The organism is Lysobacter soli (genome assembly GCF_009755585.1).
GTDB classification, from domain to species: Bacteria; Pseudomonadota; Gammaproteobacteria; order Xanthomonadales; family Xanthomonadaceae; genus Lysobacter_J; species Lysobacter_J soli.
The window spans coordinates 1-55600 of the sequence record NZ_CP046603.1; the positions used below are offsets into that span (position 1 = coordinate 1).

54 protein-coding genes (1 of these 54 cut by a window edge) are annotated in these 55600 nt (G+C 68.2%); 27 read left to right on the top strand and 27 right to left on the bottom strand.

The genetic code is table 11. The features are described from left to right. From dnaA to GOY17_RS00055, 11 genes are all read left to right on the top strand, one after another. Positions 1-1335, top strand: a complete 1335-nt coding sequence (gene dnaA, locus GOY17_RS00005) for a chromosomal replication initiator protein DnaA (protein ID WP_157028796.1) — start codon at positions 1-3, stop codon at positions 1333-1335. Positions 1336-1635: 300 nt separating this feature from the next. Further along, complete coding sequence (gene dnaN, locus GOY17_RS00010) at positions 1636-2736, top strand: DNA polymerase III subunit beta (RefSeq protein ID WP_157028797.1); 1101 nt, start codon at positions 1636-1638, stop codon at positions 2734-2736. A 79-nt stretch (positions 2737-2815) separates the two neighbouring features. Continuing rightward, positions 2816-3913 (top strand): DNA replication/repair protein RecF, encoded by a 1098-nt coding sequence (gene recF, locus GOY17_RS00015; RefSeq protein ID WP_157028798.1) that lies wholly within the window; start codon positions 2816-2818, stop codon positions 3911-3913. 133 nt (positions 3914-4046) lie between these two features. Next, on the top strand, positions 4047-6512 hold the full coding sequence (gene gyrB / locus GOY17_RS00020; protein ID WP_157028799.1) for a DNA topoisomerase (ATP-hydrolyzing) subunit B: 2466 nt from the start codon (positions 4047-4049) through the stop codon (positions 6510-6512). A 131-nt stretch (positions 6513-6643) separates the two neighbouring features. Then, positions 6644-7450, top strand: a complete 807-nt coding sequence (locus GOY17_RS00025) for a M48 family metallopeptidase (protein ID WP_115843170.1) — start codon at positions 6644-6646, stop codon at positions 7448-7450. Positions 7451-7575: 125 nt separating this feature from the next. Then, positions 7576-8790: a tetratricopeptide repeat protein gene (locus GOY17_RS00030; protein ID WP_157028800.1), complete on the top strand. Its 1215-nt coding sequence runs from the start codon at positions 7576-7578 to the stop codon at positions 8788-8790. Between the two features lie 151 nt (positions 8791-8941). Then, complete coding sequence (locus GOY17_RS00035; RefSeq protein WP_115843166.1) at positions 8942-9616, top strand: energy transducer TonB; 675 nt, start codon at positions 8942-8944, stop codon at positions 9614-9616. Between the two features lie 73 nt (positions 9617-9689). Beyond that, entirely contained in the window at positions 9690-10442 is a 753-nt protein-coding gene (locus GOY17_RS00040) for a MotA/TolQ/ExbB proton channel family protein (RefSeq protein WP_115843164.1), read from the top strand. Between the two features lie 49 nt (positions 10443-10491). Further along, complete coding sequence (locus tag GOY17_RS00045) at positions 10492-10911, top strand: ExbD/TolR family protein (RefSeq protein ID WP_115843162.1); 420 nt, start codon at positions 10492-10494, stop codon at positions 10909-10911. A 15-nt stretch (positions 10912-10926) separates the two neighbouring features. Continuing rightward, positions 10927-11340, top strand: a complete 414-nt coding sequence (locus GOY17_RS00050) for an ExbD/TolR family protein (protein WP_115843160.1) — start codon at positions 10927-10929, stop codon at positions 11338-11340. Positions 11341-11576: 236 nt separating this feature from the next. After that, complete coding sequence (locus tag GOY17_RS00055; RefSeq protein WP_198173750.1) at positions 11577-11930, top strand: ExbD/TolR family protein; 354 nt, start codon at positions 11577-11579, stop codon at positions 11928-11930. Positions 11931-11981: 51 nt separating this feature from the next. Here the strand turns inward: GOY17_RS00055 and GOY17_RS00060 are convergent, their stop codons facing one another. From GOY17_RS00060 to cls, 4 genes are all read right to left on the bottom strand, one after another. Further along, on the bottom strand, positions 11982-12752 hold the full coding sequence (locus tag GOY17_RS00060; protein ID WP_157028802.1) for a pyridoxine 5'-phosphate synthase: 771 nt from the start codon (positions 12750-12752) through the stop codon (positions 11982-11984). A 43-nt stretch (positions 12753-12795) separates the two neighbouring features. After that, positions 12796-13299 carry a hypothetical protein gene (locus GOY17_RS00065; RefSeq protein ID WP_157028803.1) on the bottom strand — a complete coding sequence of 168 codons (504 nt, stop codon included), beginning with the start codon at positions 13297-13299 and terminating at the stop codon, positions 12796-12798. A 118-nt stretch (positions 13300-13417) separates the two neighbouring features. Further along, on the bottom strand, positions 13418-13681 hold the full coding sequence (locus GOY17_RS00070) for a hypothetical protein (protein ID WP_157028804.1): 264 nt from the start codon (positions 13679-13681) through the stop codon (positions 13418-13420). A gap of 111 nt (positions 13682-13792) precedes the next feature. Then, positions 13793-15229, bottom strand: coding sequence for a cardiolipin synthase (gene cls / locus GOY17_RS00075; protein ID WP_157028805.1), 1437 nt, complete (start codon positions 15227-15229; stop codon positions 13793-13795). A 106-nt stretch (positions 15230-15335) separates the two neighbouring features. Here cls and GOY17_RS00080 point away from each other — a divergent pair, with 106 nt between their 5' ends. Continuing rightward, positions 15336-16424: a PA0069 family radical SAM protein gene (locus GOY17_RS00080; protein WP_115843150.1), complete on the top strand. Its 1089-nt coding sequence runs from the start codon at positions 15336-15338 to the stop codon at positions 16422-16424. A gap of 15 nt (positions 16425-16439) precedes the next feature. Here GOY17_RS00080 and GOY17_RS00085 read toward each other — a convergent pair whose 3' ends face one another. After that, complete coding sequence (locus GOY17_RS00085) at positions 16440-18233, bottom strand: SLC13 family permease (protein ID WP_157028806.1); 1794 nt, start codon at positions 18231-18233, stop codon at positions 16440-16442. Positions 18234-18346: 113 nt separating this feature from the next. Here GOY17_RS00085 and GOY17_RS00090 point away from each other — a divergent pair, with 113 nt between their 5' ends. Both GOY17_RS00090 and GOY17_RS00095 read left to right on the top strand, forming a co-directional pair. Beyond that, positions 18347-19483 (top strand): sensor histidine kinase, encoded by a 1137-nt coding sequence (locus GOY17_RS00090; RefSeq protein WP_115843146.1) that lies wholly within the window; start codon positions 18347-18349, stop codon positions 19481-19483. Continuing rightward, positions 19483-19914 (top strand): response regulator, encoded by a 432-nt coding sequence (locus GOY17_RS00095; RefSeq protein ID WP_115843144.1) that lies wholly within the window; start codon positions 19483-19485, stop codon positions 19912-19914. Before GOY17_RS00090 ends, GOY17_RS00095 begins: the two co-directional genes overlap by 1 nt. A 16-nt stretch (positions 19915-19930) precedes the next feature. On the opposite strand, the gene GOY17_RS00100 is transcribed toward GOY17_RS00095, so the two are convergent. The 5 genes from GOY17_RS00100 to GOY17_RS00120 all read right to left on the bottom strand — a co-directional run bounded on the left by GOY17_RS00100 (position 19931) and on the right by GOY17_RS00120 (position 25032). After that, positions 19931-20656 carry a 2OG-Fe(II) oxygenase gene (locus tag GOY17_RS00100; protein ID WP_157028807.1) on the bottom strand — a complete coding sequence of 242 codons (726 nt, stop codon included), beginning with the start codon at positions 20654-20656 and terminating at the stop codon, positions 19931-19933. A gap of 72 nt (positions 20657-20728) precedes the next feature. Next, positions 20729-22138 (bottom strand): sigma-54 dependent transcriptional regulator, encoded by a 1410-nt coding sequence (locus GOY17_RS00105; RefSeq protein ID WP_198173751.1) that lies wholly within the window; start codon positions 22136-22138, stop codon positions 20729-20731. A gap of 229 nt (positions 22139-22367) precedes the next feature. Further along, on the bottom strand, positions 22368-23408 hold the full coding sequence (locus GOY17_RS00110; RefSeq protein WP_157028808.1) for a class 1 fructose-bisphosphatase: 1041 nt from the start codon (positions 23406-23408) through the stop codon (positions 22368-22370). A gap of 44 nt (positions 23409-23452) precedes the next feature. Then, positions 23453-24520 (bottom strand): MBL fold metallo-hydrolase, encoded by a 1068-nt coding sequence (locus tag GOY17_RS00115; RefSeq protein WP_425482317.1) that lies wholly within the window; start codon positions 24518-24520, stop codon positions 23453-23455. A 38-nt stretch (positions 24521-24558) separates the two neighbouring features. Continuing rightward, a complete protein-coding gene (locus GOY17_RS00120) occupies positions 24559-25032 on the bottom strand; it encodes a hypothetical protein (RefSeq protein ID WP_157028809.1) in 474 nt (157 codons plus the stop codon). A gap of 151 nt (positions 25033-25183) precedes the next feature. Here GOY17_RS00120 and GOY17_RS00125 point away from each other — a divergent pair, with 151 nt between their 5' ends. From GOY17_RS00125 to GOY17_RS00140, 4 genes are all read left to right on the top strand, one after another. Beyond that, the gene (locus tag GOY17_RS00125) at positions 25184-25861 is read left to right on the top strand and encodes a response regulator transcription factor (RefSeq protein WP_115843140.1); all 678 of its coding nucleotides are present in this window, start codon (positions 25184-25186) and stop codon (positions 25859-25861) included. Then, complete coding sequence (locus tag GOY17_RS00130; RefSeq protein WP_157028810.1) at positions 25858-27228, top strand: sensor histidine kinase; 1371 nt, start codon at positions 25858-25860, stop codon at positions 27226-27228. The genes GOY17_RS00125 and GOY17_RS00130 overlap by 4 nt, the downstream gene beginning before the upstream one ends. 82 nt (positions 27229-27310) lie before the next feature. After that, the gene (locus GOY17_RS18670) at positions 27311-28708 is read left to right on the top strand and encodes an NIPSNAP family protein (RefSeq protein ID WP_198173752.1); all 1398 of its coding nucleotides are present in this window, start codon (positions 27311-27313) and stop codon (positions 28706-28708) included. A gap of 76 nt (positions 28709-28784) precedes the next feature. Beyond that, entirely contained in the window at positions 28785-29462 is a 678-nt protein-coding gene (locus GOY17_RS00140) for a helix-turn-helix transcriptional regulator (RefSeq protein ID WP_115843136.1), read from the top strand. Between the two features lie 84 nt (positions 29463-29546). On the opposite strand, the gene scpC is transcribed toward GOY17_RS00140, so the two are convergent. Next, positions 29547-31058, bottom strand: coding sequence for a succinyl-CoA:acetate CoA-transferase ScpC (scpC, locus tag GOY17_RS00145; RefSeq protein WP_157028811.1), 1512 nt, complete (start codon positions 31056-31058; stop codon positions 29547-29549). Positions 31059-31192: 134 nt separating this feature from the next. Between scpC and crcB the strand changes: the two genes are divergently transcribed. Then, positions 31193-31573 carry a fluoride efflux transporter CrcB gene (gene crcB / locus GOY17_RS00150; protein ID WP_157028812.1) on the top strand — a complete coding sequence of 127 codons (381 nt, stop codon included), beginning with the start codon at positions 31193-31195 and terminating at the stop codon, positions 31571-31573. A gap of 2 nt (positions 31574-31575) precedes the next feature. Here the strand turns inward: crcB and GOY17_RS00155 are convergent, their stop codons facing one another. Continuing rightward, positions 31576-32208, bottom strand: a complete 633-nt coding sequence (locus GOY17_RS00155; RefSeq protein ID WP_157028813.1) for a response regulator transcription factor — start codon at positions 32206-32208, stop codon at positions 31576-31578. After that, positions 32205-33308: a sensor histidine kinase gene (locus GOY17_RS00160; protein WP_157028814.1), complete on the bottom strand. Its 1104-nt coding sequence runs from the start codon at positions 33306-33308 to the stop codon at positions 32205-32207. Before GOY17_RS00160 ends, GOY17_RS00155 begins: the two co-directional genes overlap by 4 nt. Between GOY17_RS00160 and GOY17_RS00165 the strand changes: the two genes are divergently transcribed. Further along, positions 33307-34176: a DUF2306 domain-containing protein gene (locus GOY17_RS00165; protein ID WP_157028815.1), complete on the top strand. Its 870-nt coding sequence runs from the start codon at positions 33307-33309 to the stop codon at positions 34174-34176. The two genes, GOY17_RS00160 and GOY17_RS00165, sit on opposite strands and share 2 nt — an antisense overlap. Before the next feature lie 133 nt (positions 34177-34309). Next, positions 34310-35725: an FAD/NAD(P)-binding protein gene (locus GOY17_RS00170; protein ID WP_157028816.1), complete on the top strand. Its 1416-nt coding sequence runs from the start codon at positions 34310-34312 to the stop codon at positions 35723-35725. A gap of 167 nt (positions 35726-35892) precedes the next feature. Here GOY17_RS00170 and phhA read toward each other — a convergent pair whose 3' ends face one another. Further along, the gene (phhA, locus tag GOY17_RS00175; RefSeq protein ID WP_115843122.1) at positions 35893-36786 is read right to left on the bottom strand and encodes a phenylalanine 4-monooxygenase; all 894 of its coding nucleotides are present in this window, start codon (positions 36784-36786) and stop codon (positions 35893-35895) included. A gap of 121 nt (positions 36787-36907) precedes the next feature. Between phhA and GOY17_RS00180 the strand changes: the two genes are divergently transcribed. After that, on the top strand, positions 36908-37384 hold the full coding sequence (locus GOY17_RS00180; protein WP_157028817.1) for an Lrp/AsnC family transcriptional regulator: 477 nt from the start codon (positions 36908-36910) through the stop codon (positions 37382-37384). Here GOY17_RS00180 and fabR read toward each other — a convergent pair whose 3' ends face one another. Further along, positions 37385-38035: an HTH-type transcriptional repressor FabR gene (fabR, locus tag GOY17_RS00185; RefSeq protein WP_115843321.1), complete on the bottom strand. Its 651-nt coding sequence runs from the start codon at positions 38033-38035 to the stop codon at positions 37385-37387. A gap of 113 nt (positions 38036-38148) precedes the next feature. Here fabR and GOY17_RS00190 point away from each other — a divergent pair, with 113 nt between their 5' ends. Further along, entirely contained in the window at positions 38149-39246 is a 1098-nt protein-coding gene (locus GOY17_RS00190; RefSeq protein WP_115843118.1) for a ferredoxin reductase, read from the top strand. A gap of 16 nt (positions 39247-39262) precedes the next feature. Next, positions 39263-40393 (top strand): fatty acid desaturase family protein, encoded by a 1131-nt coding sequence (locus tag GOY17_RS00195; RefSeq protein ID WP_115843319.1) that lies wholly within the window; start codon positions 39263-39265, stop codon positions 40391-40393. A 75-nt stretch (positions 40394-40468) separates the two neighbouring features. Here the strand turns inward: GOY17_RS00195 and GOY17_RS00200 are convergent, their stop codons facing one another. The 6 genes from GOY17_RS00200 to GOY17_RS00225 all read right to left on the bottom strand — a co-directional run bounded on the left by GOY17_RS00200 (position 40469) and on the right by GOY17_RS00225 (position 46641). After that, on the bottom strand, positions 40469-41533 hold the full coding sequence (locus tag GOY17_RS00200; RefSeq protein WP_157028818.1) for a patatin-like phospholipase family protein: 1065 nt from the start codon (positions 41531-41533) through the stop codon (positions 40469-40471). A 92-nt stretch (positions 41534-41625) separates the two neighbouring features. Further along, positions 41626-42045, bottom strand: coding sequence for a DUF3052 family protein (locus tag GOY17_RS00205; RefSeq protein WP_157028819.1), 420 nt, complete (start codon positions 42043-42045; stop codon positions 41626-41628). A 7-nt stretch (positions 42046-42052) separates the two neighbouring features. After that, on the bottom strand, positions 42053-43075 hold the full coding sequence (locus GOY17_RS00210) for a TIGR00266 family protein (RefSeq protein WP_115843112.1): 1023 nt from the start codon (positions 43073-43075) through the stop codon (positions 42053-42055). Between the two features lie 352 nt (positions 43076-43427). Further along, positions 43428-44120, bottom strand: a complete 693-nt coding sequence (locus GOY17_RS00215; RefSeq protein ID WP_157028820.1) for an aspartate/glutamate racemase family protein — start codon at positions 44118-44120, stop codon at positions 43428-43430. Further along, positions 44117-45787 carry a M28 family metallopeptidase gene (locus GOY17_RS00220; RefSeq protein WP_157028821.1) on the bottom strand — a complete coding sequence of 557 codons (1671 nt, stop codon included), beginning with the start codon at positions 45785-45787 and terminating at the stop codon, positions 44117-44119. The genes GOY17_RS00215 and GOY17_RS00220 overlap by 4 nt, the downstream gene beginning before the upstream one ends. A gap of 86 nt (positions 45788-45873) precedes the next feature. Then, positions 45874-46641 carry a rhomboid family intramembrane serine protease gene (locus tag GOY17_RS00225; protein WP_157028822.1) on the bottom strand — a complete coding sequence of 256 codons (768 nt, stop codon included), beginning with the start codon at positions 46639-46641 and terminating at the stop codon, positions 45874-45876. A gap of 142 nt (positions 46642-46783) precedes the next feature. Between GOY17_RS00225 and GOY17_RS00230 the strand changes: the two genes are divergently transcribed. Further along, positions 46784-47953 carry a class I SAM-dependent rRNA methyltransferase gene (locus tag GOY17_RS00230; RefSeq protein ID WP_115843104.1) on the top strand — a complete coding sequence of 390 codons (1170 nt, stop codon included), beginning with the start codon at positions 46784-46786 and terminating at the stop codon, positions 47951-47953. 152 nt (positions 47954-48105) lie between these two features. After that, positions 48106-49662 (top strand): DNA recombination protein RmuC, encoded by a 1557-nt coding sequence (locus tag GOY17_RS00235; RefSeq protein WP_157028823.1) that lies wholly within the window; start codon positions 48106-48108, stop codon positions 49660-49662. A gap of 122 nt (positions 49663-49784) precedes the next feature. On the opposite strand, the gene GOY17_RS00240 is transcribed toward GOY17_RS00235, so the two are convergent. The 6 genes from GOY17_RS00240 to GOY17_RS00265 form a co-directional block, all read right to left on the bottom strand. Then, the gene (locus tag GOY17_RS00240) at positions 49785-50984 is read right to left on the bottom strand and encodes an MlaA family lipoprotein (RefSeq protein ID WP_232338489.1); all 1200 of its coding nucleotides are present in this window, start codon (positions 50982-50984) and stop codon (positions 49785-49787) included. 73 nt (positions 50985-51057) lie between these two features. Next, positions 51058-51333 (bottom strand): STAS domain-containing protein, encoded by a 276-nt coding sequence (locus GOY17_RS00245; protein ID WP_115843100.1) that lies wholly within the window; start codon positions 51331-51333, stop codon positions 51058-51060. 1 nt (position 51334) lies between these two features. Continuing rightward, positions 51335-52009 carry an MlaC/ttg2D family ABC transporter substrate-binding protein gene (locus GOY17_RS00250; RefSeq protein WP_198173753.1) on the bottom strand — a complete coding sequence of 225 codons (675 nt, stop codon included), beginning with the start codon at positions 52007-52009 and terminating at the stop codon, positions 51335-51337. Beyond that, positions 52006-52569, bottom strand: coding sequence for an outer membrane lipid asymmetry maintenance protein MlaD (gene mlaD / locus GOY17_RS00255; protein ID WP_115843098.1), 564 nt, complete (start codon positions 52567-52569; stop codon positions 52006-52008). The genes GOY17_RS00250 and mlaD overlap by 4 nt, the downstream gene beginning before the upstream one ends. 37 nt (positions 52570-52606) lie before the next feature. Further along, positions 52607-53356 carry an MlaE family lipid ABC transporter permease subunit gene (locus tag GOY17_RS00260; protein WP_115843096.1) on the bottom strand — a complete coding sequence of 250 codons (750 nt, stop codon included), beginning with the start codon at positions 53354-53356 and terminating at the stop codon, positions 52607-52609. Further along, positions 53356-54144, bottom strand: coding sequence for an ABC transporter ATP-binding protein (locus tag GOY17_RS00265; RefSeq protein ID WP_115843094.1), 789 nt, complete (start codon positions 54142-54144; stop codon positions 53356-53358). The genes GOY17_RS00260 and GOY17_RS00265 overlap by 1 nt, the downstream gene beginning before the upstream one ends. 234 nt (positions 54145-54378) lie before the next feature. On the opposite strand from GOY17_RS00265, the gene recC reads away from it, so the two are divergent. Next, positions 54379-55600, top strand: partial view of an exodeoxyribonuclease V subunit gamma gene (gene recC, locus GOY17_RS00270; protein ID WP_157028824.1) — the beginning only. Its footprint extends 2096 nt past the window's final position; the window shows 1222 of its 3318 coding nt (coding positions 1-1222); it begins with the start codon at positions 54379-54381; its stop codon lies beyond the right edge, outside the window.

Consider the following 55600-nt stretch of genomic DNA (forward strand, 5'->3'; position numbering starts at 1 on the left):
ATGGATGCCTGGCCCCGCTGCCTCGAACGCCTCGAAGCCGAACTTCCGGCCGAGGATATCCACACCTGGCTCAAGCCCCTGCAGGCGACGCGGCGAGACGACACCACGGTGCTCTACGCGCCCAACGCGTTCGTGGTCGAACACGTTCGCGAGCGCTACCTGCCCCGCATCCGCGAGCTTCTGGCGCATTTCGCCGGCAGCGACGAGGTGAGCCTGGAGATCGGCTCCCTCCCGCGCGCCGCCGCGCCGGTCCCGGAAGCGGTCGCCGCCACGCTGGTCGCGCCCGTGCGCGCCGCGCCGAGCGAGCCGTTCAACGGTCACCTGGACAACCACTACACCTTCGAGAACTTCGTCGAAGGCCGCAGCAACCAGCTCGGTCGCGCCGCCGCGTGGCAGGCCTCGCTCAAGCCCGGCGATCGCGCGCACAACCCGCTGCTGCTGTACGGCGGCACGGGCCTGGGCAAGACGCACCTGATGTTCGCCGCCGGCAACGCGATGCGCGCGGCGAATCCGAACATGCGCGTGCTCTACCTGCGCAGCGAGCAGTTCTTCAGCGCGATGATGAAGTCGCTGCAGGACAAGACCATGGACGCGTTCAAGCGCCAGTTCCAGCAGGTCGACGCGCTGCTGATCGACGACATCCAGTTCTTCGCCGGCAAGGACCGCACGCAGGAGGAGTTCTTCCACACCTTCAACGCGCTGTTCGACGGCAAGCAGCAGATCATCCTGACCTGCGACCGCTATCCGCGCGAGGTCGAAGGCCTGGAGCCGCGCCTGAAGTCGCGCCTGGCCTGGGGCCTGAGCGTGGCGATCGAACCGCCGGACTTCGAGACACGCGCGCAGATCGTGTTGAGCAAGGCGCGCGAACGCGGCGCGCACATTCCCGAGGAAGTCGCGTTCCTGCTCGCCAAGAAGATGCGCAGCAACGTGCGCGACCTGGAAGGCGCGCTCAACACGCTCGCCGCGCGCGCCAACTTCACCGGCCGCGCGATCACGGTCGAATTCGCGCAGGAAACCCTGCGCGACCTGTTGCGCGCGCAGCAGCAGGCGATCGGCATTCCGAACATCCAGAAGACCGTGGCCGATTACTACGGCCTGCAGATGAAGGACCTGCTGTCCAAGCGCCGCACGCGCTCGTTGGCGCGTCCGCGCCAGATGGCGATGGCGCTGGCCAAGGAGCTGACAGAGCACAGCCTGCCGGAGATCGGCGACGCGTTTGCCGGCCGCGACCACACCACGGTGCTGCACGCGTGCCGCCAGATCCGCACGCTGATGGAAACCGACGGCAAGCTGCGCGAAGACTGGGACAAGCTGATCCGCAAGCTCAGCGAGTGATGCATCGGCGGCCCGCAGCAAAGCGACGGTCGCCGATACATACTTATCCCCGTCCGCACGGGGCAAGCCGTGTATGGTGCGGGCACAAGTTGTGGACAGTTTCGGCCCTCGCGCCGTGCGCTAGAGTTGTCCACAGTTTGTCCGCCGGTTGCCCGGCCAGTTCTACCGAAGTTTCACAAGTAAGAAAAACCTTGGTTATCAAGAGCTTGAGATGGTTTTCCCGGATTTCCGGCGACACCATCACCACCATGCTTTTGATTTATTCCACATACTTAGTAATGGCACGGGGACGGGGTCCGCATGCGTTTTTCCCTTCAACGCGAAGTCTTTCTCAAGCCGCTCGCTCAGGTCGTCAACGTCGTCGAGCGCCGCCAGACCCTGCCGGTTCTGGCCAATCTGCTGGTACAGGTGAAGGACGGACAGCTCTCGCTGACCGGTACCGACCTGGAAGTGGAGATGGTCTCGCGCGTTCTGGTGGATGACGCACAGGACGGCGAAACGACGATCCCCGCGCGCAAGCTGTTCGAGATCGTTCGCGCCCTGCCCGACGGCAGCAAGGTCACCGTCTCGCAGTCGGCCGAAAAGATCACGGTGCAGGCCGGGCGCTCCCGCTTCACCCTGTCGAGCCTGCCGGCGAACGACTTCCCTTCGATCGACGAGGTCGAAGCCAACGAGCGCGTCCGCGTGCCCGAGGCGGCGCTCAAGGAACTGATCGAACGCACGGCGTTCGCGATGGCCCAGCAGGATGTCCGTTACTACCTCAACGGCCTGCTGTTCGACCTGCGCGAAGCCAGCCTGCGCTGCGTGGCCACCGACGGCCATCGCCTGGCGCTGTGCGAATCGCCGCTCGACAACGGCGCGATGACCAAGCGCCAGCTGATCGTGCCGCGCAAGGGCGTGCAGGAACTGCAGCGCCTGCTGGAAGGCGGCGAGCGCGAGCTCGAGCTGGAAATGGGCCGTGGCCACCTTCGCGTGAAGCGCGACGATGTCACCTTTACGAGCAAGCTGATCGACGGTCGCTTTCCGGACTATGAGGCGGTCATCCCGATCGGTGCCGACCGTGAGGTGCGGATCGATCGCGAAGTCCTGCGTGCCTCGCTGCAGCGCGCCGCGATCCTGTCCAACGAGAAGTACCGCGGCGTTCGCCTGGAAGTTTCGCCGGGCCAGCTGAAGATCAGCGCGCACAACCCGGAGCAGGAAGAAGCGCAGGAAGAGGTCGAGGCCGACACGCGCGTCGATGATCTGGCGGTGGGGTTCAACGTGAACTACCTGCTGGATGCGCTGACCTCGCTGAAGGACGAGCACGTGGTCATCATGCTGCGCGACGCGAACTCCTCGGCGCTGGTGCGCGAGGCGGCGAACGACCGTTGCCGCCACGTCGTGATGCCGCTGCGACTCTGATTCACGCGTTCCACGTGAAACATCGACGCCCGGCCTCGTGCCGGGCGCTTTGTTTTCGCCCTCCGGTAAACTTGTCCCGATGCACGTCACCCGACTTGAGCTGCGCCATCTGCGCCGCTTCCAGGATCTCCGCCTCGACCCTGCCCCCTGCCTGAACCTCATCACCGGCGACAACGGCGCGGGCAAGACGACCGTGCTCGAAGCGCTCCATCTGATGGCTTACGGCCGCAGCTTCCGCGGCCGCGTACGCGACGGCCTGATCCGGGCAGGCGATACCGGCCTGGAGGTATTCGTCGAGTGGCGGGAAAAGGCGGGCCGTTCGGGAGATGACGAGCGCCATCGGAAAGCCGGGCTTCGTCACACCGGCCAGGATTGGACCGGTCGCCTCGACGGCGCGAAAGTCGCCCAGCTCGGGGATCTCTGCGCAGCGCTGGCGGTCGCGACATTCGAGCCCGGTAGCCACGCGCTGATCACCGGCGGCGGCGAGTCCCGTCGCCGCTACCTCGACTGGGGGCTGTTCCACGTGGAACCAGACTTCCTTCCGGTGTGGCGCCGATACAGCCGTGCCCTCAAGCAGCGGAACGCGCTGCTCAAAGCCCGGGCCCGGGACGCCCAGCTCGATGCTTGGGATCACGAACTCGCCGAGGCCGGAGAACCGCTCAGCCGTTTCCGCGAGCGCTACCTCGACCTCCTCCAGCTACGTTTCGAGCCGTTGTTGTCCGACCTCGCCCCGGCGCTGGGCCTGAGCCGTCTCGAGTACGCACCGGGCTGGCGTCGCGACGAGATGTCGCTCGCAGATGCGTTCCTGCTGTCCCGCGAGCGCGACCTCGCCGCCGGCTATACCGGCGTGGGGCCGCATCGGGCGGACTGGCGGGTCGTGTTCGCGAACCTGCCGGGGCGCGAGGCGCTCTCCCGCGGCCAATCGAAGCTCACCGCGCTGGCGGCCCTGCTCGCTCAGGCTGAACACCACGACCAGATACAAGGCGAATGGCCCGTGGTCGCGCTCGACGACCTTGCATCCGAGCTCGATCGCCACCATCAAGGAAGGGTGCTGGCGCGCCTGCGGTCCAGCGGTGCCCAGGTGTTCATCACCGGCACCGAGGCCCCACCCGGGCTCCCTACCGATTCTCGCGTGCACCGGTTTCACGTGGAACATGGCGCCATCACGACCCGCTGAGTCCGCTTCCCGCCGTCCGACGGCGGGTTGTCCAGCGCCCGAACGCCGGCTGTTATACTCCCGGTTTGTATAGCTAATGTGTCTTGACGCGCCCGGCCCCGCCGCGGACCGCGTCGACGGAGCCTGTCGCCGCATGACCCACATCGAGCACGATCCCTCGCAAGATCCGTCCGTCGCTTCGACCCCCGCCGTTCCCCAGACCTACGACTCCAGCAAGATCACCGTGCTGCGTGGTCTGGAAGCCGTGCGCAAGCGTCCGGGCATGTACATCGGCGACGTGCACGACGGCACCGGCCTGCACCACATGGTGTTCGAAGTCGTCGACAACTCGGTCGACGAAGCCCTGGCGGGGCATGCCGACGACATCGTGGTGACGATCCACGTGGACGGCTCGGTCTCCGTGCTGGATAACGGCCGCGGCATGCCGGTGGACATCCACAAGGAAGAAGGCGTCTCAGCGGCCGAGGTGATCCTCACCGTGCTGCACGCCGGCGGCAAGTTCGACGACAACAGCTACAAGGTTTCCGGCGGCCTGCACGGCGTGGGCGTCTCGGTGGTCAATGCGCTGTCGGAGCACCTGTGGCTCGACGTGTGGCGCGACGGCTTCCACCATCACCAGGAATATGCGCTGGGCGAGCCCGTGGCTCCGCTCAAGCAGCTGGAAGCTTCCGACAAGCGCGGCACGCGCCTGCGCTTCAAGCCGTCCGCGTCGATCTTCACCGACATCGAGTTCCACTACGACATCCTCGCGCGTCGTCTGCGCGAGCTGTCGTTCCTCAATTCGGGCGTGAAGATCACGCTGGTCGACGAGCGCGGCGAAGGCAAGCGCGATGTCTTCCAGTACGCCGGTGGCATCCGCTCGTTCGTCGAGCACCTGGCGCAGCTGAAGAATCCGCTGCACCCCAACGTCATTTCGGTGTCGGGCGAACAGAACGGCATCACGGTGGACGTCGCCCTGCAGTGGACCGACGCCTACCAGGAAACGATGTTCTGCTTCACCAACAACATCCCGCAGAAGGACGGCGGTACGCACCTGGCCGGCTTCCGCGCTGCCCTGACGCGCACGATGTCCAACTACATCGAGCAGAACGGCATCGCCAAGCAGGCCAAGATCAGCCTGTCGGGCGACGACATGCGCGAAGGCATGATCGCCGTGCTGTCGGTGAAGGTGCCCGACCCCAGCTTCTCTTCGCAGACCAAGGAAAAGCTGGTCAGCTCCGACGTGAAGCCGGTGGTCGAAGCGACCTTCGGTGCGCGCCTGGAAGAGTTCCTGCAGGAACACCCCCAGGAAGCCCGCGCGATCTGCGAGAAGGTCGTCGATGCCGCGCGCGCGCGCGAAGCCGCCCGCAAGGCGCGCGATCTCACGCGCCGCAAGGGCGCGCTCGACATCGCGGGCCTGCCAGGCAAGCTCGCCGACTGCCAGGAGAAGGATCCGGCGCTCTCCGAACTGTTCATCGTCGAGGGTGACTCGGCAGGTGGCTCGGCCAAGCAGGGCCGCAACCGCAAGACGCAGGCGATCCTTCCGCTCAAGGGCAAGATCCTCAACGTCGAGCGCGCGCGTTTCGATCGCATGCTCGGCAGCGCCGAAGTCGGCACGCTTATCACCGCGCTGGGCACCGGCATCGGCAAGGACGAGTACAACCCGGACAAGCTGCGCTACCACCGCATCATCCTGATGACCGACGCGGACGTCGACGGAAGCCACATCCGCACGCTGCTGCTGACCTTCTTCTACCGGCAGATGCCGGAGCTGATCGAGCGCGGCCACGTCTACATCGGCCTGCCGCCGCTGTACAAGATCAAGCAGGGCAAGAACGAGCTGTACCTCAAGGACGACGCGGCGCTCGACGCGTACCTGGCGAACAACGCCGTGGAAGGCGCCTCGCTCGTGCCGGCCACGGGCGAGCCGGCGATCGAAGGCGCCGCGCTGGAGAAGCTGCTGCTTGCCTACGCGAGCGCACGCGAGGCCATCGGCCGCAACGCGCATCGGTACGATCCGAGTGTCATCGAAGCGCTGATCGATTCGATCCCGCTCGATGCCGCCGCGCTGGCTGACCACACCGCGCTGCGTCGCGAGTTCGATGCGTTGGAGGCGCGCCTCAATCGTGGCGGCCTCGGCAAGCCGCGCTACACGCTGGAACTGCACGAAGGTGCCGGTCAGCCCGCGCTGCTGGTCAAGCGCCTGCACATGGGCGAGGAACTCACCCAGGTGCTGCCGCTGTCGATCTTCGAAGCCGGCGAACTGCGCACCGTGCGTGAAGCCGCCGCGCAGCTGCATGGCCTGATCCGCGAAGGCGCGCAGATCGTGCGCGGCAATCGCGCGCAGCCCATCGACAGCTTCGCGCAGGCGCAGACCTGGTTGCTGGAAGAAGCCAAGAAGGGCCGCCAGATCCAGCGCTTCAAGGGCCTGGGCGAAATGAACCCCGAGCAGCTCTGGGACACGACGGTGAACCCGGAGACCCGCCGCCTGCTGCAGGTGCGGATCGAGGACGCGGTTGCCGCCGACCAGATCTTCAGCACGCTGATGGGCGACGTCGTCGAACCGCGCCGCGAGTTCATCGAAGACAACGCGCTCAAGGTCGCCAACCTCGACGTGTGATGCGTCGCGAGCCATCCCGGGGCTTCGTGCCCCGGAAGCGGCGCGCGTGCGTGTTCAGGCATTGACGAAGTGTTAATCCGGCGGGCGATACAACCCCCTTCAGCCTCAAGCCTCCTCTTCAGGGTGAATCGATGAAACGCGCTTTGCTCGGCCTCGCCATCGCCACCCTCGTGGTCGCCTGCGCCACCACGACCTCGCCCACCGGACGCACGCAGTACGTCGGCGCGGTCTCGCAGGAACAGCTCAACCAGTTGGGCGCCCAGGCCTTCGCAGAGGCCAAGGCGAAGGAAAAATTGAGCACCGACGCGCGCCAGAACACCTACGTACGCTGCGTCGTCGACGCCATCACCCGGCAGCTGCCAGCCGGCTGGCAGACACAGTGGGAAGTGGCCGTCTTCCAGGACGATTCCCCGAACGCCTTTGCCCTTCCAGGCGGCAAGATCGGCGTCAACACCGGCATCTTCACCGTGGCCAAGAACCAGGACCAGCTCGCGGCGGTCATCGCGCACGAGATCGGCCACGTCGTCTCGCGCCACCACGACGAGCGCATCACCAAGCAGCAGGGCACCTCGACCCTGCTCGGCATCGGCAGTGCGATCCTCGGTAGTGCCTACGGTTCAGGTGCCGGCAATGCAGCCGGCCAGATCGGCGGCGCCGCGGCGCAGACCTTCTACCTGCTTCCGAACTCGCGAACGCAGGAAACCGAGGCGGACGTGGTCGGCCAGCAGCTGGCCGCGAAGGCGGGCTTCGACCCCCGCCAGGCCGTGAATCTGTGGCAGAACATGATTGCCGCGGGCGGCAGCCGTCCTCCGCAGTGGCTTTCGACCCACCCGGATCCGCAGTCGCGCATCAACGAACTCGGCGCGCGCGCGGGAAGCCTCATGCCCACTTTCGAGCAGGCGCGCGCGTCCGGCCATACGCCGAAGTGCGGTTCGTAAGACTGCAAATCCGGCACACAACCCCGTATCGCAGCGTCGTGCGTTTCTGTTAGCGTGACGCCCCCCTGGCCCCGGTGCCATCGTCCCGCGCGCGCCCGCGTGCGGCAGCAGATCTGAGGTGTTCGATGAACAAGTTTTCCCTCCGTAACCGCAGCATCCTGGCCGCGGCCATTGGCGCGGTGCTGGTGTTCGGTGCGGTCAGCCAGGTGAATGCCCAGTCCGCGCAGGATCGCGCCGAGGAGCGTCGTGCACGCCAGGCCGAAGGCAAGCAGAAGGCTGCCAAGCCGGCTGAGGAATACCCGCAGGCGACCCGCCAGGTCGAGGCCAAGGCCTCTTCGAAGGGCGGCCAGAAGCTGCAGAAGATGATGGGCCTGTACGACGACGACAAGGGCACCGAGGCCCGCGCCGCCGCCGACGAAATCATCGCGACCGAGACCTTCAACGCCTACGACCGCGCGTTCGCCGCGCAGATGGCCGCGCAGATCGCCTACGACGCCGACGACACCGCCGCCGCCAAGAACTACCTGCGCAAGGCGATTGAACTCAATGGCTTGGACAACAACGGCCACTACGGCGCGATGTACATGCTCGCCCAGCTGCAGCTGCAGGACGAGCAGTACGCCGAATCGCTGAAGACGCTCGATACCTTCTTCAACGAAACCAAGAGCACCAAGCCGGAGCAGCTGGTGGTCAAGGGCAACGCCCTGTACCGCCTGGAGCGCTACCCGGAAGCCGCTACGGTCCTCAAGCAGGCCATCGATTCCAGCCCGACGCCGAAGCCGGAATGGCAGCAGCTGCTGATGGCGACCTACGCCGAGTCGGGCAACGCCGGTGAAGCGGCCAAGATGGCCGAGGCCGTCGCCGCGAAGAACCCGAACGACAAGCGCGCCCAGCTCAACCTGGCCGCCGTGTACCAGCAGGGCGAGATGTACGACAAGTCGGCCGCCGTGCTCGAGAAGCTGCGCGCTTCCGGCCAGCTGACCGAAGACAAGGAATACCGCCAGCTCTACGCCACGTACCTGAACATGGACGGCAAGGAGAAGGAAGCCATCGCGGTCATCAACGACGGTATCCAGAAGGGTGTCCTGAAGCCGGACTACCAGACGTACCTCGCACAGGCGCAGGCGTACTATTTCTCCGACCAGGCCGGCCCGGCGATTGACGCCTACAAGAAGGCCGCTCCGCTAGCCCCCGATGGCGAGGCTTACCTGAATCTCGCCCGTGTCCTGTGGCAGGAAGACCGCATCCCCGAGGCCAAGGAAGCCGCCAAGCAGGCCGTCGCCAAGGGCGTCAAGAAGCCCGACGACGCCAAGAAGATTCTCGCCCTGCCGGGGAAGTAATTCGGCAAAGCGAATCTACCGATTTGTGTGATTACACGGACGCGAATTGGTATATGCTAGGAGGTTCCCGCGACTCGACATGGGCCGCGGGAATCGTATCTGACGGCCCGAGGCGCCCTGGCGTCCGGAATTACCTCCCGAGCTACGGCGCATGACGCAAGACCTAGAAATTCACGCTAGAACCGACGACGACCGCGAAGGTTTGAACTGGGCACGTATTGCCGGTATCACCATCGCGATCGCCTTCCACGTCGCGGCCCTGCTCCTCCTGCTTGCTCCGATGGCCCCTCCGGCCCAGCAGCAGAAGGAAGAGGAGGTCACGTTCGTCAACCTCATCAAGCCGCCGCCGCCGCCGCCGCCGCCGCCGCCGCCGCCGCCGGAACCGCCGAAGGAGCTGAAGCCGCCGCCGAAGCTCACTCCGCCGCAGCCGACGCCGTTGCCGCCGCCGCCGGAAGAGCCGCCGATCGTGGTCGACGACCCGAGCCCGGTGGACGTGCAGGCGCCGCCGCCGAGCCCGCCGTCGCCGCCCGCACCGGCCACGACGATCGGTTCGAGCGTCGATCCGTCCTCGAAGCGGCTCAACCCGCCCAAGTACCCGCCGACGGAAGCCCGTCAGGGTGTTGGTGGCACGGTCGTGCTGGTCATCACCATCGACGGCCAGGGCAACGTGCTTGACGTCGCTGTCGAGAAGTCGAGCCGCAACCGCAACCTCGACCGCGCTGCAATGGATGCTGCCCGGAAGTGGAAGTTCAACCCGGAAATGCAGAACGGCGTCGGTGTCCAGAGCCGCGTCCGCGTCCCGGTCGATTTCGTCCCGCCGACCTGATCGGGGTCACGGGATTCGTTAGCACCAAACCCGCAACACACTCCTTTTCCACGACATTTCAAAGGTAAGCGTCATGCTGCAGGAAACCACCACCGCTGCGACTGCTGGAGGCTCCAACGCCCAGGCACTTCAGCAGATGAGCTTCGCGCATCTGTTGCAGAACTTCGACTTCGTCGGCTGGGTCGTCTTCATCACTCTGGCGATCATGTCGATCCTGTCGATCTACTGGATCGTCGTGAACTTCGTGAAGAACCTGCGCCTGCGCGCCAGTTCGGATCGCGTCGTCTCCACGTTCTGGGAAACCCCGAACGCGCAGGACGCCATCCGTTTCATGGAAGAGCAGGGCCGTTTCGAGCCGTTCTCGAAGATCGCCCTCGACGCCGCCCAGGCGGCTGCCCACCACCAGCGCCACGAAGGTTCGCGCCTGGTCGAGTCCCTGAACCGCTCGGAGTTCGTTGACCGTGCGCTGCGCCAGGGCGTGACCCGTGAGTCGTCGAAGCTGGAAGCCGGCCTGACCGTGCTCGCCACCGTCGGTTCGACCGCTCCGTTCGTCGGTCTGCTCGGTACCGTGTGGGGCATCTACCACGCCCTGATCCGCATCAGCGCGACCGGCCAGGCGTCGATCGACGCCGTCGCAGGTCCGGTGGGCGAAGCGCTGATCATGACCGCCATCGGTCTGTTCGTCGCGATCCCGGCGGTGCTGGCGTACAACTTCTTCACCCGCCTCAACCGCGTCACCAACAACAAGTTCGATACGTTCGCGCACGATCTGCACGACTTCTTCGCCACCGGCTCGCGCGTCGGCGAAGTGGGCGCGAAGCGCTAAGAACGCGTTGTAACAACGACACCCTCTTGCAGCAGGTTGGAGTTTCGTAATGGCCTTCAGTACTGGCGATAGCGGCGGCCCGATGGCCGAGATCAACGTCACGCCCCTCGTGGACGTGATGCTGGTTCTGCTCATCATCTTCATGATCACCGCGCCCCTGATGTCGCATAAGGTCCAGGTCGATCTTCCGGAAGCGAATCTGGACAAGCGTGACAGTGAGGCTCCGCCGGTTCCGCCGATCAGCATCACGGTGGAAGACAACGGCAACCTTTACTGGAACGACGAGCCGGTGACCAAGGACCTGCTCGAGAGCCGTCTGTCGATCGAAGCTCAGAAGACGCCGCAGCCGGAAATCAACGTCCGCGGCGACAAGACGACCAAGTACCGCATCGTGTCCGAAGTGGTGCAGATTGCGCAGGCCCAGGGCATGCGCAAGGTCGGCTTCATGGCGCTCAAAGAACCTCGCTGATCCGGAGATCCAGTAATGGCATTTGCATCGAAATCCGGTGGCGGTCCGATGTCGGACATGAACGTCACGCCCCTCGTGGACGTGATGTTGGTGTTGCTGATCATCTTCATGGTGACGGCGCCTCCGCTGACGTATCCGATCGACGTTAACCTGCCGCAGAAGTCGCTGAACCCGCCGCCGCAAACGCGCGAACCGCCGCCGCCGATCAGGCTGCGTATCGACGCGTCCGGTCAGGTGTTCTGGAACGACGCTCCGCAGCCCATCACCGCGATCCAGGACATGATGAAGGCGGAGGTCCAGCGCGACCCGAGCAATCAGCCCATGCTCGAGATCGATACCAGCCCGGACGCCGATTACGGCATCCTGGCGAAGGTGCTGGCGCATGCGAAGAACGCCAATATGGAAAAGATTGGCTTCGTCCAGAACTGATTGACGCTTACCTGTCGGGAAGACGCCGCCTCCGGGCGGCGTTTTCTTTTGTGCGTTCGAAAGGCCCAGGCGCGTCGCCCTGCCGCTCCCTACAACCTTCGTGCGACTTGCAGCCGCCGCCCCGCCGGGTTTAGCGTGGAACCGGGCATGGGGCCCATGGAGGTTGCGCGATGGCTGCTTCCGTTTTCCGCGATTCCCCTTCGTCGTCCCGCAGCGGCCACACCGAGGTCGCGCAGATGAACATCACGCCGCTGGTCGACGTCATGCTGGTGCTGCTCGTGATCTTCATGGTCGCCACGCCGATGGTGGCCAGCAAGATCGACCTGCGATTGCCGCAGAACATTGAGACCACACAGCGGAAAGAACCGCCACGACGTGTGGCGTTGAAAGTCGATGCGAACGGCCACTTCCAGCTTGATGGCGTCGCGCTCGAGCGCGCGGCCTTGCCGCAGGCGCTGCGCGATCTGATGCAGGCCGATCCCCGTACCGTCGTCCAGATCACCGCGAACGCGGATGCGGACTATCAGGACTTTGCCTGGACGCTGGCCGAAGCCCAGCGCAACGGCGTCCGCGATATCGCCTGGGAATAAAGCGTCGAACCGGCGCCCGCCGCTCGGCGGGCGCCCACTTCTGGAAGTGCCTCAGCTCCGCTCCTCACCCAGCAGGGCGAGATACCCGCGCACGGTCGCATCCAGGCCGTCGTACAGCGCTTCACCGATGAGCGCATGGCCGATGGATACCTCAAGGACGCCCGGCACGGCGCGCAGGAAGGCGCCGAGGCTTTCCTGACTCAGATCGTGTCCCGCGTTGACGCCGAGGCCGGCGTCCTGCGCGCGCCTGGCGGCTTCGGCGAAATGCACCGCCATCGCGTGGCCCTGCCCGCTCGCGAAAGCCTCCGCCCACGGTCCGGTGTAAAGCTCGACGCGATCGGCCCCGACGTGCGAGGCATGCGCGATGCCAGCGCGCCCGCCGGGCGTGTGCGCATCGGCGAACAGGCTGACGCGGCAGCCGATGCCTTTCAGCGCATCGACGTGCGGACGCAGCGACTCCGCATCGCGCACGAAATCGAAACCGTGATCGGACGTGAGCTGCGCGTCGCCGTCGGGAACCAGCGTCGCCTGCGCCGGACGCACCGCGTCGCAGAGCGCGAAGAACCCGGGATAGCCGGCGCGCGGCGGTGCGAAGGGATTGCCTTCGAGGTTGAACTCCACGCCACGTTCGCGCGTGAGTTCGGCCAGCGCATACACGTCGTCGGCACGGATGTGCCGCGCATCCGGACGCGGATGCACGGTGATGCCGTGGGCCCCGGCGTCCAGGCACGCGCGCGCGGCGCGCACCACATCGGGTTCGGAGCCGCCGCGCGAATTGCGCAGCACGGCGATCTTGTTGACGTTGACGCTCAGTACGGTCATCGCGCGACGTCCTGCGTCGACGTCGCGAAGCTCCACGCTTGGATCACTGGCACTTCTCGGAGTTCTGCTGATAGATGACCGGCTCCCAGTAGGAGCCGTCGGTGATGTAGTTGCGACGCGCCTCGACGAGCCGCGCGCCGAGAAGATAGGTCGTGTTCGGCTGCACGTCGACCACCAGATCCTTATAGGGATTGGCGCGCATGTCGCGCTGTCGCCGCTGCACGTCGTTGAACTGTTCCGGATCGATCAGTTCGGCGACCTGCAAGACATGCCGGCCGGGCGTTACGCGAAAGCTCTTCGCACCTGCGGGGCCGGGAAGCTGGCCGTCGAGGTTCATCAGCCGCGCGCGATACAGGTCCTGGCTACGCGGCGCGACGTCGAAGATGCTTATGCGGCCGCAGCCGGTGGCGTTCGAAACGGGCGTGGGTTCGGGCAAATCCTGACCGGCAACGCAGGTACCGGCGAGGAGGCAGAGGGACAGGAGTGGAAGGCCGAAAGCTTTCATGGCGATCTCCACGATGGCGATCGACGGCGCGAGCCGGCGCATGTTGGCGATGGGACGGCAGCGCCCACCGCATCCGGCCAGACCGGCGGGCGAGTCCGCGGCCCGGCGCGCCGATACTAGCGCAGCGGGCGTGAGCCAGCGGCTTGCGGAGGTTCGCCGCTCAGGCGGCCGGCGGCGCCGGCGGATTGCCCGCGGCGGCGCGGCGCGCTTCGGCCTGCTCGCGCAGACGGCGCAGCTCGGCCGGATCCAGGATCAGCGTCGAGTCACGCGTCTGGCTGTCGACTCGCGCGGCCAGCAGCTTGAGCACCCACGCCAGCCCGAAGCCCAGTGCCGCAAGCAGGCACACCATCAGGACCGCCACCGACGTCGTCTTGAACGCGACCGCCAAGGCGACCAGTGCGAGCAGGAGGTACAGCCAGTGCATGGGAAGCTCCGTGAGAGGGTGCGACGCGCCGGCAGTGTAGCGCGCGATCTCCGTGGGAATCGCCCGATTGCCGGGCTCGCGTGACCGCCCGTCAGCGAAGCGCGGCGGCCGTCACAGCAACGGCGAGACCAGCCGCGCGAGCCCTTCCGGCAGCCGCGTGCTCCACAGCGGCTGCGCTCGATCCTCCCGGACACGTGGCGCGAGATTGCACTCGCCCTGGATGAGCGACTCCAGCTCGGCAGCCAGCGCCTTGTCGCGGAACAGCACCGAGACCTCGAAGTTGAGCCGGAAGCTGCGGTGGTCGAAATTCGCACTGCCGACGATGGCCAGGTCGTCGTCGCACAGCAGCGCCTTGCTGTGCAGCATGCGCGGGCCGTACTCGTGCACCTTGACGCCGGCTTCGAGCAGCTCGTCGAAGTACGACCGGGCGGCGAGCGTCACCAGCCGGCTGTCGCAGACCTTGGGCACCAGCAGTCGCACGTCGAGCCCGCCCAGCGCCGCCGAGGTCAGCGCCATGCGCGCCGCCTCCCCGGGCACGAAATACGGCGTCACCAGCCACACGCGACGCTGCGCGGAATGGATCGCCGCGACGTGCACGCGGTGGATCGCCTCCCACGAGGAGTCCGGCCCCGACACCAGCACCTGCGCCGAAATCGTCCCCCGACGCGGCGCCGGATGATGCACGCGCAGCGGCGGTTCCCCCGTCGCGTACGCCCAGTCCTCGATGAAGACCAGCTGCAGCTCGCGGACGATGTCGCCTTCCAGTCGCAGGTGCAGGTCGCGGTACGCGTCCTCGCGCAGGCGCTCGTCTTCCTCGTCGGTGATGTTGATGCCGCCGGTGAAGCCGATCTCGCCATCGATCACGACGATCTTCCGGTGCGTGCGCAGGTTCAGCCACGGCCGCTTCCAGAACCACTGCAGCTTCATCGGATGGAACCACGCGACTTCCGCGCCGGCCTCCACCAGCGGCTGGAGGAACTTGCGCTTGGTGCGTCCCGATCCCACCGCGTCGAGCAGCAGCCGCACCTGCACGCCGGCGCGGGCGCGCTCGACCAGCGCATCGCGCAGCGCAGTGCCGGTGCGATCGGGTAGGTAGATGTAGTACTCCAGGTGGATGTGGTCGCGCGCGCTCGCGATCGCCTCCAGCAACGCGACGTACTTGGCCGAGCCGTCGATCAGCAGGTCCACGCGCGTGGCGGTGATCGGCGGCAGCCCGGTCGTGGATTGCGCCAGCCGCGCCAGTTCGATCGCGTCCGGCGTGGGCACCAGGCCTTCGGGCGGCGGCGGCAAGGTCGCGCGGGCGCGCACGCGGCGCAGGCGCTGGCGGCGGATCCGTTGCGGGCCGAAGAAGAAGTAGATGAGGAAGCCGATGTACGGCAGTGCCGCCAGGCTGATCAGCCAGCTCAGCGTCGCCACCGGCTCGCGCTTCTGGAGCACGATCCACAGCCCGAGCCAGACCACGTAGGTCAGCCAGCCGAGGACGAGGTACAGCCCCAGGTTCGGGATCGAGGCGAACGCGCTCCAGGCGCTACGCAGGATGTCGAGCATGCAGGGCGGGTCTCCTCCGGTATTCAGCCTGCCGTGCGTCGCGTCGTTGCCGCGTCGCGGCCGTCCGTCTCACGGGCTGCGACGGGCCGCGCGTAGGCTAAGGCCGATGGATGACGCCCGCAAAGCCCAGGCACCGATCAAGGGTCGAGGTGCGGCCTCGTACGTCGACGGCCGCTATGCGGTGACCGTCGCGCAGGGCGAGGATGACGGCTGGGGTTCGGTCTACGAGGACCTCGCCGACGCGCCCGGCCCGCAGACCCGCGTCACCGAGGAGCGCGCCCGCAGCATCGTCAGCCGCAACGACTCGCCCGACGTCGGCCACAGCGCGTCGGTCAATCCGTATCGCGGGTGCGAACACGGCTGCGTCTACTGCTTCGCCCGGCCGTCGCACGCCTACCTCGATCTCTCGCCGGGGCTGGATTTCGAAACGCGCCTGTTCGCCAAGACCAACGCGGCCGAACTGCTGCAGAACGAACTCGCGCGGCCGTCCTATCAGTGCGTACCGCTCGCGCTGGGCATCAACACCGACTCGTACCAGCCGATCGAACGCCGCTACCGCGTGACGCGTTCGGTGATCGAAGTGCTCGGCGCGTGCTCGCATCCGTTCAGCATCATCACCAAGAACGCCGGCGTCGTGCGCGACATCGACCTCATCGCGCCGCTCGCGAAACGCGGCCTGGCGAGCGTCGCGTTCTCGGTGACTTCGCTCGACAACCGCCTGTCCGCGCGCATGGAACCCCGCGCGTCGGCGCCGCATGCGCGCCTGAAGGCCATCCGCACGCTCGTCGATGCCGGCATACCCGTGGGCGTGATGGTCGCGCCGGTCATTCCGATGATCAACGACCGCGAGATCGAGCACATCCTCGAAGCCTGCCGCGATCACGGCGCGACGTCGGCCGGCTACGTGCTGCTCCGCCTGCCGCACGAACTCAAGCAGGTGTGGCGCGAATGGCTGCAGCTGCATTACCCCGACCGCGCCGAGCACGTGATGAGCCTCATCCAGCAGATGCGCGGCGGCAAGGACTACGACAGCGCCTTCGGCACGCGCATGCGCGGCGAAGGGCCATTCGCGCAGCTGATCGCGCAACGCTTCCGCAAGGCGCACGCGCGGCTGGGCTTCGGCTCGATGCCGGCCCTCGACACCAGCCAGTTCGTGCCGCCGCGCAAACCGTCGCCGCAGGGCGAGCTGTTCTGATCGAACCGGCTGCGATCAGCCCGGCAACAGCGGCCCGCCGAGCCACAGCCAGCGCGCCATCCACGCGCTGACGAAGGCGATCATCGCCGTCAGCGGCAGGCCGATGCGCAGGAAATCGTTGAACCGGTACTGCCCCGGGCCGAGGATCAGCAGGTTGCCGTGGTGCCCGATCGGCGTGAGGAACGACGCCACCGCGCCCAGCGCCGTGCACACCACGAACGGCGTCGGCGGAAGGCCGAGCGACTGCGCCAGCTCCACCGCGATTGGCCCGAGCAGCACCGTCGTCGCGGCGTCCGACAGGATCTGCGTCAGCAACGCCGCCACGCCGAACATCACCAGCAGCACGCCCAGCGGCGGCCAGCCCGACACCACGTGCAGCAGCCCCGAGGCGAGCCACTGCGCCGTGCCGGTCTGCTCCATCGCGATGCCGAGCGGGATCACGCCGGCGATCATCACGAAGATGCGCACGTCGACCTCGCGATACGCCTGATCGACCTCGACGCAGCGCGAGGCGACCATCGCGACCGCGCCGAGGAGGAAGGCCAGCGGCGCCGGCAGCCACTCGGTCGCGGCGGCGAGCACCGTGGCCGCCAGGATCGCCAGCGCCACCGGCGCGCGTACGCGCCGCCGCGCCTCGCCCGCGAACGGCACCAGCATCAGGAAGCCGTGGTGCGTGGCGAGTTCGGCGAAGCGCGACGGCCGGCCCCACAGCACCAGAAGGTCGCCCTCGCGCAGGCGGGTTTCGGCCAGGCGCGGCGATTCGTCCTCGCCGCGGCGCCAGAGGCCGACGATGACGGTGTGGAAGCGCCGCGCGAAATCCAGCTCGCGCAACGTGCGCCCGATGAATTCCGAGCCCGGCGCGATCACCGCCTGCACCAGCTGCGCGTCGCCCTCGCCGGTGGCGAGTTCGCCATAGCGGCGTATCGCCTGCAGGCTGAGCCCCGTGTCCGCATGCAGCGAGGCCAGCGCGTCGGCCGAGGCCTCCACGCGCAGGATGTCGCCGTTGATGAGCGGACTGGCCGGCGTCAGGTCGTCGCGTACGCGGCCGTCGCGCGTCCAGCTCAGCAGGCGGAAGCGGTCGCCCAGCGCCTTCTGCAGGTCCGACAGCGGTCGCGTGTTCCAGCGCGGGCCTTCGCCGACGACGAGTTCCGTGCGGTAGCGGTCCAGCCGGAAATAGCCGGCATCGCCGAGCGCGCCGAAGCGCTTGGGCAGCAGCCAACGCGCGATCAGCATGTACATCACGCCCAATGCCACCAGCGCCAGGCCGATCGGAGTGATCGAGAAGATCCCCAGGCCTTCGCTGCCCGTGCGTTCGATGAGGTTGTCGGCGAGCAGGAACGCGGGCGCGCTCACCAGCGTCAGCGTCGTGCCGAGCGAGGCGGCGAACGACATCGGCATCAGCAATCGCGATGCCGACATCCCGCGCGCGCGTGCGAACCGCGTCACGATCGGCAGCATCATCGCGGTGACCATCACGTGATGCGTGAACGACGACAGCGCCGCCACCGCGAGCATCACCACCGCGATCGCCCGGCTTTCGGTGCGACCGGCCGCACGTTCCACGGCCTGGCCGATGCGTTCGGTGATGCCCGTCGCGGCCAGTCCGCCGGAGATGATGAACACTGCCGCCACGATGATCGCCGGCTCGCTCGCGAAGCCCGACAATGCCTCGCGCGCATCGAGCACACCCGCCAGCACCATCGCCAGCAACGTGAGCATCGCCGTCACGTCGACGCGCAGGCGTTCGCTTATGAAGAGGTACAGCGAACCGGCGAGGATGACGAGGAACAGGACCTGTTGCATCTCCATGACCCATTGTGCGCGAGGTGGCGCGAACGCCGTGCAGGCAGCCTGCACCACACCGTCACGATCGGCCCCGCTACACTAGCGCCGCGACAGGACAAGCTTGAGCCACGCCATCGATGAGCGAAATCCCTGGTCAGGACGCGGGTATCGACCGTTTCCGTCTCGCGATGGACGCTTCCGGCGTCGGCATGGCGGTGGTCGACCTGCACGGCCGCTGGCTTGAAGTGAACCCCGCCTTCGAGCGCATCTTCGGCTACGACGCACGCGACATCATCGGCACATCGGCCGCCTCGCTCACGCATCCGGACGACGTGGCGATGAGCCAGTCGTTCCTGCGCGGCCTGGTCGACGGCAACATCCCCGCGCTCGACGCGCAGAAGCGCTACGTGCATCGCAACGGCGACACCATCTGGGCGCACGTCAACGTGTCGGTGGTGCGCGACGGCGAAGGTCACCCGTCTTACCTGCTGGTGCAGGTGCGCGACATCAGCGCGCAGCACGCGGCCGAACTCGCGCTCAAGGCGCGCGCCGAAGCCGAACACGCCGCGCGCTTCGCCGCCAACCACCAGCTGCAGTTGTTCGCCGACGCGGTCGCGCACGACCTGCGTGCGCCGCTGCGTTCGATCGAAAGCTTCTCCGCGTTGCTGGCCGATCGCGCATCGGAGCGGCTGGACGACACCGACCGCGACTACCTCGGCCGAATCCGCGCCGCGGCGTCGCGCATGAGCGGGCTGCTCAGCGCGCTGAACGACCTGGCCTACGTCACGCGTACAGAACTCAAGCCGGCGGACGTGGACCTGAGCCTGCTCGCCGACTGGGTCGGCGCCGAGCTGCAGGACGCCGAGCCGCAGCGCCGCGCCGACATCCGCGTGCAGCCCAGCCTGCACGCGTGGGGCGACGAGCGCCTGCTCAAGCTGATGCTGAGCCAGTTGATGGGCAATGCGTGGAAGTTCTCGCGCGGGCGCGAGCCGATCCGCATCCAGGTCAGCGGCCGGCGTGAAGGCCGCAACCTCCAGGTCGTGATCCGTGACGAGGGCATCGGATTCGACATGCGCTATGCGCACAAGCTGTTCGAGCCATTCCAGCGGCTGCACGGACCGGACCAGGGGGGTGGTCACGGTCTGGGCCTTGCCATCGTCCGGCGCATCGCCGAACGGCACCACGGCAGCGTCCGCGCCGATTCGACACCCGAATCCGGCGCCACGTTCACCCTCGAATTGCCGGCGCAAGCGCTGGCGGAGGAGAACGCCTGATGCACAAGGAAATCCTGCTGGTCGAGGACAATCCCGACGACGTCGAGCTGACGCGCATCGCCTTCGACGAGGCGAAGGTCGCCAACCGCCTGGTCGTGGTGAACGACGGCGCCGAGGCGCTCGACTATCTCTTCGCGCGCGGCCAGTACGCCGATCGCGATCCGGCGGACCTGCCGTCGATCATGCTGCTGGACCTCAACCTGCCCAAGGTCGACGGGCGCGAGGTGCTGCAGGCCGTGCGCGCGAACGAAGCCACGCGCACGCTGCCCGTCGTCGTGCTGACCACCAGCGCCGAGCCGTTCGACGTGGAAGCCAGCTACGCGCTGGGCGTCAACAGCTACATCCAGAAGCCCGTGGATTTCGAGCAGTTCGTGTGGGCGGTCAAGCAGGTCGGCCTGTACTGGCTGGTGCTGAACCACCCGCGCACGTGATGCCGCAACAACGGCGCTACGACGCGCCGAACAACCGCTCCGCGCGCTGGAACAGGATCCAGCTGGTCGCGATGAACTTGTCGCCGCCCAGCGGCCGGTTGCCGCGGTGCGTATGCGTGAACGCTGCCGGCGCGATCAGCAGGCTGCCGGCGCGCGGCGCGATCCTGCGGCGCTGGTAGAGGAATTCCGTCTCGCCGGCGTCGAAGCCGTCGTTGAGGTAGATCGTCCACAGCAGGTGGCGATGCAGCGTCTCGCCGTGCGCATCGCGCGGATACAGCTCGCAATGCCAGTAGGGATACCCGCCGCGATCGGCCGTATAGCGCTGCAGGTTGATCGCGCCGGGCCGCAGCACCGCCTGCACCACAGGCGTCAGCGAGGCGTCGTCCATAGCGGCCAGCCGCTCGGCGGTGAGCCGGTGGCGAGCGCCGTTCTCGCCCGGCACTTCCAGCATCAGCGGTGCGATCAGCGTGTACGGATACCGCCGCAGGTACGCGATCAGCCCCTTGAAGACGGCGGCGTTGAGCATCTGTTCCGCATCGCGCCACAAATCGCGGCCGGTGATGGTGAGATCGCGGCTGTCCTTCAGTTCCGGCAACACGCCGCCGCCGACGCGGCCGGGCACGCTGTCACCGCTGGCGGAAAAACGTTCGACCAGTCGCGCGCATTGTTCGCGATCGAGCACGTCGTCGAACACCTCGATGAAGTCGGCGAAGTCGGTACCACCACCTGCCTGGTTGTGCATGTCGCGCGAGGAAAGAAGCCCGGATGCCGCATCCTCGCACGGCGCGAGGGCGATGCAAACGCGCGCTGTCGCTTATGCGATGTGGATCGTGTTCGGCGCCTCGGGTTCGTGCGCGCGCAGCCCGTGGCGCTGCATGAGGCGATAGAGCGTCACGCGCGAGACGCCCAGTTCGCGGGCGACATCGACCAGGCGCCCGCGATTGCGGTGCAGCGAACGCTCGATCGCCGCACGCGTCGCCGCATCGCGCACTTCGTCCAGCGTCGGCGGCGGCGTGGTCAGCGAGCTTTCGATGTGCAGGTCTGCAGCGGTGATCAGCCGGCCTTCGGCCATCACCACGGCCTGCCGGACGCGATTGATGAGCTCGCGCACGTTGCCGGGCCATGAGTGCGTGTGCAGCGCCTGCCGCGCACAGGGCGAAAAGCCCTTGAGCGTGCGATGGCCTTCCTGCGAATAGCGTTGCAGCGAGTACTCGGCGAGCTTGTCGATGTCGCTGCCGCGTTCGCGCAAGGGTGGCTGCTGCAGGCGCAGCACGCACAGGCGGTGGTAGAGGTCGGCGCGGAATCGCCCTTCGGCGACGGCGCGGTCGAGGTCGTGGTGCGTCGCCGAGATGATGCGCACATCCACCGGGATCTGCTCGTGGCCGCCGAGTCGTTCGATGCTGCCCTGCTGCAGGAAGCGCAGCAACGAGGCTTGGCTTTCCAGCGGGAGGTCGCCGATCTCATCCAGGAACAGCGTGCCGCTGTTGGCCATCTCGATGCGACCGAGCTTGCGCTGCTGCGCGCCGGTGAATGCGCCGCGCTCGTAACCGAACAATTCCGACTGGATCAGGCTGTGCGGGATCGCACCGCAGTTGATGGCCACGAACGGATGCGCATGCCGGCGCGAATGCCGATGCACCGCCATCGCGGCGAGTTCCTTGCCCGTGCCGGTTTCGCCGGCGATGAACACCGGCGCTTCGGTCAGCGCGGCCTTGCGCAGCGTGCGGCACAACGTACGCATCGCGGGGCTGTCGCCGATCATCCCGTCGAAGCCCGATTCGCTCGTCGCATCGCCGCGTTCGCAGGCGAGGCTCGCCATGCCGTGTGCGTGGCCGATCACCGTGTTGAGCACCGACTCCGGGCACGGCAGCGTCAGGTAGTCGTAGCAGTAGTCGCGAATCAGATCGCGCACCGGCGGTTCGTCGAGCTGGCGCGCATCCACGCCGGCGACCCAGCCGACATTGCCGGCCGACAGCGCGGTGCCGAACTCGGCCAGGTCCTGTTGCGTGAAGCCTTCGCGCAGGTCGAGCAGCGCCGCGTGCGGTTTGCGCGAATCGCCGTTGAGGATGCGCAGAACGCTGCGCGCATCGGGCGCGCGGCGCAGGTTCCAGCCCAGTTGCTGGAGGCCACCCAGCGCGAGCACGCGACCGGCACCACCGCGTGTCACGTAGATCAGTTCGCGGCCACCGGTCTGTGCCGCTTCGGAGTCCTGCATTCCGTCCATCGGCTTGGCATTCCTGACCTAGTCCGAGGCAGTCGATGCTGCCACTGCGGGAAGTTACGCAGTGTATTCAACGGGCCGTTCGACGATGAGCGGTCAGAAACGACGCGTTCCGGTGCTGAATGCGTCAATCGGCACACGACATGAAACGGGCCAACTCAGTTCACCTTCGTGAGTGGCGCCGCCTTCGCGTGCGCCACTGCCGCATCTCTATCCAACGTATCGGGCGCGCTTACGCGGCCCCATCGTGTTCGGCGTGGTAACGCACCGCGGCTTCCACTTCGAGCTTCGAACCGAGGAACACCGGCACGCGCTGGTGCAGGCCGTTGGGCTGCACTTCGAGCATGCGCTGGCGGCCGGTGCTCGCCGCGCCGCCGGCCTGTTCGACTAGCAGTGCCATCGGGTTGGCTTCGTACATCAGGCGAAGCTTGCCGCCCTTCGCCGCGCACTTGCTGTCCAGCGGATAGCTGAAGATGCCGCCACGCGTGAGGATGCGATGCACGTCGGCGACCATCGACGCCACCCAGCGCATGTTGAAGTCCTTGCCGCGCGGGCCTTCCTTTCCGGCGAGCAGGTCGCCCACGTAGCGCTGCATCGGCGCTTCCCAGAAGCGCTGGTTGCTCATGTTCACCGCGAATTCCTTCGTTTCCTCCGGAATGCGCATGCCGCGCGTGGTCATCACGAAGCTGCCGATCTCGCGATCGAGCGTGAACGAATGCGTGCCGTTGCCGACGGTCAGCACCAGCATCGTGCTCGGCCCGTACGTGCAGTAACCGGCGGCGACCTGCGCGGTGCCGGGCTGCAGGAAGTCTTCGTCCTTCGCGTGCGTGACGCCGTCCGGCGCGCGCAGCACCGAGAAGATCGTGCCGACGGAGATGTTCACGTCGATGTTAGAACTGCCGTCGAGGGGATCGAACAGCAGCAGGTAGTTGCCGCGCGGGTAGACGTCGGGGATCGGCTGCGAGGTGTCCATCTCCTCCGATGCGAGGCCGGCGAGGTGGCCGCCCCAGGCGTTGGCTTCCAGCAGGATCTCGTTGGACAGTACGTCGAGCTTCTTCTGCGCCTCGCCCTGCACGTTGATCGACGCCTCGCCGGCCGTGCCCGCATCGCCCAGCACGCCGCCGAGCGCGCCCTTGCCCACGGCGATGGAGATCGTCTTGCATGCGCGCGCCACCACTTCGATCAGCAGGCGCAGGTCGGCGTTGATGCGGCCGGCGCGCTGCTCCTCGATGAGGTAGCGGGTGAGGGAAATCGACTGCGAGTGGTTCGTCATGGGCGGCGCCGTGTTCGAAAACGGGCCGCCATTGTCGCCGATGACTACGGCGAGGGCAGCCACCACGCGCGTTCCGGCGAGGGTTCGCGCAGGTCCAGCGCTTCGCCGAAGCCAGGCGTTGTTAGCGCTACACCACGTTCACGCGCGATGCGCGACACGCGTGTAAACGGTTCCTGCCAGCCGTGCAGCGCGAGGTCGAACGTGCCGTTGTGCACCGGCATGAGCCAGCGACCGCGCAGGTCCAGGTGCGCCTGCACGGTCTGCTCGGGCTGCATGTGCACGCCGCTCCACATCGCGTCGTAGGCGCCGCATTCGACCATCGTCACGTCGAACGGACCCAGGCGCTCGCCGATGGCCTTGAAGCCGTCGAAATAGCCGCTGTCGCCGCTGAAGAAAACGCGCAGGCCATCGGCCTCGATCACCCACGACGCCCACAGCGTCGGGTTCTTCGAGAACATCCCGCGGCCGGAGAAATGCTGCGCGGGCGTCGCGACCAGGCGCACGCCGCCGATGCGCGTTTCGTCCCACCAGTCCAGCTGCCGCACCTTGGACGCATCGACGCCCCACTCGACCAGCAGGTCGCCCACGCCCAGCGGCGCGACGAAGTGCTTGGTTTTCGCGGCCATCGCTAGGACCGCGGCGCGGTCGAGATGGTCGTAGTGGTCGTGCGAGAGGATCACGCCCTCGATCGGCGGCAACTGGTCCATCGGGATCGGCGGCGCGTGGAAGCGCTTCGGCCCGGCCCATTGCACCGGCGAGGCGCGCTCGGAGAACACCGGATCGGTCAGCCAGAAGCCGCCGTCGAGCTTGAGCAGCATCGTCGAATGGCCCAGCCGGAGCAGCGAGCCGTCCTTTGCGGCGAGCAGCTGCGCGCGGGTGAGCGGCGTGACGGGCACCGCCACGTCGGGCCGCGCGTCGTCGGGCTTGTCGAACAGGAACCGCCACAGCATGCGCGGCATCTGCGCGAAGCCCGCCTGCTTGGGCGCGACGGGATTGCGGAAGCCGCCGTCGCGGAACTGCGGCGAGTTCGCGTAGGGCGAGGCGGTGGTGGAACAGGCGGCAAGCGATCCGGTGGTCATCAGCAGCAGGCTCAGCAGCAGGGGGCGCGGCAGGGCGCGGACGGGTTCAGACACGAGGGGACGAGGGGAGTTCACGCCAGCGGCACGACACGGCGTACGCCGTCGCGCGCTGCGTCCGGAGCGTTCAGCCGAGCGGATGCGTCTTCACAGGCGTCATGCCAGTGCAGCTGCACGCAGCCCAGGCGTCGCGCCATCGCGCGGACTTCGTCGAACAGCGCCGCTTCGGCCGCGGCGGCCCACTCGTCGCGCGCATGCAGCGTGTCCAGCTGCAGGCAGTAGCCGCGTGCGCGTAACGAAAAACCCACGGTCGCCAACGCGTGGCCGACCGGCTCGTCGCCGACGCACGCGAGCCACGCCCACGCACGCACGGGCGCCTCGAACAGCGCTTCGTGGAACTCGAGCAGATCGGTCCACGCGCCACCGCGCGCATCGTGTTCGCGCGACAGGCGCAGCAGCGTGGACGCGTCGTCCGGACGGACCGGCCGCACCGTCACGGGGGATACGGTGGGCGCGGGCACACGGAAAAGCAGGGACGTCGCTGTCATGGGATCACCGGGGGAGGGCCGACCGCGCCGCGCTACGATGCCGGGCACGGCGCATGGGAGGCACAGGCTGCGCGCGTGCCTTTAAGAAGTTTTTAAACCCCCGCCGCGACACTGCCCGCCGGCAACGCGCTGCGAAACACGGATCCCGGGAATGAACCTGCTGCTGGTGGAAGACGACACGATGCTCGCCGAGGCGCTGTGCGCCGCGTTGCGCGCGAACGGCTTCCGCGTCGACACCGTCGGCGATGCCGCGCTCGCGCGCACCGCACTGGTCGAACACGATTTCGACGCGGTGCTGCTCGACCTCGGCCTTCCCGGCAGCTCCGGCCTGAGCGTGCTGTCGTACCTGCGCGGGCGTTACGACGCGACGCCGGTCATCATCCTCACCGCGCGCGACAAGCTCAGCGATCGCATCGCAGGCCTCGATGCCGGGGCCGACGACTACATCGTCAAACCGTTCCAGCCCGACGAACTGTTCGCGCGGCTTCGCGCGGTGATGCGGCGCACGCAGGGCCGCGTGTCGCCGGTGCTGAGCTTCAACGGCGTGGTGCTCGACCCTGCGCGTCGCGAGGTCACGCGCGACGGCGCCGCGGTGCCGCTGAGCGCACACGAATTCCGCACGCTGCTGCTGTTGATGGAACGCCAGGGCCGCGTGGTCACGCGCGAGCAGCTGGAGGAAGCGGTGTACGGCAGCTCCGGCACGATCGAAAGCAACACCATCGCCGTGTACGTGCACCAGTTGCGACGCAAGCTCGGCGAGCAGCTGATCGTCACCGTGCACGGGCAGGGATACCGCATCAACAACGGCGCAGCCGGAGCGTCCGCATGAAGGCGCGCTCGCTGCGATGGCGCCTGACGTGGGTGTCCGTGAAGTGCGTGCTGGTCGCGTGGCTGGTGTGGCTCGGATGCCAGGCGTGGCAGCTGTCGCGCGCGCACTACGGCTTCTGGGACGAGTCTCAGCGCGAAGTCGCCGCGCAGATCCTCGAGTCCATGCCGGACGGGCTTCAAAGCCTTCCGCCGCGCGAACGTCCCGCGGTGAAGGCCGGCCATCGCGACCACAAGATGAGCTGGCAGGTGTGGGCGAGCGGCCGCAACGTCGTGTATTCGGTGGCTGCGCCGGACGAGCCGCTCAAGCCCGATTTCCGCGATGGCTTCGCGCGACGCACCATCGCCGGCCAGGTCTGGCACGTCTACAGCCTGTCCGATCCGCGACGCGGCCTGATCGTGCAGGTCGGGCGTTCGAAGGAAATGATCGCCAACGAAATCGCGCGCTGGGTCGGCCTGAGCCTGCTCGCCGCCGGGCTGATCTTCGTGCTGTTCGTGCTGACGGTGTGGGTCGTGATCGGTCGATCGCTGCGGCCGGTCGCCGCGCTGCGCGACAGCTTGCGCGCGCGCCCGCCGCTGGACCTCACGCCGCTGCAGGCGCCGGGACTTCCCACCGAATTCAGCCCGCTGGTCGATGCGTTCAACGACCAGCTCACGCGCGTGGACCAGGCGGTGCAGAACGAACGCCGCTTCATCGCCGACGCCGCGCACGAACTGCGCACGCCGCTCGCGGTGCTCAGCGCGCACGCCGACCTCGCACGCCGCGCCGCGACCGAAGACGAACGCGATACCGCGCTGCGCCGCCTCAGTGCGGGCGTCGCGCGTGCGGCGCGGTTGTCGGAACAGCTGCTGGACCTCGCGCGCCTGGACGCGCAGACGGTCTCGCCGACGCTGGTGCCGCTCGACATCGCGCCGCTGCTGGTGCTGGTGGTGCGCGACTTCGAAACGCTCGCGCGCGAACGCAGGCAGCGCATCGCGCTGCGCACCGAGGACGGCCGCATCCTCGGCGACGTCGACCTGCTCGGCATCCTCATCCGCAACCTCGTCGACAACGCGGTGCGCTACGCCGGCGAAGGCGGACGCATCGAAGTGATCTGCCGCCGCGACGTGCGCGATGGCGTCGGCGGCATCGCGCTGTGCGTGGCCGACGACGGGCCGGGCGTCGCGCCGGAGGAACGCGAACGCATCTTCCACCGCTTCTATCGTGCCAACGGTTCCGGCAACGGCGGCAACGGCTCGCGCAACAGCGGCAGCGGCATCGGCCTGTCGCTGGTCGCGCGCATCGCACGCACGCATCACGCGCGGATCCACGTCGAGGACGGGCTCGACGGTCGCGGGCTGGCCATCACGGTGTTCTTCCCGGCCGCCTGAGCACGGCTGCTGACAGGACCCTGTCAGCAGCGCCGGACGATCCTGCCATTGTGCGATCGGCACGCTGGACTGGATCACCGCGATGGACCTGGACACCGCCCTGCAGCCGGCATGGCACCGGCAGCGTCGCCTGTTCCTGCAACTGGCCGCGATCGCCCAGACCGCGTGGCTTGCGCCGATGCGCGCCGGCGCGCGCGCACTTTCACGAACGAAGGCGCCCACGATGGACCCCACGACCGGCCACGATGGCCGACACGATTTCGACTTCCTCCACGGGCAGTGGAGCATCCGCAACGAACGCCTGACGCAGCGCCTGGCCGGCTCGACCGACTGGGAGGTCTTCCACGCCACGCAGCGTTGCCAGCCGATGCTCGGGGGCGTGGGCAACGTCGATGATTTCGTCAGCGACTGGACGCGCCCCGGCACGAGCGAGCGCTTCATCGGCATGACGCTGCGCCTGTTCGGCACCGAGTCGAAACAGTGGTCGATCTACTGGGCCGGCAACCACGACGGCGTGCTCGATCCGCCGGTGTTCGGCGCCTTCGCCGACGAACCAGATAACGGTCGCGTGGGCACCTTCTTCGGCACGGACGAACACGAAGGCCAGCCGGTGCGCGTGCGTTTCCGCTGGAGCCAGATCAGCGCGAACACCGCGCACTGGCAGCAGGCGTTCTCCGTCGACGATGGCGCGAGTTGGGAAACCAACTGGCACATGTGGTTCCGTCGCACGGACGATGCGGGCCGCATACCGCACGAAGACCGCGTGATCGAACTACGCCAGTACGCGATGCAGCCCGCGCGCCGCGACGAACTCATCGACCTGTTCGAACGCGAGTTCATCGAGCCGCAAGAGGCGGTGGGCATGCATGTGATCGGGCAGTTCCGCGACCTCGATGCGCCCGACCGGTTCGTCTGGATGCGCGGTTTCCCGAGCATGCCGGTACGCGCCGAAGCGCTCGACGGCTTTTATGGCGGCCCGACGTGGAAACGTCATCGCGAGGCGGCAAACGCCACCATCGTCGACAGCGACGACGTGCTGTTGTTGCGTCCTGCACGCGCGGGATCCGGCTTCGCCACGCCATCGGCGCTGCGTCCGTCGTGGCACGCTCCAACGAGGACACAAGGCCTGATCGAAGCGGGCATCTGTTCGCTGGATGCTGCGGCGGACGAGGGTTTCCTTGAGCGTTTCGAGCGTGACCTCATGCCGCGGCTCACGTCCGCCGGCGCGGAGCTCATCGGCGTGTACGTCACCGAAGCGAGCGCTAACACCTATCCGCGACTGCCCGTGCGCGAAGGCGAACACGTGCTGGTGTGGTTCGCGCGCTTCGACGACGTCGATGCGCACCATCGCTATGAAGCGGCCATGCTGGCCGACACCGCGTGGCGCGAGGCCGTCGCGCAATCGTTGCTGCATGGCCTGAAACAGCCGCCGCAACGCATGCGCCTGTCGCCGACGGCGCGTTCGGAGCTGCGTGCGTGATCGCGGTCGCGCCATACGCCGGCGTCCAGGTCGCACGGCACATTGAGTGCGGCAGGGCGGCGCGCGATCATGGCGCATGCGCCGCGCCGACCGCCTCTTCCTGCTGATCCATGCCCTGCGTGGACGCCGCTCTGCCATCACCGCGCAACGACTGGCGCAGGAGCTCGGCGTCTCGTTGCGAACGGTGTACCGCGACGTCGCCGACCTGCAGCGCTCCGGCGTTCCGATCGAAGGCGAAGCGGGCGTCGGTTACCTGCTGCGCAAGGGATCGGACATCCCGCCGCTGATGTTCACGCCCGACGAGCTCGAAGCACTGGTCGTCGGCACGCGGTTCGTGCGTGCCTTTGGCGGCAATCGGCTCGGACGCGAAGCCGCCGCGGCGCTGCTGAAGATCGAAGCGGTGCTGCCGCCGGAATTGCGCGAACGCAGCGATCGCACGCGCATCTTCGCGCCGGAAGTCGACCGGCTGGAAAACAGCGGCCTCATCGACGACCTGCACGCGGCGGTAACCAGCGCGCTCGTGCTGCGCATGAACTATCGCGACAACGATTCGCGCACGACGGCGCGGGAAATCGAACCGCTGTGCCTGGCGTTCTGGGGCGGCAGCTGGACGCTGGGCGCGTGGTGCCGCCTGCGCGGCGACTTCCGCAACTTCCGTCCCGACCGCATCGTCGATTACGCGCCGACGGGCGAAACGTTCGTCGAAACGCGCGAGCGCGGGTTGGCGGCGTACATGAAGGCGGTGCAGGGGTAAGGCGCCATCCGGGAGCCGGACTTCCGGCGCTACGGCCCGGCTCCCGGCTTCCGCCGGGATGACGGCAGTGCGCACGAGGCAGCCCTACTTCCGCATCGACCCCGTCTCCACGAACCGCTCGTGCCACGACAGCGCCTCGCTCAGCAGGTGCGGCGTGTGCTTGCCGAAGCTTTCGCAGCAGGCGCGGTCGAAGTAGTCCTGCAGCATCGGCTGGTAATCCGGATGCGCGCAGCCGTCGATCATCCGCTGCGCGCGCTGCTTCGGCGACAGGCCGCGCAGGTCGGCGATGCCGCGCTCGGTGACGATCACCATCACGTCGTGCTCGGTGTGGTCGACGTGGCTGGCCATCGGGACGATCGACGAGATCGCGCCGTTCTTGGCGGTGCTCGGCGACATGAACACCGACAGGTACGCGTTTCGCGCGAAGTCGCCGCTGCCGCCGATGCCGTTCATGATCTTCGTGCCGGCGACGTGCGTGGAGTTGACGTTGCCGTACAGGTCGACCTCGATCATGCCGTTCATCGCGATGCAGCCCAGGCGGCGCACGAGCTCGGGATGGTTGGAGATCTCCTGCGTGCGCAGCACGATGCGCTCGCGGTAATAGTCGACATGGTCGAGGAACTCGTCGATCGCCGCCGGGCTCAGTGAGAACGACGTCGCCGACGCCACGCGCACGACGCCGCGCTTGAGCAGGTCGAGCATGCCGTCCTGGATCACCTCGGTGAACGCGGTGAGGTCGCGATAGCCCGCTTCGCCCAGGCCCATCAGCACCGCATTGGTGATGTTGCCCACGCCCGACTGGAGCGGCAGCAGCTGCGGTTGCAGGCGTCCGCGGCGGACTTCGTGCGCGAGGAAGTCGAGCAGGTGCGCGGCGATCTCGCGCGAGGTCGCGTCCGGCGGCGTGAACGGTGAATTCCGGTCGGGCGCATCGGTCTCGACCACCGCGATGACCTTCGACGGATCGCAGCGCAGCCACGGCTCGCCGATGCGGTCGTCCGGATGCAGCAGCGGGATGGGCTTGCGGTTCGGCGGCAGCGCGGTGCCGTAGTAGACATCGTGCATGCCTTCCAGCGCCGCCGGCTGCCAGCGGTTCACTTCGAGGATCACGCGGTCGGCCTGCTCCAGCCACGTCTTGTTGTTGCCCACCGACGAGGACGGCACCAGGTGGCCGTCCTCGGTGATCGCGGTCACTTCGATCACCGCCACGTCCACCGCGCCGAAGAAGCCGAACCACGTGTGCTGCGCGACGTGGCTCAGGTGCATGTCGATGTAGTGCAGGTCGCCGGCGTTGATGCGCTCGCGCAGGTGCGGGTCGGACTGGTACGGAAGGCGCAATTCGATGCCCTGCGCGCGGGCGAGCACGCCGTCGAGTTCGGGCGCGGTGGACGCGCCGGTCATCACCTTCACGCGGAAGTCCTCACCGCGCGCGTGTGCCTGTTCGATCCGCGTCGCCAGCGCCTGAGGCACCGACTTCGGGTAGCCGGCGCCGGTGAAGCCGCTCATCGCGACGGTCATGCCGGGCTGGATGAGGGCGGCGGCGTTCTCGGCGGACATGCGCTTGTCGCGCAGGCCGGCGTGGCGGATGCGGTCGTTCATGGAGGCAGTGCGGGTCGGGGGAATCCGAAGTCTAGACCTGCCTGTCCAGTCCGGCTTTCCGCGATGTAGCGGCTTGTTTGCCCGGGCTGGCCGAGCGCTTACCCTGCATGGCGACACCCCGCCGGAGACGCCGCATGCCGCTTGCCCTGATCGCCATCGCCGCCGGCGCCGCCCTCGGCGCGTGGGCGCGTTGGGGCCTGAGCCTGTGGCTGAATCCGGCGCACCACGCGGTGCCCCTGGGCACGCTCGCGTCGAACCTGGTCGGCGGGTACCTCATCGGCCTGGCCGTGGCGGGTTTCGCGCAGATGCCGCAGCTGTCGCCCGAATGGCGGCTGTTCGTCATCACCGGCTTCCTCGGCGGACTGACGACGTTCTCGACCTTCTCCGCCGAGACCGTCGACCTGCTGCAGAAGCAGGCCTACGGCTGGGCGTTCGGAACCATCGCGATGCACCTGCTCGGGTCGCTCGCGATGACGGGCCTGGGGCTTTGGACGGTAAGGATGCTGACGCGCTGACGTCAGATCACCCGCAGCGTGATCGCCTTCAGCACCGCGCGCGTTCGGTCGCGCGTGCCGAGCTTCTCCAGGATCACCGAGACGTAGTTCTTCACCGTGCCTTCGGCGAGGAACATCGCGCGGGCGATTTCCTTGTTCGAATACCCGCCGGCGAGCAACCGCAGGATCGCGACCTCGCGCTCGGTGAAGTGCTCGCGCGGCGCTTCCTGCTGGTGGTACTGGTAGCGCGCGCGCACCGGATCGGTACTGACCGGCTGCAGCAGCGTTTCGCCGGCCGCGACGCGCGCGATCGCCTCGCGCAGGTCCTCGGGCGCGGCGTCCTTCAGCAGGAATCCCTGCGCGCCGGCTTCGGTGGCCTGCAACAGCAGTTCGCTCTCGTCGAACGTGGTGAGCAGCAGCACCGGGGTCGTGTCGCCGCGTTCGCGCAGGCGGCGCAGCGCTTCGATGCCGTCCATGCCCGCCATGCGGATGTCGCTGAGCACGACGTCCACGGGCGATTCGGCGAGCCGTTCGAGCAGCTCGGTGCCGTCGTTCGCCTCGAAGGCGATCGCGATGCCGTGTCGTTCGAGCAACGCGCGCAGTCCCGCGCGGACAATGGCCTGGTCGTCGGCCAAGGCGATGCGCAGCGCCGTCATGCGGGCAGGCTCGCGTCGATGCGCAGCGAGCCGCGTTCGGAGCGCCCGAACGCGAGTTGTCCACCGGCGGCAACCACGCGTTCGCGCATGCCCGACAGGCCATTGCCTTCGCGGATCGCGCCACGCACCTGGCCGTCGTCTTCCACGCGGATGCGCAGGCGGTCGCCTTCGCAGTCCAACGACACCTGCACGATGTCGGCATCGGCATGGCGCGCGCTGTTGGTCAGCGCTTCCTGCACCAGTCGCAGCACGGCTTCGGCGGTGGCCGGATCGGTGACGTGCACCGATTGCGCCACGTGCAGCCGCAGCGAGGGCCGCGGCATCGGCGCCGCGAGCGCGCGCAACGCGGTGCTCAGGTCGAGGCCACGGTCGTCGCGCATCGCCTGCACGATGCCGCGGATGTCGCTGAGCAGTTCGGTCGAGAGTTGCTGCGCGATGGCGACTTCCGGCCGGCCGGCGAAGGCCGGATCTGCCGCCAGCGCGCGCAGGTTCAAGGTCATCGCCGTGAGCTTGTGGCCGGCGACGTCGTGCAGCTCGCGCGCGACGCGAAGCCGCTCGTTGTCGCGCGCGCTGTCGGCCAGCAGCGCGCGCGTGGCGAGCAGGTCGGCGTTGACGAGCGCGAGCCGGTCGCGGGCGCGCTCGGCGCTCACCGCATACCACGCGCACAGCGCGGCGAAGAGCTGGAAGCCGATGTGGATCATCACCACGGTGAGCGGCGCACTGTGGCCGTCGCCCCGCAGCACGAACCAGAACGCGATGTCGGCCGCGATCACCGCCATCGCCGTGATGCGCAGCGACGTGGCCGCCGCCATCACCGCCGTCCACACGACCAGCAGCACCGGTGCGACCGACGGCTTCGGATCCATCCACACCAGTGTCAGCGCGATGAGCGGCATCAGCGTCAGCTGGACCGGTCGAAACCAGCCCACGCGCGGCAGGAAGTCCACCGCCAGCATCAGGACGGCGTACAGCGAAAGCAGCGCGATCGCCCACGGCAGGCGATCGGGCGGCATCCAGCGGAACGCCATGCCGACGGCGACCAGCGTGAAGAGGCCGGCGAGGTTCAGGGGCTGGAGCAGAGAGCGCACGCGTTCGTTCATGACCACATGCTGCGACCGCCCCGGCGGCGCGCGCAATGGATCGGGCGACGAAAGTGACTTCCGGCAGGTCGAGGCGATGACCGCGGGCACTGCGGCCGGCGCGCGCCGGCGCGCATCGTGTGTCCACACCCTCTTCCCGACCAACGCTGCCATGACCGCCTACCAGATGCTCGTCGCCGTGCACGTCCTCGTGGGCGCCGTCGCCCTCGTGACCTTCTGGACCGCCGGCCTGCTGCGCAAGGGCACGCCGGCGCACCGCAACACCGGCCGCGTGTACCTGCTGGCGATGGTCGGCATCGTCATCACCGGCGCGCCGATGGCGATCACGCGCTGGATCGACGGCCATGTCGTCACGGCGGCGTTCCTCGCGTACCTGGTGGTGATCACGAGCACCGGCGTGTGGGTGTCATGGCGCGCGATCCGCGACAAGGCGGCGCCGCAGCGCTTCGTCGGCCCGGTGTACGTCGCGTTCGGCGCGTTGTCGTTCCTATCGGGTGCGGGCGTGCTCGCGTTGGGAATCCAGGCCGGCGCGCCGTTGCTGATGGGATTCTCGGCCGTCGGGCTGTTCACGGGCTTCGACATGCTGCGCCGCCGCGTTCGTCGCGACACGTTCGCGAAGACGCCGCGCTGGTGGATGACGCAGCACTACACCGCGATGATCGGCAACGGCATCGCCACGCACATCGCCTTCCTCGGCATCGGCCTGCCGCGCCTGCTGCCGTCGGTGAACGGTACGGCGCTGCATTACCTCTCGTGGTTCGGTCCGCTGGCGGTGGCGCTCGTCGCCAAGGTGATCCTGGACCGCCGCTGGAAGCCGCGCCCGGCGTCGAAGTCCGTGGCGGCCACGCCGCGCACGCAGAACGCGTGAAGGCCAGATTCCGTTCGGTTATGTCGGGCTGACGAACCGTTGCGTGAAATCGCACCGCGCGTAACCCACCGTTTACTTCCGCCGTCCCGCGATCGCCTACCAATAGGCGCACGACGACCCGGAGGGAAGCGACATGCGGATCAGCATCATCGGCGCCGGCTTCAGCGGCTGCGCACTGGCCACCGAACTGGCACGCGCGGCGTCGTCGGACGTGGACATCCAGCTGGTCGGTGTGCCCGAAAGCTTCGGGCGCGGCGTGGCGTATGGCGAAGCGCGGCCGGAGCACCTGCTCAACGTGCGCGCCCGCGACCTCGGCGCGACCGCGGACCATCCGGGCGAATTCGCCGACTGGCTGAACCTCACCGAGCGCGCGCGCACGACGTTCCTGCCGCGCCTGGTGTACGGCGAATACCTGCATTCGCGCTTGAACGCCGCCTCGCAGCTGTCGCTGGGCGGCTTCAACCGCATCGCACAGGAAGCCATCGCGATCGACCGCGAAGGCCCGGCGTTCCGCGTGCATCTGGCCGACGGATCCGATTTCGTCAGCGACCGCGTGGTTCTCACCGTCGGCGCGCTGCCGCCGCAGCCGCTGGCGGGCATCGGGCCGCGCCTGGCGGTGCATCCAAGCTACATCGCGTGGCCGTGGCAGAACGGGCTGGACGGCATCGGCGCCATCGACCATATCGCGCCGAACCAACGCGTGCTGATCATCGGCACGGGGCTGACGATGGCGGATGTCGTCGCAACGCTGCATCGCCGTGGGCATCGCGGCCCGATCACCGCGCTGTCGCGCCACGGGCTGCTGCCGCAATCGCATACCGACGAACCGGCGGCGCCGATCGCGCTCCCGCCTACGGTGCTGCACGCGATCAACACGCACGATCTTCGCGAACTGGTGCGTGCGCTGCGCGCGCTCACGCCGATCGTTCCGGACTGGCGCAGCCTGATCGATGCGCTGCGTCCGTACCTGCAGGGTTTCTGGCGCGGCCTGCCGTCGCCGCAGCGCGCGCAGTTCCTGCGCCACCTGCGCTCGCATTGGGAAGTGCTGCGTCATCGGCTCGCGCCGACGCTCTCGCGCGAGATCGAGGAACTGCGCGTGCGCGGTCGCCTTCGCATTCGCGCCGGCCGGCTGCTGCGCGCGCGGCGGACCGGCGAGGCGGTGGAAGTGCTCATCCGCGAGCGCGGCTTCTCGCATGCGAGTCGCGAGGAGTTCGATGTCGTGGTGCGCGCGACCGGCTTCGATACGGACGTCGATCGCACGAGCCATCCGTTGATTGCACAGCTGCGCGACTCGGGCCTCATCACCGCCGATCCGCTGGGGCTCGGCATCGAGGCATCGACGAAATACGAAGCACTCGACGGCAGCGGCGCACCGGTGCGCGGGCTTTATGCGCTGGGCCCGCTGCTGCGCGCGCAGCTGTGGGAGATCACCGCGGTGCCGGAACTGCGTGTCGCCGCGCGGGCGCTTGCGAAGCAGTTGCTCAGCTCGCAGGAGCGACAGGCGAGCCTCGGGATCCGGCGCGGGATGGAGGCGCTGGCTCGGCCGTGACGTTCGCTGTCACCACCAACGAATGGCGGAGGCCGGGACCCAGGCTCGCAGCGTGCGATCACCGATGCCCGGTTGTAATCGGGAGAGCGTGAGAGTCGCTGGGTCCCCGCTTTCGCGGGGATGACGGACCTATCGTTCGCACATCCCTGTAGTTCGGACGTCAGACGTCAGACGTCCCCGCCCGTCGCCCAACCCTCGCCCGTGCCGCGGTTGAACACGGTATCGGTGTCCAGCACGTTGCCGGCGGGAATCGAGTCCTGCTTCGCCAGCGATGCATAGATCGGCGTGAAGTCCGGTCGCGTGGCTTCCATCAACTGCTCGTAGCTGTCGATGACGAAGTAGGTCTTCTGGAAGGTATCGATGCGGTACTGCGTGCGCATGATGCGTTCCAGGTCGAAGCCGATGCGGTTCGGCGCGGCGCTGTCGAGGCAGTGGATCGACTCGCCCTTCGACGACACGATGCCGCTGCCGTAGATGCGCAGGCCGTCGTCCTGTTTGATCAGGCCGAATTCCACCGTGTACCAGTACAGGCGCGTCAGGTTCACCAGCGCGTCGGGGCCGATGCCGTGCGCTTTCACCCCGCCGCGGCCGTAGGCCTGCATGTAATCGGCGAAAACGGGGTTCATCAGCAGCGGCACGTGGCCGAAGAGGTCGTGGAACAGATCCGGCTCGGCCAGGTAGTCCAGCTGCTCGGGCTTGCGGATCCACCACGTCACCGGGAAACGGCGGTTGGCGAGGTGGTCGAAGAAGGTCAATTCGGGCAGCAGGCCCTCGACACCGACCAGCTCCCAGCCCGTCGCCTTGCGCAGCATCCGGTTGAGATCGTCGTACTTCGGGATGCGATCGGGCGTCATCCCCATCGCTTCCTGCGTGCGCAGGAATTCATCGCTGGCGCGCCCCACGAGGATTTCGCGCTGGCGTTTGAACAGCGTGCTCCAGACCTCGTGGTCGGTGGCGGTGTAATTGGCCCAGGGCTGCTCGACCACCGCCGTCGTGTAGACCGGCACGTAGCCCTTGTCGGTCATCTGGTGTTCCACGCGGTTCGGGGTGCCGAGGTTCATGCCGTGCTCCTGAGTCGAACTTCGACTGTAGCGGCCGGACGGCGCAATGGGCTTGCGTTGTTGCGCCTGTGACGGCGTGTGGCGCAATATCGTTGCGTCAGATCAGAAAAAGGCGCAATCCATGGCCGCCGTGGAACTCGATCGCACCGACCTGCTCATCCTGGCCGAACTCCAGCGGGAAGGCCGCCTGACCAATGCCGAGCTGGCCGAACGCGTCCACCTCTCGGCTTCGGCCTGCCTTCGCCGCGTGCAGCGGCTGGAACGGGAAGGCGTGATCGCGGGCTACCGCGCCGAGGTCGATCCCGAACGATTGGGTCTCGGGCTCCAAGCTTTCGTCCGCGTGCAGCTTTCACGGCACGATGCCGACGCGATCACCGCTTTTGCGACCTTCGTGAACCAGTGGGACGAGGTCGTTGCCTGCCATGCGCTGACGGGTGACATGGACTACCTGCTCCAGATCGTCGTGCAGGATCTGGAGCACTTCTCGCGATTCCTGCTCGACCGCCTGCTCACTCAAGCGGGCGTCGCCGACGTGAACTCGAGCTTCGTCCTCCGGACGGTGAAGGCGTCCGGCGGGATGCCGCTGCCGGCGCGTTGATCAGCCCTGCCCGCGCAAGCTGCGCGCTTCTTCGGCCAACGTCCGCGAACCAGCGATGATCATGCGCACCATCAACGTGAGCTGACGGACCAGTTCCGGGTCCTTCTCGCGCGGCAGGTCGACGGCCGTGGCGCCCATCGCGAACACCAGGCGGGTGATGGCCTTGGCGACCAGGGCCGGCTCGCGCAGGGTCACGCCCTGGGCGGCGTTGATCTGGATGAGGCTGATGCGCAGCTCTTCCTCGAAGAAGCTCAGCTGGCGGTCAACCGCATGCTTGAAGGCATCCGAGCCCGCGGTGCCTTCGCGCAGGAGGACATGCAGCAGCTGGTCGTCGGCGCGGAGCTGTTCCATGAACGCCTCGACCGCGCCGCGCACGGCGCTGCGGTCGATCGCGGCGCGCACCCGGGCGGCCTCGATGATCTTCTGCAATGAAACGCCGGCAAGATCGATCAGCGCGACGGCCAGTTCGTCCATGTCACGGAACTGGCGATAGAAGCTGTTCGGCGCGATCCCGGCCTCGCGGGCGACTTCACGCAGGCTGAGCGTCGAGACGCTCCGGTGCGGTCCGATCAGCTTGAGCGCCGCGGCGAGCAGGTCTTCGCGCGAGATCGCCGACTTTCGACCCGCGATGTGCTCGGAATCGGCGGGAATGTGGGAGGTGGGGCTCAAGGCGGCGGGCACGGCGGCGATCGGTCCGGCATCATATCGGGGATTTAATATACGGTCGTATACACATCTGTGCGCGTGTCTGTATAGTTCAACCCATGAGTGCCGTTCTCCGTTCCTCCAAGCGCCCGCGCGGTCTGCGCCGGCTGATCCACGCCTGCGTCGCCCCGAGCGTCTTCGACTTCTGGGCCCAGCGCCTGGACCGCACCTGGACGTGGGACCGCCCGCTGGCCCGCATCGTCGAGCGCCGCGCCGAATCGCGCGACGCCGTGACGCTGGTGCTGCGCCCGAACCGTCACTGGCGCGGCTTCCGCGCCGGCCAGCACGTCAACGTCAGCGCGGAGATCGACGGCACGTCGGTCACGCGCAGCTACAGCCTGAGCGCCGCGCCTCGCGCCGACGGCCTGCTGGCGATCACGGTCAAGCGCGTGGAAGGCGGCAAGCTCAGCGCGCACCTGTTCGACAACGCCTGCGTGGGCGACGTCCTCCATATCGGTCCGGCCTTCGGCGAGATGACCTGGCCGGACGCCCACGACGCCGGCTGGCTGCTGCTGGCCGCCGGCAGCGGCATCACGCCGCTGATGGCGCTGGTGCGCGAACACGCGGCGCGCGGCATGCCCGCGCCGGTGACGCTGCTGTACTGGGCGCGCACCCGCGAGGAACTCTGTTTCGCCGACGAACTGCTTGCGTTGGCCGACGCGCATCCGGAATTCGCGGTGCACTGCCTGCTCACGCGCGAAGGGGAGGCTGGCGCCGAACCGGCCGGTCGCCTCGACGCCGCGCAGCTGTCCGCGCTCGTGCCGGACGCCGCGCAGCGACGCGTCTACGCCTGCGGTCCGTCGGGTTTCGTCGACACCGCGCGCGCGCTGCTGGAAGGCAGCGCCCGCAGTTTCCACGCCGAAGCCTTCACGCCGCCGGCGCGCTCTTTCGAGGACAGCGGCGAAGCCGTCGTCACCCTGCAACGCAGCGGCCGCACGCTGACCGTGCCGCGCGGGCAGTCGCTGCTCACGGCGCTGGAAGCGCAGGGCATCAAGCCGGCGTCCGGCTGCCGCATGGGCATCTGCAACACCTGCGCCTGCGGCAAGTCCGCCGGCGCCACGCGCGACCTCGCCACCGGCGAGATCCGCACCGAACCCGCGTCCGCGCTGCGCCTGTGCATCAGCGCCGCCGCGGGCGACATCGAACTGGACCTGTAAGTTGAGCCGCACCGACATGACGTTCCGCAATCGCGCACTTTCCCCGGCAGAACTCGACCGCTTCGGCGCGGAACTCGACGACCTGCGCAAGCGCACCGTGGCCACGCTCGGCCAGCGCGACGCCAACTACATTCGCTCGATCGTCGCGTGGGTCCGCTGGACCGAAGTCGCCGGTCGCGGGCTGCTGTACCTGGGCGCGTTCTCGCTGCTGTTCGCGCCGGCGCTGCTGTGGCCTGCGTGCGTGCTCGGCGCGCTGATCCTGGGCCTGTCGAAGATCCTGGAGAACATGGAGCTGGGCCACAACGTCATCCACGGCCAGTACGACTGGATGCGCGACCCGCACCTGGACGGCAAGACGTACGAGTGGGACATCGTCGGCACCGCCGACAACTGGCGCCACACGCACAACTTCCGCCATCACACCTACACCAACGTGCGCGGCTTGGACGACGACATCGGCTACGGCCTGCTGCGCATCTTCCCGGAACAGCGCTGGCGCGCGTATTACCTGATGCAGCCGGTGATCGCGGTGGTGTTCGCGCTGCTGTTCGAGTGGGGCGTGGCGATCCAGAACCTCAAGCTCGGCCGCTGGATCCACGGCAAGGTCTCGCACCGCCAGATGTGGCGCATGTTCAAGCCGGTGGGCCGCAAGATGGCGCGGCAGATCGTGAAGGACTACGTCGTGTTCCCCGCGCTGGCCGGCCCGTTCTTCCTGCCGGTGCTGCTGGGCAACGTCGTGGCGAACATCATCCGCAACCTGTGGACCTACACGATCATCTTCTGCGGGCATTTCACCGCCGAAGCGGAGACGTTCCCGAAGGACTGCGTGCGCAACGAGTCGCGCGGCCACTGGTACCTGCGCCAGCTGCGCGGTTCGTCGAACATCAGCGGCGGCTGGCTGATCGACGTGCTCTCGGGCAACCTGAGCCACCAGATCGAACACCACTTCTACCCGGACGTGCCGGCCAACCGCTATGCGGCGATGGCGGTGGAAGTGCGCGAAATCTGCAAGCGCTACGGCCAGCACTACAACACCGGCTCGCTGCCGAAGCAGTTCGGCCAGGTGGTCTGGCGCATCGTGCGGCACGCGTTCCCGAGCCGCCCGCGACGTGTTGCGCCGCTGGTGGCGGCTAGCGAAGCGGCTTGATCCGAGACTCGGAAGCGCTGCGCTTTTAGCCCCTCCCCCCTCGGGAGAGGGGCTAGAGACCAAGGACCCAAGGACTCACCGCGACAGCACACCCTGCTCCGCCAGCGCCTTGCACTGCGGGTCGCGGCGCAGCTTCGACATCCACTTGCGGTCTTCTTCCTCGCAGAACGCGCGCAGCTTCGCCTGCTCGCCCTTCGCGTCGGCCTGCCGGCGTGCGGCGATCGCCTCGTCCTGGCGCGCCTTCTGCCATTGCGCGACCTTTGCGCGGATCTGCGGCATCGCCGCGAGCGCGGCGCGTTCGCCTTCCATGATCGCGTTGTTGCGCTGCTCGAAATCCGCCGGGCCGATTTCGTTGACGCTCGGGCGGATCACGACGTCGGCGCGCGCCAGTTCCTGCGCGCCGAGCTTCTGGCCCATGATCGTGATCGACTGGTTGACGTTCCCCAGCATGCTGCCCGGGTTCTTGCCGCTGGCCTTGCTGGAGATGTCGACCGCGATGACGAGATCGGCGCCGAGCTGGCGCGCCGCATCGACCGGCACGGGGCTCACGACGCCGCCGTCGACGTAGTGGAACTTGCCGATCGCCACCGGCTCGAACACGCCCGGAATGCTGCTCGACGCGCGCACGGCCTGGCCTGTGTTGCCGCGCACGAACACGGTGCGGTCGCCGGTTTCCAGGTTCGTCGCCACCGCCGCGAACGGCATGCGCATGCGCTCGATGCTCTTTCCGCCGACCAGCTGGTTCACGTAGTCCTGCAGTTTCTGGCCCTTCACCACGCCGCCGGAGAACAGGCTGACGTCGCGGATCTGCGCTTCATCCAGCGAAAACGCCGTTTTCTGCATCGCGAACGCATCCATGCCGCTGGCGTAGAGCGCACCGACAACGCTGCCCGCGCTGGTGCCGGCGACGACCACCGGCTGGAAGCCGTTGGCCTCGAGCATCTTGATCACGCCGATGTGCGCGAAGCCCTTCGCCGCGCCGCCACCCAGCGCGAGGCCGATGCGGATCTTCGGCGCCGGTGAGGCAGGCGCGACGACGGCCGGCGGCGGAGTCGGCTTCACGGCCTCGCCGCCGCAGGCGCCGAGCAGGACGGCGAGGGAAGCGAGCAGGAGCGGGCGCAGCGAACGGAGCGGGGTCATGGACACGGGAAAGAAGGATTGGAGGCGATCAGCGGCGGAGGATACAGCGGGCGGGCGGCGCGACAGCGTGCGCACCGCGGCGGATTCATCGGTCAGCGCAGTTCCTTGCGCACGACGAGCTTCAGCCCCGACCAGACCGCATCCACCGCGCAGACCTTCACGTCGACGAAGCCGAGCGGCAGCGCGACGTCGCGGATCGTGTCCTCGGTGATGTCGGTGGCTACTTTCGCCGCCTTCTTCGGCCACGAGACCCAGACGGCCGCATCGGGCGCGAGCGTGCGACGGCACGTGCCGAGCACGTCGGCCAGCACCGCGCGCTGCGTACAGAACACGTGCGCGATGTCGACGCCCTTCGACAGCTTCGCCAGGAACCGGACGCCCGGCGGCAGCGGTTCGAGCAACGCGCGGTAGTCCTCCGGCGCGGCCAGCGTCCATATGCTGGAGCCCTCGCGCACGCCCAGCTTCTTCGCCAGGGGCGTGCCCGAATAGCCGCTGCCGGACGACGTGGTCATCGCGTGATCAGAACGCGTTGTCGCCGTCGAGGATGCGGCCGAGCCCGCCAAGTACCGAGCCTTCGCCGCGCGCCTGGCCGCCGCCCTGCGGCGCCGCGGCGAGCATGCGGCCGGCCATGCGCGAGAACGGCAGCGACTGCAGCCACACCTTGCCCGGGCCGGTCAGCGTGGCGAGGAACACGCCTTCGCCGCCGAACATCATGCTCTTGATGCCGCCGACCGCCCGCACGTCCATCTGCACGGTGTGGTGGTAGGCCATCACGCAGCCGGTGTCGACGTCCAGGCGCTCGCCGGCGCGCAGTTCGCGCTCGACCACCGTGCCGCCGGCGTGCACGAACACCCAGCCGTCGCCTTCCAGCTTCTGCATGATGAAACCCTCGCCGCCGAACAGGCCGGTGAGGATGCGCTTCTGGAACGCGACCCCGACCGACACGCCGCGCGCGCCGGCCAGGAAGCTGTCCTTCTGGCAGATCAGCCGGCCGCCGTGCTCGTCGAGCTTCATCGCGAGCACCGTGCCCGGATAGGGCGCGGCGAACGCGACGCGCGCCTTGCCGCTGCCGGTGTGCGTGAACATCGTGGTGAACAGGCTTTCACCGCTGAGCACGCGCTTGCCGGCCGAGAACAGCTTGTCCATCAGGCCGCCGCCCTGCCCCGTGTGGCGGCCGTCGCCGAAGACGGTGTCCATCTGCACGGCGGCGTCCTTGTACATCATCGCGCCGGCCTCGGCGATCGCGCATTCGCCCGGATCGAGCTCGACCTCGACGAACTGCATGTCGTTGCCGACGATGCGGAAATCGATGTCGTCGCTGTTGCGCGAGGCGACCGACGGCGTCGGCGGCGGCAGGTGTGCCGGCTGCACGCCGGTGGCTTCGGCGAACTCGGGCACCGACCGCACGGCCTGCCAGCCCGACAGCCCTTCGCGCCAGCACAGGTCATCCGGATGCTGGCGCGCGTGGGCGCGTGCGGAGGCCGGATCGAGCGGACCAACGCGCTGCGAGCTGCCGGCGGAAACGAAATACCACTGCGTCATGGGAATCCTGTCGTCGCGTCGGAAAGCCGCGAGTGTAGCGGCGGGGTGTGGTGGTGCATGGGCGGGAGGTCACTGCGGGCGCCTGCGTGCGAAGCGGCGTTCATGCGGCGGCTTCGCACAGCGCCGGAACCTCGCGTAAAGCCCCTGCTTGAGCCCCTCTCCCCACGGGAGAGGGGTTGGGGTGAGGGGCGGGACGTGCGGCAGCGCTCGCGCTCGCTGTGCGCGATCTCTTCCAAAGCAAGCGCAGAAATCCAGCGCGGTGGCGCAAAGTTGGTTCGACGTAGCCGCTTCGTTGCCCCTCACCCCAACCCCTCTCCCGAGGGGAGAGGGGCTAAAACCTAGGGCGCAGCAACTACCCCAACGCCGCCAGCGCCGCCGCACGCGCATGAAGCGCCGTCGTATCGAACAGCGGCACGCTCGCGTCGTCCTCGCCGACCAGCAGTCCGATCTCGGTGCAGCCCAGGATGATCCCCTGCGCGCCGCGCGCGACGAGCCCATCCATCACGCGCCGGTATTGCGCGCGCGATTCGTCGCGGATCACGCCCTGGCACAGCTCGTCGTAGATCACGCGATGCACGAGATCGCGTTCGTCCGGTTCCGGTACCAGCACGTCCAGCCCGTGCCCTTCGCTGAGCCGCCGGCGATAGAAATCCTGCTCCATCGTGAAACGCGTCCCGAGCAGCCCGATGCGCGTAATGCCGCGTGCGCGGATCGCATCGCCCGTCGCATCCGCGATGTGCAACAACGGCAGCCCGCTCGCGGCTTCCACCGCGTCGGCGACCTTGTGCATCGTGTTCGTGCAGATGACCAGCAACTGCGCGCCGCCGCCCTTCAGCGAGCGTGCCGCGTCCGCCAGTACCGCACCGGCTGCCTCCCAGTCGCCCGCATGCTGGAGCTTTTCGATTTCAGCGAAGTCGACGCTGTACAGCAGCAGGCGCGCCGAATGCAGGCCGCCGAGCTGCTCCTTCACCGTCTGGTTGATCGTGCGGTAGTACGGGACGGTCGATTCCCAGCTCATGCCGCCGATCAGGCCCAGCGTTTTCATGGCGTCGCCTTCGCGGGCTTGCCGAACTTCTCGCCGAAGAAATCGCCGGCGTTCCATTGCGGACGCTGCGGCGAGTCGGCAATCAGCCGGCCGATGCGCGCGTTGAGCTTCGCCAGCCGCGCCGCATCGGCCCACTGGATCGGCTGCGACAGGTCGTCGCCGGGCTGGTGATAACGCTCCTTGAGGAACGCGTCCTGCACCGACTTCGCATCGCCGTCCACGCCGGTGTAGCCGCCGTCCAGGTACACCGCGGGCACGCCGGCGCGGATGAACGCGTACTGGTCGCTGCGCACGAACACCACCTCCTCCGGCGACGGATCGGGCGACAGCGACACGCCGATCTCCTTCGCCGCCTGCTGCACCAGCGGATGCAGCGTCGAATGCTCCACGCCGATGGGCACGACGTCCTTCGTCGGCGACAACAGCATCGGCATGTCCATGTTGACGTTGGCGACCAGCGTGCCGTCGACGCTCGGATGTCGCGCGAACCACTCCGCGCCGAGCAGGCCCTTTTCCTCCGCCGTCACTGCGACGAACAGCACCGAGCGCTTCGGCGCCGCGCCATCGTGCGCGAGCCGGTTCGCGGCCTCCAGCATCACGCCGATGCCCAGCGCGTTGTCGAGCGCGCCGTTGTAGATCGCATCGCCCTTCACCGGCGCGCCGATGCCGACGTGGTCCAGATGCGCGCTGAAGACGACGTGTTCGTTCTTCAGCGCCGCGTCGCTGCCTTCCAGGCGCGCGACGACGTTGCGCGACTCCACCGCCGCGATCGCGGTATGCGCGGCGAGGCGAATCGTGCCCGGCAGGTCGAACGCGCGCAGCTTCCCATCGCGCAATTCCTGGGAAAGCTGACCGGCGGTGCGTCCACCGGCGGACAGCAGCGCGTCGGCGCTGGCCGAGCTCGCCATCGCGTACACGCGCAACTGCGGCCACGTGTCGATGCCCTTGCCGTCCGCGCCGCGCAGGCGCATGCCCGGCGTCTGCCAGTTGTCGGCGCGACGCTGCCACGGCGAACGTGCCTGTTCGTCGTCGCTCTGCACTTCGATCATGCCCACCGCGCCACGGCGGACGAGTTCCTCGGCCTTGGTCGCGCGTGAGGAATGGAAGGCGCGGCGGTCGTTGTCGAACTTCGCCGGCGCGCCGTTGAACAGCACCGCGATCTTCCCCTTCACGTCGACGCCGGCGAAGTCGTCGTGCTGCAGCTCCGGCGCGTAGACGCCCTGCCCCACGAACACCGCCGGCGCCTCGACGCTGGCCTGGGCTTCGTTGAAGTTGATGCCGGGCAGGAAGTCGTCGCGGAAGCGCAGCGCGCGTTCCTGTCCGTCGCGCACGACCACCAGCGCATTGCCGTCGGCCTGGCGCACGCCGCGCAGCATCGGCACGGTCTGGAAATAGCTGCCGTCGTCGCCCGCCGGCGCCAGGCCGATCGCACGGAAGCGCTGCGCAACGTAGAGCGAGGCGAGCTCGTACCCGCGCGTGCCGGCCTCGCGGCCTTCGAGCAGGTCGTCGGCGAGGAAGCGCACGTCGGCCTCGATACGCCGCGCGTCGCTGCCGGCGCTGGCGTCGTAGGTTTCCTTCACCGGCGTGGACGCCGGTGCGGTCGGCGCAGGCGCCTTCTGGCAGGCCGCAAGGGCCAGGGCAAGACTGAGCAGCGCGATGCGGCGCATGGGCGGTTCCGTGAATCAGGAATCCCGGAACCTAGCACCCGCGCCGAACACGGCCAAATGCCGTTCGGCGTGAGGATCGAATGGGGTTACGGCTCGCGCCGGGGCGGGAATCGCAATACGACGCCGTTGTCGCGTGCCGGCCGATTCCACAGCACCGGCACTTCGCGCGGCGGCGGCGGTTCGAGTTCGTCCGACAGCGGCGCGATGGTCGCGTCTTCCTCGTCTTCCCAGCTGTAGCGCTTGCGCGGCGGCAGAGGGTCGGTGCGGCGCAGCAGGTACGCGGCGATAACGCCGGCGATCGCGCCGCCCAGGTGCGCCTGCCAGGACACGCCCGGCTCGCGCGGCAGGATCGTGAGCAACATGCCGCCGTAGAACATGAAGGCGAGCATCGCCGCAGCGATGGACGCGCGATCGCGACGGAGCAGGCCGAGCACGAACACCAGGAACATCAGCCCATGCGTGATGCCGCTCGCGCCCAGGTGCCGCGTGCCGGGATCGCCCAGCAGCCACGCGCCCAGGCCCGAGCCGATCCACAGCAGCGGCAGCGCGCGAATCATCGCCTTGGGATACAGCCCGCCGGCGAGCGTGCCGAGCATCAGCAGCGCGATGGCATTGGCGGCGACGTGTTCGAACGAGCCGTGCAGCAGCGGCGCCGCGAGGATGCCGCGCAGGCCCTCGATCGACCACGGCTGCACCGTCCAGGCGGCGACATCGAAATGCCCCTGCGCGCTGAAGACCGCCAGCAGCACCAGCACGACGGCCAGGCTGGTGTTGAACGCCCGCAGCCAGCGGCGCTTGTCGGCGCGGCGCTGCTCGGGGGTGTCGGGGACCGCTTCGGGCGTGGGCAGGTGCATGCGAACGACATTGAAGCGTCCGCTCGCGATTACAAGGCCGGCGCGGCGGGCCGGTGAATCCCGCGATCGCGCCTGCAGGGCCTTGCCGCCGCGGTCCTCGAAAAAACGCGGCCGCCCTGCCCCGACCCCGTAAAATGCCGCGATGAACGCTCCCCTGCCCTCCGTACGCCTCAAGAACGCCTGGAAATCCACCCACCCCTGGATCTTCCAGCGCCTCGTCGACAAGCCCGCCCAGCGGCCCAAGCCCGGCGCCATCGTCGACGTGCTGGGCGTCGAGGGCGACTGGATCGGCCGCGGCTTCTACAACGGCCACTCGCGCATCGCCGTGCGCATCCTCGAAACGAATCCCGACATCGACGTCGACGCAGGCTGGTTCGCGCGCAAGATCGCCGCCGCCGTCTCGCTGCGTCGAGACGTGCTCAAGCTCGACGAAGTCAGCGATGCCTGGCGCGTGGTGCACAGCGAAGGCGATGGCCTGTCCGGCCTGGTCGTGGACCGCTATGGCGACCTGCTGGTGGTGGAGTTCTTCAGCGCCGGCATGTTCCGCCATCGCGAATGGATCTACGACGCGCTGAAGGCGCAGTTCCCCGGCTGCCGCTTCTACAGCTTCGCCGACGAACACGTGCAGAAGCAGGAATCCTTCGATTTCCGCGGCACCGAACCCGTGCCGCCGGCCGTCATCACCGAATACGGCATCAAGTTCCGCGCCGACCCGGCCGGCGCGCACAAGACCGGCTTCTTCGCCGACCAGCGCGAGAACCGCCAGTGGCTGTCGCAGCAGGTCGAAGGCAAAACGGTGCTCGACCTGTGCTGCAACACCGGCGGTTTCGCCGTGTATTCGGCCGTGCGCGGCGCCACCGAAGTGCTGGGCGTGGACATCGACGCCGACGTGATCGAGATCGCCAAGGGCAACGCGAAGCTCAACAACGTGCGCCCGCGCTTCGTGCAAGCCGACATCTTCCCGTGGCTGCGCGACGCCGGCATCCGCGGCGACCAGTACGACGTGGTGATCCTCGACCCGGCCAAGATGACGCGCGATCGCGAGCAGGTGATCCCGGCGCTCAAGAAGTACCTGGACATGAACAAGCTCGCCCTCGGCGTGGTGAAGCCCGGCGGCCTGTTCGCGACGTTCTCGTGCACGGGCCTGGTCAGCGAGGACCAGTTCCTCGACATGCTGCGCCGCGCCGCGTACTACTCCGGCCGCACCGTGCAGGTGCTCAAGGTGGCCGGCGCCGGCGCCGATCATCCGTGGCTCGCGCAGGTGCAGGAATCGCGCTACCTCAAGGCGGTGTTCTGCCGCGTGGTGGACTGAGCGCCCTCCCCTCGCACGCCGACGTGGCGCGCCGGGGTTTTCCAACGCCACGTCGCGCGCAGTTCCGAACGTCGACGGCCGCCTCGCGTCTCACGGCATGAGACCGCGGCCGATACACTGCAAGTCGTACCAACCCGCAAGAGGCGCACATCATGGACACGCTGATCATCGCGGCAGGCGCCGCCATCGTGCTCATGCTGGTCTACGTGGCCTGGCTGCTCACACGGCTGGCACGCGGACACGGTGAAGGCGCCGGCGTTGCCGAGCTGGCCACGCTTCGCGAGGCCGAACGCGCCAAGGCCATCGAACTGTCCGCCTTGCACGTGCGGTTGTCCGAGCGCGATGCCGACCTCGCCGCCGGCGCGGAAACGATCGCGCGACTCGCGCAGGAGCGCGACGAAGCGCAGGAACGTGCCGAACGCATGGGCACCTCGGCGCTGGAACTCGCCGCCAGCCTTCGCGCCCGCGAAACCGAACTCGGCGACGTGCGCCAGCGGCTCGAGGCCGAGCGCGAGGAACTCACGCGACTTCGCGCAGAACTCGTGCAGCTGCGCGAGCGCAGCGCGCAGCTCGACGCGAACCTCGCCCACGCCGAGCAGGCGAAGGCCGAGATCAAGGGTTTCCTCGAAACCGCGCAATCGAAGCTCTCGGCCACCTTCGCCGAACTGGCCGGCAAGACGTTCGAAGAGCGCGGGGCGCAGTTCGAAAACAACGTGCGCAACGCGACGCAGCAGTCGAAGTCGGACATCGAGACGCTGCTCAAGCCGTTCGCCGAGCAACTCAACGTCTTCCGCCATCGCGTGGACACGGTCTACGGCGAGGAGGCGAAGGAACGCGCCGCGCTGGCCGGCGCCGTCAACGAGCTCAAGACGCTCAACCAGGACATGGCCGAGCAGGCGTCGGCACTGACGCGCGCGCTGAAGGGCAGCGCGAAGGTGCGCGGCGACTGGGGCGAGCTGATGCTGGAAAGCGTGCTGCGCGGCTCGGGCCTGGAAGAAGGCACGCATTACGACCGCCAGACCTCCAGCGAGGACGATGAAGGTCGCCGCCTGCGTCCGGACGTGGTCGTGCGCCTGCCGGGCGACCGTCGCATCGTCGTCGACAGCAAGGTCAACCTGATCGACTGGCAGCAGGCGATGAACGCCGAGACGCCGGAAGCGCACGAGGATGCGCTGCGTCGTCACTCGGTCGCGCTGCGCCAGCACATGAAGGACCTGGCGGAGAAGAACTATCCGAAGGCCGTCGGCGATTCCGCGCTGGAGGTAACCGTCGCGTTCGTGCCGATCGAAGGCGCGCTGTCGGCCGCACTGGGCACCGATGCATCGCTGCAGACCGACGCGTTCGCGCGCGGCATCGTGTTCGCCTCGCCCAATACGCTGATGGCGGTGCTGCGCGTCATCGAGCGGCTGTGGACGCGCGACAAGGTGCAGCGCGAGGCCATCGAGATCAGCAAGACCGGCGGCCTGCTGCTCGATGCGCTGCAGAACTTCCTCGCCGAGTTCGATCTGGTCGGCCGCAAGCTGACCGACGCGCATACCGCCTTCACCGATGCGCGCAGCAAGCTGTCCGAGTCGCGACACGCCGTCATTCCGCGCGCCAAGCGCCTGGTGGAACTGGGCGTGAAGGGAAAGAAGGCGCTGGCGGCGGAGCTCGAACCGGACGAGCCGATCCTGCCGCTGGTACTGGAGCGCTCCGGCTCGGACGACTGAAGGCGACCGCCCGCGCGATGCGGGGGCACGAACCGATGCCCCGCCCTGCTCTGCGGATAAAGAAAAACCCCGATGTCTCCATCGGGGTTTTTCGTTACTGCAGCCAGTGAACGACGCGGGGATCAACCGCCATCGGTCGGCATCACCGGCATCGCATCCACCGGCACCTGCGGGTTGGTGTCGTCCTGCAGATAGTCCGGCAGGCTGTCGGCGTCGTCGGAGTTCATGCGGTCGCCGAAGATCTGGTAATCGCGGCGCTGCATCCAGGCGTCGCGCACCAGGGCGTAGTCGTCCTCGGCGCCTTCGCGGAAACTGTCGGTCGCCAGCAACTGCGCACGCACGTCCACCAGCTGCAGGCCCTGCAGCGGAATACGCACGCGATCGGCTTCCACCTGGCGCAGCGGGCTCAGCGGCGCATCGCCGACCATGCCGAAGCTGTCGCGCAGCGTGCGCGGGCCGAACAGCGGGAGCTCGACGAAGCGCGAACGCTTCCAGCCCCACACGCCGAGCGTCTGGCCGAAGTCCTCGCTCTTGTTCGGCAGTTTGGCGTCGGACGCCGGATCGAAGATGCCGCCGATGCCCAGCGTGGAGTTGAGCAGGAAGCGGCCCAGCGACTGCCCGGCCTGTTTCGGCTTGCCCTGCAGCAGCGCGTTGATGGCCGACACCGGCTGGCCGAGGTTGTTGAAGAAGTTGCTCACGCCCAGACGGAACGGGCGCGGCACGACCTTCACGTAACCGCGCGCGAGCGGCCGCGCGACGCCGCGATCGACCGCGTTGTTGAAGCGGTGCATGCCGCGGTTGTAACGCTCCCATGGGTCGTAGACGGCGGGCGTCGCCGCCGGTGCAGGCAGCGTCGGGTCGGCGTATTCCTGGCCGTAGATGGCTTCGAAGTCGCGCTCGGCCTGCGTCGGTTCGCCGTGCGGCTCGGTCGCCGGTTCGGTCGGCGTCGGCGGGATCTCCGTCGGCGGCGGGACGTCCGGCGTCACCGGCTCCGTGGGCGGCGTGGTGGCCGGCTCGTTCGGCGGCAGCGGCGGCGGGACGGGCTCGGTCGGCGGTGTCGCCGGCGTCGGCTGCGTCTCGGTCGGCGGCGGGGTCGTCGGGGTGGACGGCGGCTGCGTTTCCTCCGGCGGGCGACCGGTCTCGCCGTCGATGGTGGCTTGCACGCACTTGCGTGCGGCGGCCTTGTCGTCGCCGGCGGCCTTCATGCAGCGGTCGAATTCGGCCGCCTGTGCACCGGAAAGCGGACGCGTGAGGATCTGCGCCTGGCCGATCAGCGGCGCGGCGGCAAGGACGAATGCGATGAGGGGTGCGTGGGGGCGCATGGTCGCAGTGTAAGGGCTCGGGAATGCACGGCCGGCCCTGCCCGCAGGCACGGCCGGAACTCTGTGTCGCGGCTCAGCCGGCGAAAGCCAGCGCCGCGTCGAGGCGGTACGCCCGGCGCAGGTCGGCCAGACCGGGCGGTGAACCGACCACTTCGGTGATCCCAAGGCGCGCGCTGAGCTCGGCCAGCAGCGCGAGGCCCGCGCTGTCGACCGATTCCACGGCGCTCAGATCCAGCCTGCGCGCCTTCGCCGCGCGCAGCTGCGACCACAACGAGGCGACGGCGGCGCGCTCGAGCACGCCGCCGAAGGCGAGGGTGTCACCGTCCTGGCGGACCGTCGCGGCGGCCATGTCAGTTCGTGGCGGCCTGCGCCTGCAGCTTGCCGGCCTTGATGTCGGCGGCGACCTGCGGGATCGACTTCTGCTTCAGTGGCGCGTCGAACTGGTTGCGGAAGGTCTGCACGAAGCTGACGCCTTCCACCATCACGTCGAACACCTTCCACTGCGTACCGACCTTGCGCATCAGGTAGTCGACCGGCACCGGCTCGTTGCCCTGGCGCAGGTACTCGCTCGACACCTTGACGATGGCGCCGCCACGCAGCGGCGTTTCGGACTTCACGCGGACCTTCAGCTTGGTGTTGAGGTCCAGCAGCGACGAGCCGTAGCGCTGCATCAGGCTGTCGGCCAGCGCGTCGGCGAAGACCTTCACGTCGGCGTCGGAAGCGCCGCGACCGTGCACGCCCAGCACCAGGCGCGCGGAGTAGTCGCGGTCGAACATGTTGTTGAACTCGCTACCGATGAAGTCGCGCAGCGCGCCGCGGTTCTTCTGGAACTCGGCGCGACGCGACTCGAGCGTGGCGAGGATGCGGGTGGAGTTGGTCAGCACCAGCTGGCTGGGCGTGCCCGCCGCGTCGGCGGTCGCGGCGGCCGGCGCCGGCGCGGCCTGCGCCAGCACGACGGCCGGGGCGGCCACGGCCAGGGCGGCGGCGATGAACAGGGAAAGCGATCGGTGGGAGATGCGCGTCATGGCTTCTGGGTCTCGTCCGTGGGGGCGGATTCGCCTTGCAGGTAATCGGGAAGTGCGGCGTCTTGGCCGCTGGGTTGTCCGGCATTGTCGGCGGGCTTTGCGCCACCGCCGCTGAACATGTACTTGCCCACCAGCTGGATCAGATCGACCGCCGACTGGGTCAGGTAGATCTCATCCCCGGGCTTGAGGTTTTCCGGGTCGCCGCCCGGCGCGAGGTTCACGTAGCTCTCGCCGAGCAGGCCGCTTGTAAGGATGCTCGCGGCGGTATCGGCCGGCAGCTTGTCGTAGCGCTTGTCGATCGCCAAGGTGACAACGGTGTCGAACTTGACGGGATCGACGTCGATCTTGTCGACATGTCCAATCGACACGCCGCCGATCTTGATCGGCGCATTGGGCCGCAGGGCGCCGATGGTCGAGAAACGGGCGGTCAGGTCGTAGGTGTCGCCGCCCAAGCCCCAGCGGCCGTTGGTCGAGGCGAGCGCCAAGACCAGCAGCGAGGCGAGGGCCAGCAGGAGGAAGGCGCCGACGGCGAATTCGATTCGGGGGGCACGCATAGGCAGAACCGGTAGGAGGGGAGTGCGGGTGGCCTGCCGTTCCTCAGCGGAACAGGAAGGCCGACATCACGAAGTTGAACATCAGCACCAGCAGCGAGGCATTCACGACCGCGCGGGTGGTCGCGACCGAGGTGCCTTCGATGGTCGGCTCGGCGTGGAAGCCCACGTAGGCCGCCACCAGCGCCGCCGTACCGCCGAACACCGCCGACTTCACGAACGCCATCAGGAAGTCGTCGACGAAATCGACGCTGTCCTTCAGCACCTGCCAGAAGGTGCCCGCGTCCAGGCCGATCACATGCACCGACTCGAAGTAGCTCGCGCTGATCGCCAGGCTGCAGAAGAAGCCCGTCAGCAGCGGCACGCACAGCACCGCCGCCCAGAAGCGCGGCGCGACGGCCTTGCCGACCGGGTCGATGGCCATCAGGCCGAGCGCTGTGATCTGGTCGGTCGCGCGCATCAGGCCGAGTTCGGCGGCGATCGAGCTGCCGGCGCGGCCGATGAAGAGCAGGGCGGTCAGCACCGGGCCCAGCTCGCGGTACAGGCCAAGGCCGAGCATGGCGCTGACCTGCGCCGTGGCGCCGTAGGTTTCGAGCGCCCGGTAGCCCAGTAACGTCACGGAAAGTCCGACAAACGCGCCACCAACAGCGATGATCGGCAGCGAACGTGCGCCGATCTTGTAGATCTCACGAACCAGCTCGCGCCAGAAGTCGGCCGTCGGCTTCGACGCCCGCAGGACGGACAGCGAGAACAACCCGGCCCGACCGAGCGAGCGGGTGGCGGCAACGAACGGCATCAGGCGGCCTCCGAATTGCGCGGCGCGGCGTCGAACGCGATCGGTCCATCCGGCTCGCCGTTGAGGAACTGGCGCACGAACGGATCCTCGCTGGCTTCCAGCTGTGCCGGCGTACCGGAGAAGACGATCCCGCCGTTGGCGATGACGATGGCGTGGTCGGCGACGGGCAGGGTTTCGTGCACGTGGTGAGTCACGACGATGCTGGTCAGCCCGAGCGTGTCGTTGAGGCGCTTGACCAGTTCCATCACCACGCCCGAGGCGATCGGGTCCAGGCCGGTCAGCGGCTCGTCGTAGATCATCAGCGGCGGATCCAGCGCCAGCGCGCGCGCCAGCGCGACGCGTCGCGCCATGCCGCCCGACAGCTCGCGCGGATAGGAATCGGCCACCGCGCGCAGGCCCACCGCGTGCAGCTTCATCAGCACCAGCTGGCGGATCACCGCATCGGGCAGGTTGGTGTGCGCGCGAAGGGGCAGGGCGACGTTCTCGGCCGCGGTGAGGTCGGTCAGCAGGCCGTTGCCCTGCAGCAGCACGCCGATGCCCTTGCGAAGTTCAAGCAGCGCACGACGGCCCTGCGGCACGGCCTGGCCAAAGACCTCCACCGAACCGGCGGCCGGGGCCAGTTCGCCGGTGAGCGCGGCCAGCAGCGTCGACTTGCCGCTGCCCGACGGACCGAGTACCGCGACGATGCTGCCGCGCGGAACATCCAGGTGGATGTCGCGCAGCACGGCGCGACCGCCGCGGTCGAGGCGGAGGTGGTTCAAACGGACGATGGGCGTTTCGTTCGTCATGCGCGTGCGTGTTCGGCCGGCTGCCGGTGAAAGCGGGCAGGATGGCCGGTGGGGGCTGAACGGAACCGGGAAGCCGGCATTGTCGCAGGTTCGCCGCGCTTTGCCCGCCGTGCCATCCGGCACGGTGCGTTCGCACGACGGGGCGATGATCGCGACGCTTTTTTGGGGCGGCCTTAATGAGCGCGAGCGCGCGCGTCTCGTCGCACGCGACGCCGCTCCGGCAAGATACCGGCGATGCCCGGCCGCTCCGACTTCCGCCTCTACCATTCCAACGCGCTGGACGTGCTGGGCGAACTGCTCGCCACGCAGCTGCGCGAACCCGTGCCGGGCCGGCCGCTGCTGACGCCCGACGTCCTGCTGATCCCGCAGGTCGCGATGCGCCGCTGGCTGCAGTCCACGCTCGCGCAGCGCCATGGCATCGCCGCGAACCTGCGCTTCCTCACGCCCGGCGAGTTCGTCCGCGAGACGCTCGACGCCAACGTGCCCGGCGCCAGCGAGGACCTCGACGCCGCCGCGCTGCAGTGGCGGATCTATGCACAGCTGGTGGACCCGGCCGCGCTCGCCGGACGGGCCTTCGCACCGCTGCGCGCGTATCTGTCGGGCGACGACGCGCTCAAGCCGTGGGCGCTGGCCGGCGAACTCGCGTCGATCTTCGAGAAGTACCAGGCGTGGCGCCGCGACTGGCTGCTCGCGTGGGAAGCCGGCAGCGATCCGCACGACGCGCAGGCCGAGTTGTGGCGCCGCGTCGCCGGCGGCCGCCGCCATCGCGCGCGTCGCATCGACGATTACCTCTCGCGCTTCGCCGCGCCCGACGCCCCGCTGCCCGCCGGCATGCCCGCGCGGCTGTTCGCCTTCGCCACGCTCAACATCTCGCCCGACGTGCTGCGCGTGATCGCCACGCAGGCGAGGGTGGGGACGCTGCATTTCCACGTCCCCACGCCGTCGCGCCGCTACTGGGGCGACCTGCCGACCTACGCCGAGCGCCTGCAACGCGACCCCGCCGAGCACGAGGACGAAAACCCGCTGCTGTCGAACTGGGGCGCCGCCGGCCGCGACTTCATGGCGGTGCTGGGCGGCTACGAGGTCGTCCACCCGTCGGTGGAGGAGGAGCGTTACGCCGATCCCGAATCGCTGCCGGACGACGCGCCCGATCGCGACACGTTGCTGGGCCGCCTGCAGCGCGACCTGCTGCACCGGCGTGCACCGCGTCCGTGGCGCAAGCAGGTCGATCGCGATGATCCGAGCCTGCAGGTGCACGCCTGCCACACGCGCCTGCGCGAAGTGCAGGTGCTGCACGACCGCCTGCGCGCGCTGCTCGATGACCCGCGCTTCGATCCGCCGCTGCAGGCACGCGAGATCGCCGTGCTCGCGCCGGACATCGATCCCTACCGTCCGCACATCGAAGCCGTCTTCGGCGGGCTCGCCGGCACGCGCGACTACATTCCCTACGCGCTGG

Bases quoted from the DNA above. Each gene is read 5' to 3' on its own strand.
- dnaA (WP_157028796.1), top strand. From the start codon at position 1: ATGGATGCCTGGCCCCGCTGCCTCGAACGCCTCGAAGCCGAACTTCCG.
- dnaN (WP_157028797.1), top strand. From the start codon at position 1,636: ATGCGTTTTTCCCTTCAACGCGAAGTCTTTCTCAAGCCGCTCGCTCAG.
- recF (WP_157028798.1), top strand. From the start codon at position 2,816: ATGCACGTCACCCGACTTGAGCTGCGCCATCTGCGCCGCTTCCAGGAT.
- gyrB (WP_157028799.1), top strand. From the start codon at position 4,047: ATGACCCACATCGAGCACGATCCCTCGCAAGATCCGTCCGTCGCTTCG.
- GOY17_RS00025 (WP_115843170.1), top strand. From the start codon at position 6,644: ATGAAACGCGCTTTGCTCGGCCTCGCCATCGCCACCCTCGTGGTCGCC.
- GOY17_RS00030 (WP_157028800.1), top strand. From the start codon at position 7,576: ATGAACAAGTTTTCCCTCCGTAACCGCAGCATCCTGGCCGCGGCCATT.
- GOY17_RS00035 (WP_115843166.1), top strand. From the start codon at position 8,942: ATGACGCAAGACCTAGAAATTCACGCTAGAACCGACGACGACCGCGAA.
- GOY17_RS00040 (WP_115843164.1), top strand. From the start codon at position 9,690: ATGCTGCAGGAAACCACCACCGCTGCGACTGCTGGAGGCTCCAACGCC.
- GOY17_RS00045 (WP_115843162.1), top strand. From the start codon at position 10,492: ATGGCCTTCAGTACTGGCGATAGCGGCGGCCCGATGGCCGAGATCAAC.
- GOY17_RS00050 (WP_115843160.1), top strand. From the start codon at position 10,927: ATGGCATTTGCATCGAAATCCGGTGGCGGTCCGATGTCGGACATGAAC.
- GOY17_RS00055 (WP_198173750.1), top strand. From the start codon at position 11,577: ATGAACATCACGCCGCTGGTCGACGTCATGCTGGTGCTGCTCGTGATC.
- GOY17_RS00060 (WP_157028802.1), bottom strand. From the start codon at position 12,752: ATGACCGTACTGAGCGTCAACGTCAACAAGATCGCCGTGCTGCGCAAT.
- GOY17_RS00065 (WP_157028803.1), bottom strand. From the start codon at position 13,299: ATGCGCCGGCTCGCGCCGTCGATCGCCATCGTGGAGATCGCCATGAAA.
- GOY17_RS00070 (WP_157028804.1), bottom strand. From the start codon at position 13,681: ATGCACTGGCTGTACCTCCTGCTCGCACTGGTCGCCTTGGCGGTCGCG.
- cls (WP_157028805.1), bottom strand. From the start codon at position 15,229: ATGCTCGACATCCTGCGTAGCGCCTGGAGCGCGTTCGCCTCGATCCCG.
- GOY17_RS00080 (WP_115843150.1), top strand. From the start codon at position 15,336: ATGGATGACGCCCGCAAAGCCCAGGCACCGATCAAGGGTCGAGGTGCG.
- GOY17_RS00085 (WP_157028806.1), bottom strand. From the start codon at position 18,233: ATGGAGATGCAACAGGTCCTGTTCCTCGTCATCCTCGCCGGTTCGCTG.
- GOY17_RS00090 (WP_115843146.1), top strand. From the start codon at position 18,347: ATGAGCGAAATCCCTGGTCAGGACGCGGGTATCGACCGTTTCCGTCTC.
- GOY17_RS00095 (WP_115843144.1), top strand. From the start codon at position 19,483: ATGCACAAGGAAATCCTGCTGGTCGAGGACAATCCCGACGACGTCGAG.
- GOY17_RS00100 (WP_157028807.1), bottom strand. From the start codon at position 20,656: ATGCACAACCAGGCAGGTGGTGGTACCGACTTCGCCGACTTCATCGAG.
- GOY17_RS00105 (WP_198173751.1), bottom strand. From the start codon at position 22,138: ATGGACGGAATGCAGGACTCCGAAGCGGCACAGACCGGTGGCCGCGAA.
- GOY17_RS00110 (WP_157028808.1), bottom strand. From the start codon at position 23,408: ATGACGAACCACTCGCAGTCGATTTCCCTCACCCGCTACCTCATCGAG.
- GOY17_RS00120 (WP_157028809.1), bottom strand. From the start codon at position 25,032: ATGACAGCGACGTCCCTGCTTTTCCGTGTGCCCGCGCCCACCGTATCC.
- GOY17_RS00125 (WP_115843140.1), top strand. From the start codon at position 25,184: ATGAACCTGCTGCTGGTGGAAGACGACACGATGCTCGCCGAGGCGCTG.
- GOY17_RS00130 (WP_157028810.1), top strand. From the start codon at position 25,858: ATGAAGGCGCGCTCGCTGCGATGGCGCCTGACGTGGGTGTCCGTGAAG.
- GOY17_RS18670 (WP_198173752.1), top strand. From the start codon at position 27,311: ATGGACCTGGACACCGCCCTGCAGCCGGCATGGCACCGGCAGCGTCGC.
- GOY17_RS00140 (WP_115843136.1), top strand. From the start codon at position 28,785: ATGCGCCGCGCCGACCGCCTCTTCCTGCTGATCCATGCCCTGCGTGGA.
- scpC (WP_157028811.1), bottom strand. From the start codon at position 31,058: ATGAACGACCGCATCCGCCACGCCGGCCTGCGCGACAAGCGCATGTCC.
- crcB (WP_157028812.1), top strand. From the start codon at position 31,193: ATGCCGCTTGCCCTGATCGCCATCGCCGCCGGCGCCGCCCTCGGCGCG.
- GOY17_RS00155 (WP_157028813.1), bottom strand. From the start codon at position 32,208: ATGACGGCGCTGCGCATCGCCTTGGCCGACGACCAGGCCATTGTCCGC.
- GOY17_RS00165 (WP_157028815.1), top strand. From the start codon at position 33,307: ATGACCACATGCTGCGACCGCCCCGGCGGCGCGCGCAATGGATCGGGC.
- GOY17_RS00160 (WP_157028814.1), bottom strand. From the start codon at position 33,308: ATGAACGAACGCGTGCGCTCTCTGCTCCAGCCCCTGAACCTCGCCGGC.
- GOY17_RS00170 (WP_157028816.1), top strand. From the start codon at position 34,310: ATGCGGATCAGCATCATCGGCGCCGGCTTCAGCGGCTGCGCACTGGCC.
- phhA (WP_115843122.1), bottom strand. From the start codon at position 36,786: ATGAACCTCGGCACCCCGAACCGCGTGGAACACCAGATGACCGACAAG.
- GOY17_RS00180 (WP_157028817.1), top strand. From the start codon at position 36,908: ATGGCCGCCGTGGAACTCGATCGCACCGACCTGCTCATCCTGGCCGAA.
- GOY17_RS00190 (WP_115843118.1), top strand. From the start codon at position 38,149: ATGAGTGCCGTTCTCCGTTCCTCCAAGCGCCCGCGCGGTCTGCGCCGG.
- GOY17_RS00195 (WP_115843319.1), top strand. From the start codon at position 39,263: ATGACGTTCCGCAATCGCGCACTTTCCCCGGCAGAACTCGACCGCTTC.
- GOY17_RS00200 (WP_157028818.1), bottom strand. From the start codon at position 41,533: ATGACCCCGCTCCGTTCGCTGCGCCCGCTCCTGCTCGCTTCCCTCGCC.
- GOY17_RS00205 (WP_157028819.1), bottom strand. From the start codon at position 42,045: ATGACCACGTCGTCCGGCAGCGGCTATTCGGGCACGCCCCTGGCGAAG.
- GOY17_RS00210 (WP_115843112.1), bottom strand. From the start codon at position 43,075: ATGACGCAGTGGTATTTCGTTTCCGCCGGCAGCTCGCAGCGCGTTGGT.
- GOY17_RS00215 (WP_157028820.1), bottom strand. From the start codon at position 44,120: ATGAAAACGCTGGGCCTGATCGGCGGCATGAGCTGGGAATCGACCGTC.
- GOY17_RS00220 (WP_157028821.1), bottom strand. From the start codon at position 45,787: ATGCGCCGCATCGCGCTGCTCAGTCTTGCCCTGGCCCTTGCGGCCTGC.
- GOY17_RS00225 (WP_157028822.1), bottom strand. From the start codon at position 46,641: ATGCACCTGCCCACGCCCGAAGCGGTCCCCGACACCCCCGAGCAGCGC.
- GOY17_RS00230 (WP_115843104.1), top strand. From the start codon at position 46,784: ATGAACGCTCCCCTGCCCTCCGTACGCCTCAAGAACGCCTGGAAATCC.
- GOY17_RS00235 (WP_157028823.1), top strand. From the start codon at position 48,106: ATGGACACGCTGATCATCGCGGCAGGCGCCGCCATCGTGCTCATGCTG.
- GOY17_RS00240 (WP_232338489.1), bottom strand. From the start codon at position 50,984: ATGCGCCCCCACGCACCCCTCATCGCATTCGTCCTTGCCGCCGCGCCG.
- GOY17_RS00245 (WP_115843100.1), bottom strand. From the start codon at position 51,333: ATGGCCGCCGCGACGGTCCGCCAGGACGGTGACACCCTCGCCTTCGGC.
- GOY17_RS00250 (WP_198173753.1), bottom strand. From the start codon at position 52,009: ATGACGCGCATCTCCCACCGATCGCTTTCCCTGTTCATCGCCGCCGCC.
- GOY17_RS00260 (WP_115843096.1), bottom strand. From the start codon at position 53,356: ATGCCGTTCGTTGCCGCCACCCGCTCGCTCGGTCGGGCCGGGTTGTTC.
- GOY17_RS00265 (WP_115843094.1), bottom strand. From the start codon at position 54,144: ATGACGAACGAAACGCCCATCGTCCGTTTGAACCACCTCCGCCTCGAC.